The organism is Mycobacterium sp. SMC-13 (genome assembly GCF_045311035.1).
Taxonomy (GTDB): Bacteria; Actinomycetota; Actinomycetes; order Mycobacteriales; family Mycobacteriaceae; genus Mycobacterium.
In genome coordinates, this window is record NZ_JBJIAI010000013.1 from 57,672 (window position 1) to 112,742 (window position 55,071).

The following is a 55,071-nucleotide window of genomic DNA, read 5'->3' on the forward strand; positions in this document are numbered from 1 at the left end:
CCCCAACCCGCTGCCGCACTCCTGGACGAACCGGCCCGTTGGGTCTGGTACCCGTGGCGACGGACCCTCGTCTCGATCCTGGGTCCGGCCGGCTTTAAGGCACTGCGCCTGGACCGCAACCGCAACAGCATCACCACGGGGGAGCAGACCCGACTGGCCGAACTCGCTGTCGGCGTCGCGGGACTCAGCGTCGGGCATGTCATCGCCCACACCCTGGCCACCCAAGGCTTGTGCGGGCGACTGCGTCTGGCCGACTTCGACCGCGTCGAGCTGTCGAATCTGAATCGGATACCGGCCACCGTGTTCGACCTCGGACTCAACAAGGCTGTCGCCACGGCGCGCCGCATCGCCGAACTCGACCCGTACCTGCCGGTCGAGGTATTTCATCAGGGCCTGACCACCGAGACCGTCGATGACTTCGTCGACGGGCTCAATGTCTTTGTCGAAGAATGCGATTCGCTCGACATCAAGGCCGTCGCGCGGGTGGCCGCCCGGCATCGACGCATCCCGGTGCTGATGGCCACCAGCGACCGCGGCATCATCGACGTCGAACGTTTCGACGACGAACCTGACCGCCCGATCCTCCATGGCCTGCTCGGCCCGCTCGACATCGGCCTGCTGCCCGGCATGAGCAGCAAGGAGAAGGTGGCACACATCCTGCGCCACCTCGAAGCCGAAAAGCTCTCACCGCGCACCGCGGCGTCGCTCATCGAACTCGACCGGACCTTGGCCACCTGGCCGCAGGTGGCCTCGGAGGTCATCATCGGGGCGTCTGCGATAGCCGAGGCGGTGCGGCGTATCGGACTTGGCGAGGAACTGCGCTCGGGGCGCGGCCGCATCGACATCGGGTCATCGCTGGACCAGCTCGCCGAGCCGTCGATGGGCGCGCCGCGGCCCACCACGCCCGCGCACGAGCCGCTCTCCGCCATCAGCCTCACCGGCCAGGTTGCGATCGCCGCGATGCGCGCGCCGTCGGGCGGCAATGTTCAGCCCTGGTTGATCGAGGCCGGCGAAGACGAGATCGCGATCTGCCTTGCCCCGCAATACAGCCCGACCATCGATGTCGGATTCCGGGGGAGCGCCGTCGCCGTCGGCGCCGCAGTGTTCAATGCTCGGGTTGCCGCCGCCCACCACGGCATCCTCGGCCCGGTCACCATCGACGAGCCGACCCACGGGTCGTGGTCACCGCTGCACGCGACACTCTGGTACGGCAAGGGCGGCAACCCGGACCTCGCCGACCTGTACGGCGCGGTGCTCGCGCGCGAAACCAACCGCGACAAAGGCACTCCCACGCCCCTGGCCGACGAGGTTGCCGGGGCATTGTCGGCTGCTGCCGAATGCGAAGGCGGGCGGCTGCGACTCATCACCGCGCCAGGCGAGATCGCCGCAGCGGCAGAGATTTTGGGCGCTTCCGACCGGATCAGGTTCCTGACCCCCCACCTGCATCAGGAGATGATCGCCGAGCTGCGCTGGCCCGGCGATCCCGATCCGGACGCCGGGATCGACGTGCACAGCCTCGGACTGGGCGATGGCGGGCTGGTCATGCTCGAGCTGCTGCGCCGGCCGGAAGTCATGGCGCAACTGGCCGACTGGAACGCCGGTGAAGCACTGGGTGACGACATGCGCGGCCGGGTGCACGCCAGTTCGGCTCTGGCGATCGTCACCGTCACCGGTGGTGCACTGCGCGACTATGCCGCGGGCGGCTCGGCCGCGGAGGCGGTGTGGGTGCATGCGCAGCAGCGCGGCCTGGCCGTACAGCCGATCTCGCCGGTCTGGCTGTTCGCCCACGATACGGCCGATCTCACCAAGCTTTCCGCTCGCTTCGCCGGCGAACTCGGGATTCTGCAACGCCAATTCGTCGACCTCGCCGGCATCGACGCGGACGAGAGGATCGCGCTGATCCTGCGACTCACCGTCGCGGCGCCGCCGGCGGTGACCAGCCGGCGCAGCGACGAGCGCGTCGTGCTGCGCGACTGACGGGGAGTTGGCAGCACACCCAACTACTCTTGGTCACCATGAGCGAAGTGATGGACTGGGACGCCGCATACCGCCACGAAATCTTCATGGGACCGCCGCCATGGAACATCGGCGCACCGCAGCCGGAAATCCTCGCTCTCATCGACGCCGGCAAAGTCACCGGACCCGTCCTCGACGCCGGGTGCGGCGTGGGCGATGTCGCGCTCGCCTTGGCGGAGCGGGGCTACGAGGTCACCGGCATCGACCTGTCGACGGTCGCGATCGAGCAGGCCGCTGCTGCGGCAGCCGACCGCGGCCTGACCACGGCCCGATTCCTGCAGGGCGATCTCCGCGATATCGGTGCCCTCGGCCTCACCCAGCAGTTCAACACCGTCATCGACTGCACCCTGTTCCACTCACTGCCCGTCGAAGCGCGCGACGACTACCTGCGGGGTATCCATGAGGCCGCCGCTGCTGGTGCAGCGCTGTACCTGCTGGTGTTCACCAAGGACGCGTTGCCTGCCGATTCGCCGTGCCCGATCCCGAACCAGGTGACCGAAGCCGAAGTCCGCGACGCCGTCGCGGCGCACTGGTCCGACGTGGCGACGCAGGCTTCGTTCGTGGCTGTCAAGCTTCCCGACATCCCGGGGTTGCCGCCCCACAACTTCCCGATCGACGACGCCGGCCGCGTGCACCTACCGGCATTGCTGCTGACCGCTCGGAAAGTCTGACCGGGCAATCACGGAGCCGGGGTGCGCAGCACCGGCGCCGCCAGGAGCTGCCCCATGGTGTCCGCGTCGACCGGACCGGACACCAGAAGCCCTTGCGCGCGGCGGTAACCCATGGCGATGAGTTTTTGGGCCGCGGACTCGGTCTCCAGCCCGTCGGCGGTCAGTTCGAGCCCGAACGCGTCGGCCAGGAGAGCGATCGACTGGACGAACAACGCGTTCTCGTCGTCATGATCGAGCGTCTGGACAAACCCGCGGCCGACCTTCAACGAATCGATGGGCAGCTCTTTCAAACTGGGCAGAAAGCTGTACCCGGTGCCGAAGTTGTCCAACGCCAGCTGAACCCCGATCTGCTTCAGTTCCAACAGGATTTGGCCGCACAGTTGAGCCTCGGTGACCAACAGGTCCTCGGGCAGCTCCAAACACAGCGAACCCGCTGGAACCTCGAACTGCGCGAGCGTCGCGGCGAGATGTTCGGTGAACCCGGCAGTCAGCACCTGGGCGGGTGACAGCTTCACCCGGAGCATCACATCCCGGGCCAAACCCTCAGCACGCCAACGCTGAAACTGCTCGCATGCCATCCGCAGCACCTCGCGCCCCACAGCACCGCCGAAATTGGTGGCCTCGGCCGTTGGCATGAACTCCTCACGCAGCAGTAGTCCGCGGGTCGGGTGATTCCATCGCACCACCGCTTCCATCGCCACGAGTTCTCCACTGCGCAAATCGACCTCAGGCTGGTAGTAGAGAAACAACGCGCCGTTGTCGATGCAGTCCTGCAGATGCACTTCGACGTCGGTCTGGAACGAGAACTGCGCCGCGAGCTCGTCGCTGAACGCGATCACGGTATTGCCACCCGCGGCCTTGGCGGCGGTCAACGCGTGCTCGGCATACCGGAGCAGGTCCGACACCGAATCGGTTCCTGGAATCCCCACGGCGACACCGATACTCACCCGGTGCCTGATGTACGACGAGCCCAGCATCAGTCGCGCGGCCAGCGTCTCGCGCAGCCGTTCGGCGTAGGCCTGGGCAGCGGCGAGTGATGTGGGTGCGTTGAGCACCGCGACGATCTCGTCCCCACCGAGGCGAGCCAAGAACGCCTCGCCGGCCGCGTATTCGCTCAACCGCTGGGTGAGCTCCACGAGAACCTGATCACCGGTCTCGTGGCCCAGCAGATCGTTGACGGCTTTGAGTTGGTCGGGGTCGATGTACAGCGCCGCGACAGGGGCAGGCTCACCCGATGCGAGTCGTTGATCGAGATGGTCGAGCAGGCTTCGGCGGTTGCGCAATCCGGTCAGGTCATCATGCTCGGCAAGGTGTTTGATCGATGCGAGTGTTTCCACCCGCACCTTGACGTGGGCGAACATCGTGGCGATGACCTTGAGCGCGGTGATCTCCTCGTCCAGCCATTGCCGGTCACCGTATTTGATGAAGCCCAGTGTGCCGGTTGTGGTGAAACCATCTGGTTCGGCCGTGTCGGTGACGTTCATCGGCACGGCAGCCATCGAGATGACCGGCACGGTGGTGCCTTCCTCGATGCGCTGCTGGAATTCGTCCGGCTCGGCCGCCGGCCGCAGGATCACCGGTTCTGCGACATGTTCGGCCATCGCGAAGACCGGATCGGCATCCTTGAAGTAGACGGTTCCGATCGGATCCGGGTCGGGGATGTAGGTCCTGATCGGCCATTGAGCGATCAGGATCGTCGCGCCGATGGTGTGATCGTTGTGCCGCAGAAACGCCACATCCAAACCGAAATGCGCTGCCACGTCGGTCAGTGCCTGCTCGCTGGCGGCCACGTAGTTGTCCGCGTCGACGGCCATCAGGGTGCGCGTCACCCTGTCGACAAGCTCGTTGAGGGCTCTCAGCACGTCATCACCGTAACTAACGAACCGGTAAAACGGGGTACAGGTCGCTCCGAGCCACCGCTGCAGGTCTTGGGCGCCGCTGAACCCGGCCTGGCTATGGTCCTGTTGTGGAGGGTCCCGGCCTGACCGCCCCGAGTCTGCGGGCGAGAGCGACGACGGGGCCCGGGCCGCGAGGCGGCGCGATCGCGTCGTTCGACCGGGCGATCTTGCCTCGGACTACGAGTTCCCCGACGACTGCGACGCCGCATACCTGCGCGAGCAAGAGTGAGACGAGTACCAGGACCTGAACCGCCGCCGCCTGTGCGGCCGAGCCGGTCGCCAGCAGCACCCCGACGAATGCGCCGGGAAGAGTGACGAGTCCGGCGGTGCGGGTTTGATCGAGGTTGGGCAGCAGAGCGTCCGACAGTGGTCGCTCGATGACCAACATCCGCGAGAAACGTTCTGACAGACCAAGGCCGAGAGCCGCTTCAACCTCGCCGGCGCGCTGCGTCAGCGCATCGAGTGCACGCCGCGCCGCCACCGCCGATGCGGTCATCGTTCCGCCCAGCACGATGCCGAACACGGGCACCACCGCGACACCGTTGAAGGGCACCACACCGCTGAGCGTCAGTAGCGGAATCACCATGACCATGCCGGCGGCGAGGGCGACGGTCAGCCACCAGGCCCCGCGTTGTGCCTGACTGCGGCGAGCCGCAGTGATCGAGGCGACGATGAACATCAGCAAGAGAACCACCAGCGACGACCACATCCGCTGCAATGCGACGGCGAGCACGGTCGATACCGCAGCCAGCTGGAATGCGGCACGCGCCGCGGCGCTCGGCGCCTCCCACACGGATCCGTTGAGCGCCAAGCGGTTCACCGCGGCCGCCGCGACGGCCATCACGACGCAAACGATGATGAGCATGGGTGTCAGCAGAGGTTCGGCGCCGCGCATGGTTCGAGTTTCCCCGGCGGCACATCCGGCCACCAGCCGCCTCAAAACAAAACCGCGACGCGTCTCTGTAGCCCGCGGGCCGCTACTCCTTGCTGAAGCAGGATCCCGGCGGTGAGGTGGTCATGGCGATAGCGGCCTGGTCCTCGTCAAGGGCATCGACCGGCAGCTTGTCCTGGCCATCGCGATTGCGGAGCCCGTCAAGGAAGATGGCCACATACCGTCGCCACAGCTCGGGGTCGACGTGGCCGGCGAATTCGCTGACCGTGCCTGCCAACAGGCCCAGGATCGGCATGTCACTGTCGGAGATGCCGGGTCTCAGGTGGCCGTCTTTTTGCGCCCGCTCAACAAGTTTCGCGATTTTCGGTACCAGGCGGGTGCGCGCCGCTTCCACCCCGTTGCCGCCACCGCCCTTGCCGTACAGGATCTCTCGCAGACCACGATCGGTGGCCGTCTGCTGGCACATCTGTTCCACGAACCAGGCGAATCCCGCCCAGGAGTCGTCGAATTCCAATGCCGTGTCGGCGACCGCGGCGATCTCGTCGATCGCGTCCTCGAAGATGGCCTCGAACAGCTCTTCCTTCGTGGGGAATCGGCGATACACCGTGCCGACGCCAATCCCGCCGTGGTGCGCCACCTCGTTGAGTGTGGCGCTGAGGCCTTGTGTCGCGAACAGGTCGCGGGCCGCGTCGATCACTCGCTGCCGGTTGCGCACGGCATCCTTGCGCAACGGTCGATCTGTGGTCGGGCGGGCCATCACCCCCGCAGTGTAATCCGGGACACCATTGCACTAAGTGGATTGACGCCATCCACTTACCGGAATAGTTTCATGCCGGACGCTGCGACCGGCTCACGATCGCGGTGATTCGCGATCGGGAGGGCGCGCTGCATGACACGACACCACCGGGCCGTACCTGCGTTGGCCGCCGCCGCTGTCGGAATCGTCGTGGCGGTGTCCGGTTCCGGACCTGCGCATGCCGATCCCGATACCGACTTCGCGAACCAGTTGCACACCTACGGCATCTACGGACCGAAGGACTACAACGCCTGGCTGGGGAAGATCGCGTGCCAGCGGCTGAGTAACAACGTCGACCACGACGCTTATCAGTCGGCCAAGTTCGTCGCCACCAACCTGTCGCGGCAGAACGCCACTCAACAGAACTGGCAATTCCTCAGTGCCGCAATAGATTTCTATTGCCCCGACAAGCGCTCGATACTGGAAGCCGCCGCGCAGCAGTCGCAAACCGGGGTCCGCGCATGACGCTTCGATCTCTCCGTATCGGATTGGCCGCCGTGGTGGTCGGCCTGGCGGCGACCGCGCTGCCCCTTGCCGCGCCGGCCGGTGCCGACGCGACCGACGACTATCCGATCCCGCGCCGCATCATCACCACCACCTGCGATGCCGAGCAGTACCTGCAGGCGGTGCGTGACACCAGCCCGGTGTACTACCAGCGCTACATGATCGACCGGAACAACCGCCCCGCCGATATCCAGCAGATGGCGCAGGACCGCATCCACTGGTTCTTCTCTCTGGACCCGGTCGGCCGCCGGCAGTACTCCGAGGACACCGCCACCAACGTCTACTACGAGCAGGTGGCCACCCACTGGGGCAACTGGGCCAAGATTTTCTTCAACAACAAGGGCGTGGTCGCCAAGGCGACCGACGTCTGCCTGGGCTATCCCGCCGGCAACATGCAGGTCTGGGACTTCGCCTCCAACAGCTGAGTGATTTAGGTCCGAATTTCGCTGCTGACCAAGGGTTTTTCAGCGGAAATCGCATTTGCCCGCGCAGGGCAGGAATGCGGCGGGCCCGCGCCAGGTTGTAACGAAGACGACATTTAAATGGATGGACTCTATCCACTTTTTCCGTTAGGTTACCTAGCTAGATGTCCGGGGGCGCATCAACGGCGGTGTGCCTGCCCATGCCCGACGACCGCGCGGTCGGCAACTTCTGGAGAAGGCAGCGATGACAAGAGTGTTTCGGCGGGCATGGCTACCGCTGCTGGTGATCGTCGCGGTCGCCGGCGGCGTGGTGATCGTGTCGAATGTGCGACAGGTGTTCGGGTCGAATCCCGTCGTGATCACCGAGAAGAGCTCGGACAACGCCGAGGACTTCAACCCCAAGTTCGTCAAGTACGAGATCTACGGCACGGGTAGCACGGCCACCATCAACTACATGGACCTCGAAGGCAAGCCGCAGCGCGCCGCGGGGGTGTCTTTGCCGTGGACGTTGACGCTGTCGACCACCTTGCCTTCTGTACAACCCAACATCCTGGCCCAGGGCGACGGCAACAGCATCAGCTGCCGGGTCAGTGTCGATGACGTGGTCAAAGAAGAGAGGACCGCCACCGGTATGAACGCCGAAACCTTCTGCTTTGTGAAGGCCGCATGAGCGCGCCGGCCGACGAGGCCCAGACCGACGCCATTCCGGTGGTGGAGAACAAGGGGCACAAGGGGATACCGCGGTTCATCCGCCGGTTCGCGGTGCTCATCATCCTGGCGTGGATCGGGGTCATCGCCGCGCTGAACACCGTCGTCCCGCAGCTCGAGGAAGTCGGCAAGCTGCGCGCGGTGTCCATGAGCCCGAATGACGCGCCCTCGATGATCGCCACCAAGAGTGTCGGCAAAGTGTTCGACGAGTACACCACCAGCAGTTCGGTGATGATCGTGCTCGAAGGCGATCGTCCGCTGGGGGCCGACGCGCACGCGTTCTACGACAAGATGGTCAGCGATCTGCGCGCCGACACCACCCACGTACAGCACGTCCAGGACTTCTGGGGCGACACGCTGACCGCCAAGGGCGCGCAGAGTCGCGACGGCAAAGCGGCCTACGTGCAGGTCTACATCGCCGGTGACCAGGGTGAGACGCTGGCCAACGAGTCGGTCGCCGCGGTGCGCCACATCGCCACCGAAAGCCCTGCTCCGCCAGGGGTGAAGGCCTACGTGACCGGTCCGGCGGCGACCAGCACCGATCAGAACGTCGTCGGTGACAAGAGCATGGAGCTGATCGAACTGGTGACCTTCGGCGTCATCGCGGTCATGCTGCTCTTGGTCTACCGATCCGTCATCGCGACCTTGCTCGTGCTGGTGATGGTGGTGCTCGAACTCTCCGGGGCGCGCGGTCTGGTGGCATTTCTGGGCTACCACAACGTTTTTGGGCTGACCACCTTCGCCACCAACCTGCTGGTGACGCTGGCGATCGCCGCCGCGACGGATTACGTCATCTTCCTGATCGGGCGTTATCAGGAAGCGCGACGTGTCGGCGAGGACCGAGAATCGGCCTACTACACCATGTTTCACGGCACCGCGCATGTGGTGCTGGCCTCGGGCCTGACCATTGCCGGCGCCACCTTGTGCCTGCACTTCACCCGGTTGCCGTACTTCCAGACCATGGGCTTCCCGCTGGCCATCGGCATGGTGATGGTGGTCGCGATGGCGCTGACCCTGGGGCCCGCGGTGATCTCGGTCGCAACCCGCTTCCGCCGGGTCCTCGAGCCCCGAAAGAACACGCGCACCGCCGGCTGGCACCGCGTCGGCACCGCGACGGTGCGCTGGCCCGGTGCCATCCTGGTCGGCGCCGTGGTGGCGGCGCTGGTGGGCCTGATCGCGCTGCCGGGCTATCACACCATCTACGACGACCGGATCTACCTGCCCAAGGACATCCCCGCCAACGTCGGCTATGACGCTGCGTTCCGGCACTTTTCGCAGGCCAAGATGAACCCGGATTTGATGATGGTCGAGTCCGATCACGATATGCGCAACCCGGCGGACTTCCTGGTAATCGACAAGATCGCCAAGGCGCTCAAGAACGTGCACGGAATTGCCCAGGTGCAGACCATCACCCGACCTGACGGTGACCCGATCAAGCACTCGACGATCCCGTACACGGTCGGACAGAGCGGCTCCACGCAGCTCATGAACAACGACTACATGCAGACCAACCTGGACAATCTGCTCTCGCAGGCCGACGATCTGCAGAACAGCATCGACGCCATGACCGAGATGATGAGCGTCCAGAAAGATCTGGCCGCGGTGTCGCAGCGCATGGCCGACAAGATGAAGACCACCTCGGATGACATGGGTGACACTCGAGATCACCTGTCCGACTTCGATGATTTCTTCCGGCCCATGCGCAACTACTTCTACTGGGAGCCGCACTGCTTCGACATCCCGGTGTGCTGGTCCATGCGGTCGGTCTTCGAGAGCATCGACGGCATCAGCCTGATGTCCGATGACTTCCAGGCCATCGTTCCCGACATGCAGCGCATGGCCGACCTCATGCCCAAGATGGTCGCGACGATGCCGAAGCAGATCGCGTCGATGAAGCACCAGAAGCAGGTGCTGCTGAACCAGTACCAGATGCAGAAGGCGCAGCAGGACCAGACCATCGCGATGCAGAAGACCGGCACCGCGATGAGCGAGGCGTTCGACGCGGCCAAGAACGACGATTCGTTCTACCTGCCGCCGGAAGCCTTCGAGACCGCGGATTTCCAGCGCGGCCTCAAGCTGTTCATGTCGCCGGACGGCCATGCGGTGCGGTTCACCATCATTCACCAGGGCAACCCGTTGACGCAGGAGGGCACCTCGCGCATCGAACCGCTCAAGGTCGCCGCGGCCGACGCGATCAAGGGCACGCCCCTCGAGGGCTCCTCGATCTACCTCGGCGGTAGCGCAGCCATGTACAACGACATGCAGATCGGTGCCGATTACGACCTGATGATCGTCGCGGCTGCGGCGCTGATCCTGATCTTCATCATCATGTTGGTCCTCACCCGTGCGGTCGTCGCATCGGCGGTGATCGTCGGCACCGTGGTACTCAGCCTGGCCTCGGCCTTCGGTCTGTCGGTACTGCTGTGGCAGCACATCGTGGGTATTCCGTTGCACTGGATGGTGTTGCCGATGTCGGTCATCGTGCTGCTGGCGGTGGGTGCCGACTACAACCTGCTGCTGGTCTCCCGGATCAAGGAAGAGATCCACGCCGGGCTGAACACCGGCATCATCCGCGCCATGGTGGGCACCGGTTCGGTGGTCACCTCGGCGGGCCTGGTGTTCGCCTTCACCATGATGTCCATGTCGGTCAGCAAGCTGATCATCATCGGCCAGGTCGGCACGACCATCGGTCTGGGTCTGCTGTTCGACACCCTCGTGGTGCGGTCACTGATGACGCCGTCGATCGCCAGCCTGCTCGGACGCTGGTTCTGGTGGCCGCAGCGCGTGCGTCAGCGCCCGATTCCGCAGCCGTGGCCGAAGCCGATCCCACGCGAATCCGACATGGCGTCCGTCTGATGCAGTTGATGAGTTCGGCTTCACGACAGTCGATTTCGCGGCGCCGACCGTCATGCGCGTGAGGTGGATCACCTGCGGTGGGTGGTTTGACCAATCCAGATCGGGTAGACAGTAAATGGGAGAACCGGGGCCAGTGTCTGTCCCGTTACGGGTTTCAGGTCGAGTTGGGGCGGTCTAGATGAACCGAAATAATCGATGGGTTACTGCCTGTGCGGCAGTCGTCTTGTCAAGCGCGGGCGTTGCCGCAGGCGTCGCCGGGTCCGGCAGTGCCGCTGCGGAGGCGTGCCCGGACGTACAGGTGGTATTCGCACGAGGCACCTTCGAGCCCGCCGGTGTGGGTGGTGTCGGGCAGGCGTTCGTGGATGCGCTCCGCGCCCGGACGCCGGGGAAGTCGGTGGACGTCTACGCCGTCAATTACCCTGCGTCCCTTGATTTCGCGACCGCCGCCGACGGCGTGATCGACGCGAAGAACAAGGTCATGGCGACCGCGAGCGCCTGCCCGAACACCAAGGTCGTGCTCGGTGGCTACTCGCAGGGCGCGGCCGTCGCGGCGTACATCACCGAGGACAGCGTGCCGCAGGGCTTCACGTTGCCGCCCGGACTGAGCGGGCCGATGCCGGCTTCGGTGGCCGATCGCGTGGCCGGGGTGGTCCTATTCGGAAAGCCGTCCAGCGGCTTCCTGCAGATGATCTACACCGGCGCGCCGCCGATCACCGTCGGTCCGCGCTACGTCGGCAAGACCGATGACATCTGCATCCCGGAGGATCCGGTGTGCTCGCCGACCGGCGGCGACCAGGGTGCCCACGGCGCGTACCAGGCGCGGGGGCTCACCGACAGCGCCGCGGACTACGTGGCGAGCCGGGTCGGGGGCACGGCCAAGCCGGTGCAACCGACCGCTCAGGCTGCCGGGGTCAACTAGTCAACCGGCGTAATCGCGGTACTACCAAGGCGATTCGCGGGCCGGCAGCCAACGCGTAAGACGTGCGTCGACGCCGATCATCCGGGTTGGCGTAGGACGCGCTGATCGGGGGTACTCCCGAGGGTATGACGGCACACCCAGCAGTCTTGTTCGACGTCGACGGCACGTTGGTGGATACGAACTATCTGCACGTACATGCGTGGCTGCGCGCATTCGCGGACGAAGACCTGTTGGTGCAGGCATGGCGCGTGCACCGGTGCATCGGAATGGATGGGACGTCGCTGATCCACGACTTGTGTCCCGATGTGTCCGATGAAACCGAGGAACGACTCAAGAAGCTGCACAGCCGCTACTACCGCGAGTCCGCGGGACTGATGCGGCCGTTGCCGGGCGCACGCGAGCTCTTGCACGGAGTCGCTGATCGGGGTCTGCAGGTCGTCCTGGCCACGTCGGCGCCCGAGGACGAGCTGGAGCTGACGCGCGGGGTCCTCGACTGTGACGACGTGGTCTCGGCGGTCACCATGTCCGGCGACGTGGATACGGCCAAGCCTGAGCCCGACATCATCGAGGTGGCACTCGACAAGGCCGGCGTCGGTCCGGCGCAGGCGGTGTTTGTGGGGGACGCGGTCTGGGACGCGCAGGCATGTGCGCGGGCGGGGGTCACGTCGATCGGTCTCCTGACCGGTGGAGTGGGCGGCGATGAATTACGTGCCGCCGGAATGGCTGAGGTCTTCGATGGCCCCGGCGCGCTGCTGGCCCATCTGCGTGAGAGCGCCATCGGAGCCTTGCTCGGCTGAGCGACGTCGCGGCGAGACACGCCTGCAGTCAGGATTATTCGGGCGGTTCGATCGGAGGTCGCCACCCTGTCGGCACCCCGATCTTCTCCGTGTTGTGCGGGCCGCCGATGTAAGCGACGAGATTTTTCGGCTCGTAGTAGTGCGGCTTCACTTCATGAAGTTCGAGCGCGGTCGAGGCGATGGCTTCGCGGTCCCAGTCAGTCGCGCCGATCGGACGAATGTAGGGCGGGATGAGCCGATAGAACAAGGTGCGTGAGTTCTGCGGAAGTTGCAGTGGGTCCGGATGCACCGAGGTGCGGTCGGCCCTGGTCGCAGTCGGATTCGGTGGTGGGGCGTACGCGCACTCCCGATACTCGAAGGCGCCGGGCTCGAAGTGCAGGCCGTACTCCTGTGCACGCCCCACCATCCACGGCAGGGTGATGTCGCTGAGACCGGGCGGATCGTAGCCGCCACCGATGTCGCAGTGCACACCGGCGAACCACACCTGCTCGACGCGCTGGGTCTCGGGTGCGTCCGATGCCTGCTCCCAGACCGCGGGCCGGAAAGGCCCTCGCTTCTCGTCGATCGCCAGCGCCTGAAACGCACCGTGGACCTTGGTGCTCAGCGCCGTGTCGTGAAACTGGAAGCGCCGGTTGAAGAAGTTGACCAGGCGCAGCCCGTTCAGCGGGATGCCGAGCGCGCCGACGGTGTCCCAGACGCCGATGAAGTGGATGTCCGGGTCGTGCGAGTACGAGCTGCGGAACAGGGTCGCCTCGATGCTCCGGGGGTGGCTCGTGCTGCTGCGCCCGCGATAGAAGCTGTACGCCTCGCCGATCTTGTCGGCGTACTCGCGACGCAGGATTCCGCAATTGCGGACAAACCCGGCGGTGCTGCGGGCGGTGAAGGCGCCTCGGCTGAAGCCGAAAAAGAACAGTTCGTCGCCGGGGTCGTAGTTTTCGACCAGGAAACGGTACGTGTCGCGGACATCGCGGGCCAGCCCGAGGCCGAAGGCACCTCCGCGGATTCGTTCGTACCGGCTGGTCCCAACGCCGCGGTGGTAGAACATGCGCTGCTCGCGGTCCTTCAGGTCGCGAGGTGCAATCGCCAATGCGAGTTTGGTGACGTTGGTCGGGCTGGGCGTCCCACGGGTGTGTTGGTCGGGGGTGTTCCAGGTGCCATCGCAGCACACCACCAGTCGTTTGGACATCCGTCGCTCCTTCCTCGGAGATCAGGCTCAGGTCCAGAGATTGACGAAAAGAATGCTCATCGATATCGGTGCGTCGCGGGTGCCTCCCGCTCTTTCTCGCAAAAACGATAGCCTTTTGGAGTGCCGATTCTGGTCGATCGCACAAAACAGTCCCTGTTCGTGCACAAGCGCATCAAATCCTGCCGGTCGATACTGCGGCAGGCACACAACAGCAATCTCAATTATTGCTTCACCAACAATTTTCACACCATTTTCAGCGGGGTTCCGGCGCAAGCCACGAATTTGATCTTGAATCGGGCGGGCGACACGGACGGGTCATCCGATAGTTTCGTGAACTGCGTGTTAGGGGCCGGTTTCCGGAATCGGTCGATGTCTGGTGAAAAGTCGTAGTCGATCGCCGGCACCGCTCGCGATTGTCCGCATTATTGCGAAACGACGCCCTGGTAGGCAAACGCTGCATTACCTCGGCCACGTCAAATTTCTGAAGTGAATCCGCCACGATCGATGTCATTCACCAATGGCCGTCGCCACTGGTATCTGGCTTTCGGTGCATCGTCGCGACAACCTTCGAACCGGCGCCCGCCGGCGTTGCCAGCCGCTACCCGGATTTCGCCGTGAGTGTGCCGGCGGCAACGGCGGCGGCATTGATTCGGGTCAGTACTTCGTGCAGGCGTTCCAGCTCGTCGAGGCCGACGCCCAGTTGTTCGACCACCGCCGGCGGAATCTTCAGCGCGCGGCGACGTAGCGCGACGCCTTTCGGTGTCAGCGTGATGTTGGTGGTGCGCTCGTCGGCCGCGCTGCGGATGCGGCGGATGAGCTCGAGCGTCTCGAGACGTTTGAGCATCGGGGACACGGTGGCCGAATCCATCTGCAACAGTGCGGCGATCTGTTTGACGGTCAACGGTTCCTGCTTGGCTTTCGCGTTGTCCCACAACGCCAGTAGCACCAGGTATTGCGGATGCGTCAGCCCGAGCGGTTCGAGCAGTGGCCGGTAGATCGCGAGGACCGCACGGTTGGTGATGGCCAGCGCGAAGCAGACCTGCCGTTCGAGGGCCAGCGGGTCGACGTCTTCCGAGACAGCGGACATGTTGCCCAGCTTATTACCAATTAGGGCCCTAACAGTTTGTGTCGTCGTGCCCGGCACGGGGTTCTCGGTGGCGCGTGATCCGGCCGGCCCGATGTCTCTCGCCGCCGGCGTACGTGAGTTGTTTCACCCCTGTGGAATAGCAAGCTAAATGATAGTGTCCTAACTATTAGGGTACGAAGAGCATGGTGCTCGTCGACCTCATCAGGCAAAGGAGTCGTCATGGTCGCCGACAGTCCGACGTTCTGGCAGCGCATCACCTACGCCTACGGGCGGCGCTTACCGGACCACCTGCGGGAATGGGTTCGGCAGGACCTGACCGACGACGGCGCCGTCCGCCGGCACATGATCCGGTACGCCATCCCGCCGATCTTCGTGCTGGCGCCGTTGTGGCTGCTGCCGGCATCGGTGTACGTGCACTCCGAAATGACGCTGCCGATCTACTTCTGGGCCCTCGTGATGGCGTTCGTGCTCAACAAGGTGTGGCGTCGCTACCGTCTGACTCAGCACGGCCTCGACCCGAACCTGATCGACGAAGTCCTGCGGCAGAAGCAGTCGCAGATGCACGACCGCTACGTCGAGCGTTTCGGTCCGCGACCGGAATCCGCCAAATGGCAGGCGAACAGCCGACCGTTCTGACGGGCGGACCGGCGGCCGTCGTCATCCAAGGAGGGATTCGCTTGCTTCCCGGGCACGCTGCGCTGCCTCGGTATCGCCGGTGATGGCGGCGGTCACGATCGCGCCTTCGGCCAACAGGCACAAGGGTTCCGGCGGTGCCCCGGTGACGGCGGCGACCCAGCCCGCAATCTGCTCGTGGAATGCCTGCTTGTGGGCGCGTACTTCGGCCAGGACTGCCGGCGAGGTGGCGCCGAGCTCGCCGTAGGCGTTGATCCAGGCGCAGCCCCGGAAGCCCGGCTCGGCGAACCATTGCCCCAGCCAGTCGAAGACGGCCAGAACTCGCTCTCGCGGGTCTGCGCGCTGTTCCACGTAGTCGGTGAGGCGGCCGCGCCAGCGGTGGTCGCGGCGTCGCAACACGGCGACGATGAGTTCTTCCTTGGTTGCGAAGAGCCCGTAGATGCGCTTCAGCGCGATCCCCGCCGCCTCTCGGATGTCGTCCATGCCGACGGCTTGGATGCCGCGCTCGTAGAAGAGGGTCTCCGCGGCGTCCAGCAGCGCCTCGCGGTCGCGGGACTTCTGTTCGTCGCTGATCGGCGCGGGCATCCGAATTTCCTCCTTGACGTTGAGAACGCTCGTTCCCTACGCTAGTCGAATCGCGTAGAGAACGCACGTTCTCAATGAGAGAAAAGAGCGAGTCATGTCCGAACAACGTCCGCCCGTCCCGCCGTTCACGAAAGAGACCGCACTCCAGAAGGTGCAGGCCGCCGAGGACGCCTGGAACACGCGCGACCCGCAGCGTGTCGCCCTGGCGTACACGCCCGACTCGGTCTGGCGGAACCGGGACACGTTCGTCACCGGTCGCGAAGAGATCGTGCCGTTCCTGACCGCCAAGTGGCAGCGCGAGCACGACTACGCCCTGCGCAAGACGCTGTGGGCGTTCTCCGAGAACCGCATCGCCGTCAAGTTTCAGTACGAGTGGCACGATGCCGCGGGCCAGTGGTGGCGCAGCTACGGCAATGAGCTCTGGCAGTTCGACGCGGACGGCTTGATGGAACGCCGCGAGGCGAGCATCAACGACGTGCGAATCAACGAGGGGGATCGGCGCATCTTCGGCCCGCGTCCGGAGCGTGACCGCGGCGTCGAGATTCCGCTTCAGTAGGTGCCGGGCCAGCGCCGTCCGCCGGCTCACCGCACGCCGAGGCAAGAGAAACGCCCCATGCCAGCACCTGGGCCACATTGGCCGGCAGGGCGGGCAGGTGAACCTGCCCGCCGCGGGAACTCACGCGAATCCCCGTGAGTATTGAGGCGGGTGCGGCAGCGTCACCCCGAGGTGTTGCGCGGCGTCGCGGACCCAGTTGGGATTGCGCAGCAGGGCACGGGCGACGAAGACGGCGTCTGCCTCGCCGCCGGAGGCGACCGCTTCGGCTTGCTCGGCTTCGGTGATCAGTCCGACCGTCGCAGTGGGGATATCCGCCTCGGCGCGAACCCTTTTCGCGAAGGGCACCTGATAACCGGGGGCCACCGGGATGCGGGCATCGGGAATCGCGCCGCCGCTGGATACGTCGACGAGGTCGACCCCGGCCTTCTTCAAACCGACGGCGAGGGCGACGGTGTCCGCGACGGTCCAGCCCGGTCGCGGGTCGTCGGTGTCCCCGGCAAGCCAGTCGGTGGCGGAAACCCGGAAGAACAGGGGCAGATGCTGCGGCCACGCGGCGCGAACCGCTTCGGCGACCTGCAGCGCGAATCGCATCCGGTTGTCGAGCGATCCGCCGTACGCATCGGTGCGTGTGTTGGACTGCGGGGACAGGAACTGGTGAATGAGATAGCCGTGGGCGCCATGGATTTCGAGGACCTGGAAGCCGGCTGCGGCGGCTCGCCGGGCGGAATCGGCGAAGCTCGCCACGATTCGCTCGATCTCGTCGACGTCCAGTACGGCGGGAACGGGACGATGTCCGAACGCAATGGCGCTCGGGCCCAGCGTCGTCCAGGATTCGGGAGTCCGGCTGGGGTCCGGCCAGGGCCGCCCGGTGGCTGCCTTGCGGCCGCCATGCACGATCTGGATGCCCGGCACCGAACCCTGCTCGGTGATGAAGTGCGTCAACCGCCGAAATGCCGGAATCTGGCGGTCATCCCACAATCCGAGGTCATAGACGCTGCTGCGGCCGACGGGGTCCACAGACGTCGCCTCGACCATCGCCAGGGCGACGCCACCGACCACTCGCGCACCGAAATGCTGTAAATGCCAGTCGGTCGGGGTGCCGGCTTCCGGTCCGTCGGCGACGCCGGAGAACTGCATCATCGGCGACATCCAGGCCCGGTGCGCGAAGGTGACACTTCGGAGGGTGAGCGGTGTAAAGAGTGTCGACATCAGTTCACTCCCAAGAAGTTTCGGGCCGCTCGGGTCAGCGCGTCCTCGTCGGGCCCGTACTTGACCGCGAACCGTACCGGGTCCGATTCGGCCATGTCGAAGGGATAGTCGCTGCCGCAGACCACCTTGTCCTTGCCGGCGATCTTGCCGAGCAGTTCGAGTTGCGGGGCGTCATGGGTGACGGTGTCGAAATACAGATCGGCGACGACGTCGGACGGCAATCGGCTGCCTGCGGCGCGGACATCGGCACGGGCCCGCCAGCCGTGGTCCCACCTGCCGAGCAGACCGGGTGCGCAGCCGCCGCCGTGCAGGAAGCAAATGCGTAACTCGGGCAGTTCGTCCTTCAGACCGCTCAGCACGAGATTCGCGACCGCAGTGGCGGTTTCGACGGGGTTGCCGATGAGGTTGGCCAGATAGTAGTCGCTCCACTCCGGCCGGCCGATCTGCATGGGATGCACCAGCACGGCGAGATCGAGACGAGCGGCCTCGGAAACGATGTGACGCAATGCGCCCCGATGCAGTGAGTCGCCGTCGACCACCGGCGGTATTGCGACGCCGACGATGCCTGCGGCGTCACGCAGCGCGGCCAACTGCGAGGTGATGTCTCCGGGTTCGCCCAGGGCGACGATGCCCAGCCCCAGGAGCCGTCCGTCGGATGTTCCGACGACATCGGCCAGCGCGGTGTTGAATGCGCCGGCGTACTCGGCGCCGGCCGCGGTGAGCGGAAAAGCGAACGGAGGCGCGGAAAGTACGCGTACCGCGACGCCGGCGCGGTCCATGTCGGCGGTGATCGCGGTCGCGTCGCTCATGGCATCGGTGGCGATCGACAGCGGGAGGTCACCGAGATGCAGCTGGCCGTCGCGGTCATTCATCGGGCCGTACGGGGCGCCGGGCGGCAGTGCGAACAGTGCACGGGGCAACCAATGGGCGTGAACGTCGATGACGCCGTCGGCGATGTGCGGTCTCATGGCGCGATCTCCAACGCGTCGTTGGCGCTGTCGAGATGCTCGACGGTGGTGAAAATCAGCTCGGTTTCGCCGATGTTCTCGATGTCGTGCAGCAGGAATTCGCCTGGCCCGAAATGAAAGTGGCGGGTCTCGCCGGCTTGATAGGAGACTTCGCGGACGGTGCCGTCATGGGTGTGCTGGCGGCTGCTGCCTGCGTTGATCGCCGTCCAGAAGTAGTCCAGCACATGCCGGTGGGCGTGCCAGCGCTCACCTGGCGCCAACCGGATCTCCCACACCCGGACCCGAGAGTCCTCGCTCAGCAAGCGGGATCCGACGTTTCCGTCGAAGGCGTGCTCGGCGAACTCGGTCTTGAGCCAGCCCGGCCAGCTCTCGAAGTCGGTGGCCACCAGCTCACCGGCGAGCGGTAGATCGGTCAGATAGTTGTTGTCGGTCATTTTCGAATTCCTTTCGTCGTGAAGAGCTTTAGCGTCCGGGGCCGTAGAGGCCGAATCGCAGGTCTGGGTCTCCAGGTGTCCAGCTGTTGCGGAACTGCGAGCGTTCGCCCATGTCCACCACGCGGCGCAGCAGGCTGTCGCTCAGCTGTAGCTGCGCCGGTTCCCATTTGGCCAGGGCTGCCACGATGTCTCCGGCCGAGGTGGACAGCGCCTCGGCCAGCGCCCAGGCGTCGGCGGCGGCCTTGGCGGTTCCGGCGGCCGCATGTGGCCGCGAGGCGCACGCGGCATCGCCGATCAACGCCGCCCGGCCGAGTGCCATCCGCGAGGACCGCACGTCCGACAGCACCTGCAGGTAGGGCTGCGGCGTCTTGACGACCACTTCGGCCACTGCGGGCGCGAGTTGCGCCGCTGCCGCCGTGCGCAGTTCGTCGACGAAGCGGTCCTGCACCTGGCCTGGGTGGACCGATACCGATCCGCTGAATCCTCTTTTGTCGATGAGCAATTCGCTGAGTTCTGGGCCCGCCGGCACATTGCGGTACCAGACGTAGTTCATCAACCGGTCGGCCTCGTCGAGGCTCTGTTCACCCGGAATCGGGTACATCGTGATGTGCGAATTCGGGATCACGGTGTAGGTGATGGCGTCGCCGAGTACCTCACGAGTGGAGGCTGTCAGCTCGGACAGGGGGACGGTTCCGCGCCAGCCCACGTAGCCGGAGTAGGTGAGTGCGGCACCGGGATCGAAATGCTCGCGAGCCGGTGAGGTGATGCCGTCGGCGAAGACGACGAGGTCGGCATTGGCAGTCTTGCCGCTGACGAACCGCACCGTGGCGGTGTGCTCGTCCTGACTGAAACCACAGGCGAATTCGCCGTAGTGGTAGTGCTCGGTACCGAAGTCGGCGAGCAGTGCCCGGTAAAAGGTGCCCCACGAGGTGTAGGTCCAGCGGGCGGGCTCCCGGTGCACGGTGGCGCCGTTGGGGTCGAGGTATTGCACGTAGGAGGTGGCGGTGTGCAGATCGGCCATGTGCTGCCGGCTGCGTTCGGTGAACCAGCGCACGGTGTCCGGCTGCAGGACGATGCCGCTGCCCCGCCCGTCGAGGGGAGTGGGGGTGCGTTCGAAGACGTCGACATGGAATCCCAAGTCGCGCAGCAACAGTGCGGTGGTGAGGCCACCGATGGATCCGCCGACGACGATCGCCGAAGCAGTGGAGTATTCGGTCATGATGCGCTCTTTTCGCTGAGCCGGGTGGTGTGGGTGGTGGGGTGGTCGACGGGCATGGGTTCCCCGCGGGTTTCGCGGGCGAAGGCCAGGCCGATGACGGCGATCAGGCCTACCGCCGACACCGAGGCGGTGGCGACGCCGAGGTTGCCGTCGAACCACGACGAGGCGATCACCCCGGCCGTGAGAGGCCCGAGCGCGGTGACGTAACGGCCGACGCTGTTGCACACGGCCAGCGCGGTGGCACGCACACTGGGCGGGAAGAGTTCCGGACCATAGATGAAGGTGCCCGACAGGGCGCCGAACAAGCCGAAGCCCAGCAGCGGCATCGCGATGAGCAGCTCGGTGTGACTGCGGTCGAACGGAAACGTCCACGCGATGGTGGCGGCCGAGACCGTGAAGCTGATCGCGAAGGCGTTCCGGCGTCCGATCGCGTCGGCGACGAAACCCCATGCGGCGTAGCCGATTATGCCGCCGGCGTTGAACAGCATCGCGGCCACCGCGACCCGGTGATCGGCCACGCCGGAAGGGAGGCCTTCGGCCTTGGTCGCCTGCCGGATGATCTGCGGGTACCACGTCGACACGCTCCAGAACGCGATCAGCGCTCCGGTGGCCAGTGCGGTGCAGACCAGCATGGGGTGCAGCAGTGGCGGGCTGAACAGGCGTCGCAGCACGAATCGATCGTGGACGTGATTGTGGCCCAGTGCTTTCCGCTCCCGACGTGCTTGCAAGTGGGCGCCGATCTCGGGTGGCTCGGGTACGTAGCGGCGGATGAACCACACCACCAGGGCCGGGATGCCGGCGAGCAGCATCATGGCGCGCCAGCCGTGGTCACCCAGCAGTGCATAGGCGGCGGCCGCCATGAAGAAGCCACCGGCGTATCCGGCCATCATCACGCCGCCGGCGCGGGCCCGGAATCGGTTGCGCCAGGTCTCGGCGATCAGAGCGGCACCCACCGGTGCCTCGACACCTGATCCGAGGCCTGCGATGAATCGCAGGACGCCCAGCTGCCACCACGTGTCGGCGAAGAAGGCGAGCGCGCTGAACGCCGCGTAGGTGAGGATGCCCGCCGACAACACCCGGGTACGGCCGAAATAGTCGGCGAGTATGCCGAAAAGTATTCCGCCGGTCGCCCATCCGATGAGGAAGAGCGCGACGGTCAGGCCGCCGTAGAACCCGATGGCCGCGGCATCGGTATCGATGCCGCTGTTCGGGAGCAGCTCGTTCATGGCGGGGCCGAGGACGAGGACATAGAGGCTACCGGCGAAGCCATCCAGGCCCCAGCCCAGCGTGGTGCCCGCCAGGACCAGCCATTGCGTTCGGGTGATGTCGTGATGCCAGCGTGCTGCGGACATGGGTGTGCCTTTCGGGCCGTCGGAAGTGGGTCAGTTGAGGCGGCGCTGGGGCTGCCCGCCGTACCAGTCGACGGGCTCGGCAGCGGTGCGCACCACGATCGTCTTGACCCAGGAGAAGTCGTCGAACGACTCTGTGCCGGCGTCTTTTCCGGAACCGGATTCCTTGATGCCGCCCCAGGGGAGGGACGGTTCCAGGCGGTGGTGGTCGTTGACCCAGACCATGCCCGCGTTGATGCGCGCCGCCACGCGGTGGGCGCGGCTCACATCGGTGGTCCACACTCCGGCACCGAGGCCGTACGGGTTGTCGTTGGCCATCTGCACGCCGTCGTGCTCGCCGTCGAACGGGATGACCACGGCGACCGGCCCGAAGATTTCTTCCCGGGCGACCGTCATGTCCATGGTGGCGTCGGACAACACGGTGGGTTCGAGGTAGAAGCCGCCGTCGAAAGGGCTTGGCAGGGAGGGTATTTGGCCACCGGCGGCGAGGGTCGCGCCCTGGTCGAGGCCGGTCCGGATCAGCGCCGTGACCTTGTCGCGCTGCCGGTCGCTGATGAGCGGTCCCATCTGGGTGTCCGGCAGGGCGGGGTCTCCGACGCGAATGGCCCGGGCGCGCGCAGTGAGGGCGGCGACGAACTCGTCGTAGATGCCCCGTTGCACCAGGAATCGCGACCCTGCGACACACGACTGGCCGGCCGCGACGAACGCGCTGAAGGCTGCACCCTCGGCGGCGATCTGCGGGTCGACGTCGTCGAACAGCAGCACCGGCGTCTTGCCGCCCAGCTCGGCGGTGATTCGCGCGAAGCGTGACGCCGTCGCGACGGCTGCTGATCGCCCGGCCTCGGTGCCGCCGGTGAGAGTGATCTTGGCGATGTCGGGATGGCCGGTGAGACGCTCGCCCGCCTCGCGCGCGCCCGTGATCACATTGAGCACGCCGTCGGGTAGCCCGGCGTCGGTGACGATCTCGGCGAGGGCCAGCGTCGTCAGCGGTGTCAGCTCAGATGGCTTGACCACCACGGTGTTTCCATTGGCGAGGGCGGCCGACAGGCTCCGCGCCAGAATGAGCATCGGATGGTTGAACGGCGTGATGATGCCGCACACGCCGAGCGGTAGCCGCTGCTGATAGGTGAGGTAGGGCCCGTCGCCCGGCAGCACGGCTTGGCGTTGCGCGGCCAGCAGCCCGGCGTTGTACCGGAACCATTCCGGCACGCGAGACAGCTGGGCCCGGGTTTCGGTGATCGGCCGCCCGTTGTTCTGGGCCTCGAGGGTGTAGAGCTTCTCGGCGGCGGATTCGATGACGTCGGCGATGCGCAGCAGCAGCTTGGCGCGCTCGCTCCGGACCATGGTCGGCCACGGCCCGTCCTCGAATGCCGCGCGGGCCTTGGCCACCGCGGCATCGACCTCACGCGCCCCCTGCTCCGGGACGGTGGCGATCACTGCGCCGGTGGCGGGGCTGAGGATGTGGCGGACAGGGGTGAGGGGCGCATCCGTGACCACGGTGGGGGCCGGTGAGACTTGGGTCATGCCAATGAGTCTCATCACAACGCCAACTGCGTTCAATGTCGTGCAAGACATATTATTCGGCTGAATATGTGTGTGGCTACATCTCCTCGTGATGCACACTGATCGGATGACGACGTCGACGGGCCGCGAACGGCCGGGGGCGGAACTGGTCACGTGGCTGGCAGCGTTGCGCACCCTCAGTGCCCTTGCCGGTGCTGAGACCGATCTGGCCGAGGTGCTCTGCCTGGTCGCCGATACCGCGCGGACGCTGCTGGGCTTCGACTTCTGCGGCGTGCTCATCCCCGACGACGCCGGCGAGCAACTGCTCGTGCGGGGCTGGAGCGGATTGTCGGATGAGTACGTCGGACGGGTGAACTCCGACCGCCCCATCCGGCTGGACAGCACCTCGCCGTCGAGTCGCGCTTTTCACAGTGGAGAACCGGTGGCTATCCGCGACGTGCGGATTGAACCCCGATTCGCCCTCTGGGCCGGTGTGGCACAAGAGCAGGGCTATCGGGCGATCGTCGCCGTACCGCTCATTGCCGGCACCGAGGTGCTGGGAACACTCAACGGCTACTACGCCTCGGTGCACACCTTCACCCGCTACGAGATCGAGCGGCTGACCTTGCTCGCCAACCATGCCGCCATCGCGGTGACTTCGGCGCGCCGGCTCGATGAATTGCGCACTCTGACCAAATCGCTACGGGAGCAACGCGATGCGCTCGCGCGTTCGGAACAGATCCACGAACGGTTGCTCGCAGTGACCTTGCGGTCGGGAGGCGTCAGCGGGATTGCCGCGGCGTTGAGCGACCTGATCGGCCGGCCCGTGCTCATCGACGACGCCCGCCAGACCGAGCTCGCGCGCTCAGCCGACGGCATCGATTACCCGGCCGTCGCAGTCCGGACCGCGACGACGGATGCCGAGTCCGCAGCAGACTCGTCGACGGTCGGCGAGGCCGTCGACGATCAGGGTGCTTCGACTGGCTGGCTCGTCGCACGGGTGCGTCTGGGCAGCGAGGTCGCAGCCCGCATCTGGTTCCCCGGAGTCCCGGATTCACTTGACCCCCTACAAATTCGGGCGGTAGAGCACGCCTCCATCGTCATCTCGGTGGAGTTGCTGCGGATGCAGACCGCCGCCGAGGTCGAACGACGGGTGCGTGGCGAACTGCTGACCGATGTGCTGACCGGCAGCGGTCAGCCGTCGGACCAGATTCGGGAACGTGCGCGACGCTTGGGCCACGATCTGTCCGTCGCCCACGTCGCCGTCGTCGCCACCCTCGCCGGCCCCAGCGAGTCGGCCACCCGCCGGGCGTGGCAACGTGCGCTCTCCGCTGTCACCGAGCTGGCATCGGGGCGTCAGCCGCGCCCGCTGGTCGCGATGCATGGCGGAACGCTGGTCGCTCTCTGGCCACGTGAGGGCGACGAGTCCCCGGGTGCCATCATTCAGCGGGAGTTGTCCAGGATCGCGCCGAACATTTCCGCGACAGTCGCGGTGTCGCCCGTTTACGGATCCGATTACGGCGACGCCTACCGGGTCGCCAGGAGTGCGCTCGAGATCTCCGTGCGTTCGGGTCGCACCGGTTCCGTTGTGAGCCTTGACGATCTCGGCATCGTCGGATTGCTCCTGCAGCTCGACGACCCGGCCAAGCTGACAGCTTTCGCCAACCGGACGCTGGCGCCGATCGTCGACTACGACGCCAAACACCGCACCGACCTCGTTGCCACGCTGCGAACCCACTTCGCCTGCAAACTGGACCGCACCGCGACCGCAGAAAAACTGTTGATTCATCCCAATACGGTTGCCCAGCGCCTACGGCGCATCGAGTCGCTGTGTGCAGTGGACCTGGCCGATCCAACCGTCAGCGTGCAGTTCTCATCCGCGCTCATCGTGTATGACATTGCGGAACAAGGCCTCGGCAGATAGATCGTGACTGCGCAGGCGGGTGCGGGGACGCCCCTCAGAAGATCGGTCCCGTGAACCGGTCTGGGGCGATTAGGCTGAGTCGTGTTGAGGTCCCGCGACCCCGCGGGTCCAGACACTTTGGGGGAGAGATGTCGATGAAGATCCGTCTGACTGCCGGCGTGGTTGCCGCAGTCTCCGCGTTGTCCGTCGCCGCCGCTGGACCTGCGTCGGCGTGGCCGCTGCCGTTCACGCCGGAACAGCAGCGGTTCATCAACCAGGCCCGCAACGCGGGCTTCCCGGGCGATGACGACGCGATCATGCAGGCCGGGCTGCAGGCGTGTCAGATGGCGTTCAGTGGCCAGTCGCGGCCCGACGTCGTCGGCGCGCTGGCCGGGCAGTACGGCGCCGATGCGGGTCCCACCGGCGCGCTGGCGAAAGCTGCGCACGGCATCTTGTGCACGTCTGCCCCGAACTGACCAGCCCATGACGCAACCGCCACCGCAGCAAGGCCCATGGGACCCGACGCCGCACGGACCGCCGGGAAACCCACCGGGCCAACCGATCCCGCCCGCGCCGGGGCAGCAGGCGTGGCAACCCCAGCCGGGTTGGCCGGCGCCGAATCCGCAACCCTGGGCCGGCCAGCCGCAGGCCAACTACGGTGCCCCGAACCCGTTCCCTGGATATGCGCCGCCGCCGCGCAAGTCAGGCATCAAGCCGTGGATGTGGATCGTGGGCGCGGTGGTGGTGCTGGTCGTACTCGGCGGCATCGGCAACATGGCCCGCAAGGGACTACAGACCACGACGGTCTTCGGTTCCCACCTCAAATCGGGGCAGTGCGTCACGACCTCGGACTACGAGAAGTTCAATTTCACCTCGACCAGCTGCGAATCCTCCGACGCCGTCTACGAATTGGCGGGCGAGACCTCGAAGGGACTGTGCCCGGACGGCAAGGCGCCGTCGGAGGGCCCGTACTTCTACGCCACCAGCAATCAGGACGATCCCAAGGCTGCGAGCCTGTGCTTCGCCCTGAACCTGCATGAGGGTGACTGCTACGCGCTGGATCTCACCGGCAAGAGCGTCAGGAACATCGAATGCGCACAGGCTCCGGCGATCGCCAACTCGCACACGGGGGTGTTCAAGGTGGCCCAGCGCGTCGATGACAGCACCGATGAATCGGCCTGCGCCACTGCGGCGAAGGCGATGGTCTTCACGTCCCCGAAGCGGGTGTACTGCTTGAGCAAGCTTGTCGAGTGACGTCGGACGGCGTCACCGCGTACTGGCCTTGTGCAGTGCCCGCAGGACGCTGTGCTTCCCGAGGTCGATCTTGAACTGGTTCTGGCCCAGCGCAGCAGCGTCGCGCAGCGCGATCTCTGCGGCATCTCGAAAAGCCTTGTCGTCGGGGGCATTACCGATCAACGCGGATTCGGCTGCGGGTACGCGCCACGGTTTGGCGGCGACGCCGCCGAGTGAGATGGCCGCTGAAGTGACGATACCGTCGTCGAGTGTCAGTCCAACTGCAACGGACACCAGGGCGAAGGCGTAGCTGTGCCGGTCACGGACCTTGAGATACCAACTGCGACGGGCGTATTCCGACGGCGGCAGGTGGATACCGACGATCAGTTCGCCGGGTAGCAGGGTGTTGTCGCGGTCGGGTTCGTCCCCGGGAAGCCGGAAGAAATCGGACAGCGAGATGCTGCGCGAACCGGTGGTCGCCCGGACGTGCACCACGGCATCGAGCATCGACAGCGCCACCGCCATGTCGGACGGGTGCACCGCAACGCAGGACTGACTGGTCCCGAACAGTGCGTGCTCACGGTTGAAACCCTGCAGCGCACCGCAGCCGGAACCGGGACGGCGTTTGTTGCACGCCGGGAACTCGGCGTCCATGAAGTACGGACAACGAGTCCGTTGCAGCAGGTTGCCGCCGGCGGTGGCCATGTTCCGGAGCTGGGTTGTCGCTCCGGACAAGATCGCCTGCGACAGCACGGGATACTGTGTCCGGACCAGATCGTGGTTGGCGATCGCGCTGTTGGTGACGCCGGACCCGATCATGATGCCGCCGTCATCGGTTGCAGTGATCTGATCCAGGCCGAGCCGGCTGACGTCGACCACAGCCGTCGGCGCCGCGACGCCGAGCTTCATCAGGTCGAGCAGGTTTGTGCCGCCCGCGTAGTAGGTGGCACCGGTGCGGGACGCAAGATCGAGGGCGTCATCGACATCGCGCGCGCGGTGGAAGTCGAAGGTCTTCATGGGCGGTGCTCGGGCAGACAGGACGCGATCGCGTCGACGATGTTCGGGTAGGCGCCGCAACGGCAGATGTTGCCTGCCATGCGCTCGCGGATTTCACTGGTGGACAAGGTCTCCGGTCCATTCGCGACGTCGGTGAACGGACCGTCGAAAGTTGCGGCAGACAGATCCCCGCGCGCGTGTTCTGCGAGCATCGCTCGTGCCGAACAGATCTGGCCGGGCGTGCAGTAACCGCATTGGAATCCGTCGTGTTCGATGAACGCTTCTTGCAACGGGTGCAGCCGGCCGTCTTGGGCGATGCCTTCGATGGTCACGACGGTGGCGCCCTCGATCGTCACGGCCAGGGTGAGGCAGCTCAGGACGCGCGCACCATCGACCGAAACCGTGCAGGCGCCGCACAGTCCGTGGTCGCAGCCTTTCTTCGTACCGGTGAGTTGCAGGCGTTCACGCAGCAGGTCCAGCAGCGTGGTGCGGACGTCGGCCACCACCGTGACGGCGGTGCCGTTGATGATCAGCTCGATGGTGTGGTCACTCATATGGATTGCCTCTGGGACGCTGCGCCGAACGCGGGCAACAGATTCTCGATGGTGATCGGCAGGTCGCGTACCCGGCGACCGGTGGCGTGGAAGACGGCATTGGCGATCGCCGCGGCCACGCCGCACACTCCGATTTCGCCGATGCCGCGGGCGCCGAATGCGTTCAGGTGGTCGTCGGCGCTGTCGATGAAGGCGATGTCGAACCTCGGGATGTCGGCGTGAGTGGGCACGTAGTACTCGCCGAGGGCGTGGCCAGTACCGGGGTCGTAGGGCACCTGCTCCAGTAGCGCCATGCCGAGACCGAAGGTGATGCCGCCGATGATCTGGCTGCGCGCCAGCTTCGGGTTGATGACGCGTCCGCAGTCCATGACCGCGACCCACCGGGTGACGGTGGCTCGCCCGATGCTCTCATCTACTTCCACCTCGCAGAAGTGGGCGCCGAACGATTGCGACACGGGGCCGCCTTCCGGCGCCCCGTCGCTGGTGCTGGTGAAGGTGAGTCGCTCGTGAAATGCATTGTCGGATGCCGCAAGCAGTGGGATGACCGCGGTGACCGGGAGCTCCGGATCGGTGCTGATGACCTCGCCGTCGCGGATATCCAGCGTGTGCGGGTCGCATCCGGCGTATGGCGCATGCTCGTCGGCGACGAGAAGTTCGAGCAGCCGGCGTTTCCATTCCCGACCGGCCTCGTAGACCGCCGAGCCGACGGCCGCGGTGGTTTGTGATGCTCCGCTGTACGGGGCGCTCGGGAAGGCGGAATCACCCGAGAAGAAGGCCACCTGCGGCAGTAGCAATCCCGCGGAATCCGCGGCGATCTGCGTCATGACGGTCCGCACGCCGGTCCCGACTTCGTGTGTGGCTGAGGAGAATTCGACAATTCCGTCGCGCGTGGTCCGCACCCGACAGCCGGCGGGCATGCGACGCCCCGGATAAGTCGCGGTCGCCATGCCCCAGCCGACGAGCACATCGTCGCGGCGCTGCGACCGGGGTTCGGACGGCCGGTGCGACCAACCGAAACGATCGGCTCCCTCCCGGTAACACCGCAGCAGATTCTCGTCGGACCACGGGCGTCCGGTGGCTTGATCGTCCCCGGCATAGTTGGTGATGCGCAGCTGCAGCGGGTTGACGTCGAGCTCGTGGGCCAGCTCGTCCATGGCGACCTCCAGAGCGAACAGTCCAGGTGCTTCGCCAGGTCCGCGCATGAAACATGGAGTGGGGGAATGTACCCGAGCGACCGTGTGCGAGACGACCATTCGGGGTGATCGGTAGAGGAACCGTGTGCTGATGCCGGCCGGTTCGCAGAAGTGCGCGATTGTCGACGTCTCGGTGAGCGTGTGGTGCTCGATGCTGGTCAGTCGGGTGTGAGCATCGCCGACCAGCCGCACCTGCTGCTCGGTTGGCGGACGGTGTCCGGTCGAGGTGAACATCTGGGCGCGGCTGAGGACCATCTTGACCGGTTGTCCGGTCACTCGCGCAGCCAACGCGCACAGCACGACATGCATCCACAAGAAACTCTTGGAACCGAACGCTCCACCGACCAGCGGGGCGATGATCCGCACGTTGTCGACCGGGATGCCCAAATATGCTGCGAGAGCGAGCCGTTCACCGGCGATCCACCGCGTCGTGTCGTGCACGGTCAGCAGATCACCGTCCCAGCTCGCGATCGTGGCGGCCAGCTCGATGGCGTAGTGGGCATTCTCGGGCGTCGTGTAGCGCGAAGCGATCTTGATGCCGTCGGCCGGCTCATCGGCCGGGCCACGGTGGTCCTGGAGCTTCTCGTCCTCGAGTTTGACGAAATGATCGGGTCGGTAGGTGCCGCTGCGCACGACCCCGTCATCGCTGGTCGGCAAGTCCCGTGCCGCGAGCACATCGCGCGCCGTCAGGAGCGCGGGCTGTTCCTCGTAGCTCACGTCTATCAACGCCGCGGCGAACTGCGCGTTCTCCAGGGTATCGGCGACCACCAGAGCCACGTGCTGGCCTCTGTGTTGGACCGTCAGATCCGACAGCGGTGGCCGTCGCTCCAGCGGCAGATCCCACGTCAGGTCGACTGGAAGATGCTGCAGAGTAGGGCAATTCAAGGGCGTGAGGACGCAGGTCACTCCCGGGGCGGATTGGGCGCGCGTCGCGGCGGCCGCCAAAGAGTCGGCGATGATGCGACCGTGCGACACGGTGGACTGCACCAGCACCGCGTACTGCACGCCGGGCACTGCGGTATCGGCCGTGTAGCGCGCGCCGCCGGTCACCTTGTCGCGTCCCTCGACCCGGCTCACCGGCCGGCCGATTGCTCCATCGCCTGTCACTCTCACCCTGCCTTTGCGCGTCGTCGCGCGCTCGCTGTCACTTGAGGCGGTAAGAGCATCGCACCGTCCGCCTCCTGTGTCATCAGATGGCCGGCACCTGAGGCTCGACCTACGCGTCGACCTGGCGATGAGGCCGGAGGCCGGGCGCGTTGCGACATCGTCTGAGTAACATGCCTCACCGAGTACCACCATGAGCACCACGACCCTTGGCATAGTCCTGGCGGCAGGCAGCGGGCAGCGCTACGGAAAGCCGAAAGTGACCGCTGCCGATGGTCATTGGCTCGATGACCTGTTGCAGAACCTCTCTGGTGACACCGGCGCCGGCCCATTCCTGACGGCACATCCCGATCTGCTCCGGGTCGAATGCCCCGATCTGGCGAGCGGGGAGGACATCGATGAAGAATAAAGCTGTGCTGCAATGGATTGCGCGGCGATACCAGCACGGTGAGCCGGTTCTCGCGGTCACGGTCCTCGACACCTACGACCGATCTCCGTACCCACTCGGGTCGATGATGGCCTTCGACCGGAACGCGGCGATGGCCGGCAGCGTGTCATCGGGCTGCGTCGAGGCGGACCTGTTCGAGCGGGCCCAGCGAATCTTCGCAGAACCTGCCGGTTTTGTGGAGGGAATCGGTTGCCGGACCGTCGAATACGAAGCAGACCGGCTGAGCGGTGACCCGTTTGCGCCGCGCGGGCCCTGCGGTGGCACGGTGCGGGTGGCCATGCATCCGGTGACACCGCGGCACTTTCCGGAACTGCCGGCCCTGCTCTCGGCACTGGAAGCCGGTCAGCCGGCAGCCACGTTCTTGAACTTGCAAACCGGGCACATTTCGTTGGCCCAGGCCGGTGATGCGCCCGAGTTCTGCACGCGTTACGAAGCACCGCCCCGCATGGTGATTTTCGGCACCAGCGAGATCGCCGTCGAGCTCGCGGCGCTGGGCGCCCGTATGGGATTCGCGGTGGTGGTTTGTGATCCACGGTCGGCATTCCTGCGTCCCGACCGGTTCTCGGGCCCGCTGGAACTCGTCATTGATCGGCCCGATCGCTATCTGCGGCGCGAACGGGAAGCGGGGCGCATCGCCGCGAAGACGGCAATCGTCGATCTGACCCATGATGATCGCTTCACCGTGCCGCTGCTACTCGAGGCCCTTGATTCGCGGCGATGGACCGGCGGTCTGCAGCCGTCGTTCGTCGGCGCTCTCGGCTCGAGCGCTCGCTCGGCGAACACTCGACGTGAGCTGTCGGCGCGGGGACTTCTCGCCCATGACCTACACCGTCTGCAGGCGCCGATCGGGCTGGATCTCGGCGGTCGCGCCGGGCCCCACATCGCGTTGTCGATCCTGGCCCAAGTGGTCGCTGGTGCCGAAGGTGGCAGCGGGCTACCGAAGTCCGAACGCGCATTCCATTCGGTGTGATGCCGGGGCCGGCGACGGGCTGCGCACAGCAATCGGCCCAGCCGGAGGCAAACCCCGGCTGGGCCGATCTGTGAGTCAGCGGCGCTGCTCAGCTTCCTGTCGCTGCTCCGCGCTCTTGGCGCCCGCCCGCGCGGCGTCCGCCTCGGCTTCCTTCTTCGCGGCGTCGCGCTGCGCGTCGGCCTTGTCCTGCTGGGCCTGGCCCTCACGCACGACGTCGTCGCGGCCCGTCACGGTGCCGATGACTTCCTTGGCCTTACCCTTCACACCTTCCACGACGCCACGCACGGCTTCTTCGGGTCCGGTGTTCTGCTTCTCGCTCATGTCTGCCCTTCCGGTAGTCATGGATGGATTCCTCAGGAGCGGTATCGCTGTGCCGCGCCCTGGTTGCAGGATTTCCGATCTGCCTCGACTCGAAACACCGTGGTGTTGTGACCTGCCGGACATTGGCTGTTCGGTGTGAGGGGCGCTGGTGCTCAGGTGCCATCAAGCCGCGGGAACAGCACCTCGCGGGTGATCAGCTGCACGGCAGCTGCGACCGGAATGGCCACCAATGCCCCGACGATGCCGAGCAGAGCGCCGCCGATGAGAACCGCCACGACGGTGACCAACGCGGGCACCTTGACCGCGTGTCCGATGATGCGGGGGACAAGCAGATAGTCCTCGAGAGCTCTGAATACGATGAAAAAGACTGCGGTGGAAACACATACGGGTAGCGAGACCGTCAGGGCCACCGCCGCCACCACGACTCCGGCGATGGTGGAGCCGACGACCGGCACCAGATCGAACAGTCCGACGAAGATGCCGAGCAGTAGCGGATAGGGCACGTCGAACGCGCTCAGCCACACCGCGGTGGCGACTGCGGCGATCGCCGATATCGCCACGTTGCCCAGGACGTAGGCGCCGACCTTGGCGAAGACATCGTCGCCGATGAGAATCGCGCGCGGCCGACGGGTCTGGGGGACAAGGCGATACAGGGTGGCGCGGATGCGCGGGAAGTCGATCAGGAAGTACACGGTGAGCACGATGACGATGAGCACATCGGCCAGTGCGGCGAACACCGCCGAACTGGCAGTGACGATCTCGTTGAGTATCGACCCGCCCGAACCATTCATCGTGTCGGTGATCCGCTGCTGAATATGGAAGCGGTCGTTGAGTTTTCCGATCGTGGACGAGTGGCTCTGCGCTTGCTGAATGTAGTGCGGCGCCTGATGGATAAGCTGGGTGGCTTGCTGCGACAGCGGCGGAATCGCCGCTGCCACGAAGGCGGCCATCAGCGCGAGAAAGATGATGAAAACGGCTGTGGTGGCGAGCCAACGCGGCAGATGGTGGTTGACGAACCACGAGACGGCGGGTTCCAACCCCAGCGCCAGGAAGAACGCCACTCCGATCAGCACCAGCACCGACTGCGCGGCGACCAGCATGTGCACGGCGCCGTACGTCACGGCAACGCCTGCGGCCGCCGTCATCCCGACGAAGAAGGGTGAGTGCCGATCGAACCGCCGCCCCAATTCGCCATGGGGACGCGCATCGGTTTTCATCTCCGCGGCGACAGCTTCCGCCGCGGCGATCGGTTCCTCATCTGTGCCGTGCGGCTGCGCCACCATGTCGTGGTGCGCCGGCTGACCGGCCTCACCCGTCTTCTCTACCTGGTTCGCCTCGTCGGGTGGTTCGCGGTCACCGCACGGCCGGGCGCTCGTCACCACAGGGCCCGCGGTGCGCAGGAACGGTTACCGCGCCGGCTAGAACCACACCTTGCGTCCTGCGACCGGCCGCCCGACGGCGCCCAGGATCCACAGGACCGCACCGATCACGACCAGGATTGCACCGATGGTCTCCAGAATCGGTACTGCCAGGGCGTAGCCCAGGATTAGCAAGATAATGCCCAAGATGATCATGTGCTGCGCTCCTCGCTCGGGGTGTTGACGTCTTCGTCAACACCGGCGGCTTTCAGGTACCCACGCCGACACCCGGCCAAACCAACCGTGCATTCCGACCGTCGCGATGATTGGATGGCGCTGATGCGGGCTATTCCTCCCACCCCAGTACTGGCGCTCGAGGAGAGCACATGACAACGTCCGCCGACTCGGAGGACAACCGCCGCACCGAGGTATGGCCGGGCAAGGCGTACCCGCTCGGAGCGACGTATGACGGTGTCGGAACGAACTTCGCCGTCTTCAGTGAGGCCGCAGAGCGGGTCGAGCTCTGCCTGTTCGCCGACGACGGCACCGAAACGCGGGTGGTGCTGCCGGAAGTCGACGGCTTCATCTGGCATGGATTCCTCCCTGATGTCGTGCCCGGACAGCACTACGGCTATCGCGTCCACGGGCCGTACGATCCTGCGACGGGGCAGCGCTGCAACCCGAACAAGCTGTTGATCGATCCCTACGCCAAGGCGATCGACGGCGAATTCCGTTGGGACCAAAGTCTCTTCGGGTACAACTTCGGTGACGAAGACAGCCGCAATGACGATGATTCGGCCGCCCGCATGCCCAAGTCGGTGGTGATCAACCCGTACTTCGACTGGGGCAACGACCGGCCGCCGCAGCGCGCGTACGCCGATTCGGTGATCTACGAAACCCACGTGAAGGGGCTGACGCAGCTTCACCCCGACGTTCCCGAGCGTGATCGCGGCACCTACGCGGGCGTCGCGCATCCGGCGATCATCGACCATCTGAAGAGCTTCGGTGTCACGGCCGTCGAGTTGATGCCGGTGCACCACTTCGCCAACGACTCCGTGCTGATCGACAAAGGGCTGTCGAATTACTGGGGGTACAACACCATCGGGTTCTTCGCGCCGGACCCCAAATACACGTCAGGGGTGACGCCCGGGGGCCAGGTTCAAGAGTTCAAGGCCATGGTGCGCGACCTCCACCAGGCCGACATCGAGGTGATCCTCGATGTGGTCTACAACCACACCGCGGAAGGCAACCATCTGGGCCCGACGCTGTCCTTCCGGGGCATCGACAACGCCGCCTACTACCGGCTGGTCGATGGGGACCAGAAGTTCTACATGGACTACACCGGCACGGGCAACAGTCTCAATGCCGGTCACCCGCATGCGCTGCAGCTCATCATGGATTCTTTGCGGTACTGGGTGACCGAGATGCATGTCGACGGTTTCCGTTTCGATCTGGCGTCGACGCTGGCACGCGAGTTCTACGACGTGGACCGGCTCTCGACGTTCTTCGAGATGGTCCAGCAGGATCCGGTCATCAGCCAGGTCAAGCTGATCGCCGAGCCGTGGGATGTCGGGCCCGGCGGTTACCAGGTCGGGAACTTCCCTCCGCAGTGGACGGAATGGAACGGAAAGTACCGCGATGCCGTGCGTGACTTCTGGCGTGGTGAGGAATCCACGCTCGGAGAGTTCGCGTCACGGCTCACCGGATCGGCGGACCTCTACGAGCACACCTCGCGCCGGCCGGTCGCCTCGATCAATTTCGTGACCGCCCATGACGGATTCACGCTGCGGGACCTGGTGTCCTACAACGAGAAACACAACGAGGCCAACGGTGACAACAACTCCGACGGCGAATCGAACAACCGGTCCTGGAACTGCGGTGTGGAAGGTCCGACCGACGATCCCGACATCGAGGCGCTGCGTCGACGCCAGCAGCGCAATTTTCTGGCCACCACCTTGCTGAGCCAGGGCGTGCCCATGATTTCGCACGGCGACGAACTGGGGCGCACACAAGGGGGAAACAACAACGGCTACTGCCAGGACAACGAAATCACCTGGATCGATTGGGAATCCGCCGATACCGAGTTGACCGCGTTCCTCGGCGGCATCGCCGCAATCCGCACCGCGCACCCGGTTTTTCGGCGCCGACGCTTCTTCAACGGCCGGCCGGTGCGCGCCCGGGGCGCGCAGGACGTTCCGGACGTTGCCTTCTTCACGCCGAGCGGTTCGGAGATGACCGATGATGATTGGAACGCCGCCTTCGGCAAGTCCGTCGCGGTCTACCTCAACGGACACGGCATACCGGACCTGGATGAGCGCGGGCAGCGGGTCGTCGACGACTCGTTTGTGCTGTGCTTCAACGCTCACCACGACGCCATCGAATTCGCGCTGCCGCCAGCGCAATTCGGTTCGAGGTGGCAACTGATACTCGACACCGCCAGTGGTCTGGCCACCGTCGACGCCGAGACTGCGCCGCTGGAGGCGGAAGCCACCGTGACGGTGGAAAGCCGTGCCCTGACGGTGTTCCGTACTGTTGCCTGAAACAAGCACGCTGCCCGCGGTGACGCTCCACCATTTCGTCGCCCACTGCGGCTAGCGTTGGTCCCGGAATCAGCGAGTACTGGGAGGTCGGCGCTTTGTCGGGAGCCAATGACTCCGGAATCCCCGCAACTGCGGCGGGAGGCTCCGATGCCGTGCCCGGTGACGGTGTGCGCGATGGCCACCCGGCGCTGTCTCGAGAGTTCATCCTGGACACCGCGATCGAGTTCATCGACCAGCATGGGCTGGACAAGCTGACCATGCGCCGGTTGGGCGCGGCATGTGGTGTGGAGGCGATGGCCCTGTACCGGTATGTCCACGGCAGGGGAGACCTGCTGACCGGGGTGGTCGACCATGTCGTCGACCGCCTGTACGCCGAGCAGCTGGCGGCCCGCCGGCAGGAAGACGGCTGGCAGGACTATCTGATCCGCCTTGCTCACGGAGTGCGTCAGATCGCGCTGCAGCATCCCGAACTCTTTCCGCTGGTGGCGACACAGGCGCCGGAGGCGCCGTGGGTGCGCCCGCCGCTGCGCAGCATGCGCTGGATGGAAAGCTTCCTCGATACGTTGCTTTCCTATGGGTTCGATGACGTCGCGGCAGTGGCGGCATACCGGGCGTACACCACGTTCCTGGTGGGTCAGCTGCTGCTGGAGGTGTCCGCTCGCGGCGCCCAATTGAGCCCCGCCGAGGCGATCCTCGAAGAAGCCGACCGGCCGAGGGCCAAGCTGTCGGATTACCCGCAGCTGCAGCGGCTGCAACCCCTGCTGTCGGAAGACTATGGCGAAACGGAGTTCGAAGAAGCGCTCGAAGCGCTGTTGGACCGGCTCGAATCGAACTTGCCGCGGCGCTGAGCGGGCGTCTGACGGTGCCCGCTGCCGACACGGCTGTTTACAATGTAAACTGATCGTGGTTGGGGATGTGTGTCACGGCAGGAGACTGCCGGCGCCGCTGATGGAGCGCCGAACCCGCCGTGTACTCGCATTCCCGGCGCGGCCGGACGATGGATCGAACGTCATCTACGTATAGGTGGGGAAGGTGTGCACGTGACCGTGCCGCGCGACAGCAGGGCGATCGACATTCTGTTGATCGAGGACGATCCCGGTGACCAGTTGATCACCCGGGAAGCCTTCGCCGACAACAAGATCAAGAACGTTCTGCACATCGCCCACGACGGTGAGGAGGGCCTGGACTTCCTTTACCGGCGCGGTGCCTATGCCGATGCGCCGCGACCGGACCTGATCCTGCTCGATTTGAACCTGCCCAAATACGACGGCCGGCAGTTGCTCGAGAAGGTCAAGTCGGACGTCGAACTGTGCGACATCCCCATCGTCGTGCTCACCACATCGTCAGCGCAGGAAGACATCCTGCGCAGCTACAAACTGCATGCCAACGCGTATGTGACCAAACCGGTCGATCTCGAGCAGTTTCTGAGCGCGGTACGCCAGATCGACGAGTTCTTTGTCCAGGTGGTCCGGTTGCCGCGGGGCTGACAGCAGCCGGGTCTTCGGCTCGGGCAGACCGGCTACGTCTGCACGGCCAGGCACAGATCGCCGCCGGCGAACTCGGCGGTCGTCCGGAAGCTGAAACGGTCCATCCAATGCACGCCGGCGGCATCGTCGAGCAATGGCTTGCTGTCCTGCTCAGCGGCGCTCGCGGCCAGCTGCCGCTGCAGCTCCGTCGCGCTCACAGGGCTGACGTCATCGCCGTGGTGCGCCGGTCCGAACGGTGAGGCGGTGGAGTCGGCCCGGTGCTGGGCGCGGTACCGGACGACCGCGCTACGCAGCGTCGGATGCGCGGGTCGCGCCAGAGTCAGCACGTAATACGCGCCTGCCGCGACGGAATTGATGGCCAGTACCTCTTCGCCCATGCCCTCGAGCAGATCGATGAAGTCGGCCGCCTCGTGACCGCCGATCACGTCGCCGGCAATGCCGGTGGTCACCGCGATGCCCACGGCCGCCCGGCCGTCGCGGTCGGCGGGAATGAAGCGGAACGCTCGTCCGCCCACCGACGGCAGGCTGTCGCCCGCGGGGCACTGGACCGCGCGGGCCGGCTGCTCGGTGTCGAACAACCAGCGCAGGCCCACCAGCAACACCGGCAGGTGCACAGTCACGCCGGATGCGGCGGCTTCGTCGGACAACGGCTGGACAATGCCGGCCGCCTCGTCCGCACTTCGTGGCGCCGCCATCAGTTCGAGTGTCATCCCTGAATCCTTCGAGTCGGGCAACGCGCGAGTGCGTCAGCTGACTTCACAGTTACCCCCTGCATTCGAATGGCAAACACTCAGCGGACGCGGCGCGGGTGTACGCGTGTCCCTGACCTCGAGCTGACGAAAGGTCTTTCAATGCAAGGGCTTTCCGGGCGAATTCCGCGCACACCAGAGCGGCCCAGTCCAGCATGTCGCTGGACTGGGCCGCTGACTGTGCTGCGGTCTCAGGCGCTCCTAGTTCTGCTGCTCGGCTTTCTCGCGCGCCTCAGCGGCTTTGGCGCCCGCGCGTGCGGCGTCCGCCTCGGCTTCCTTCTTCGCGGCGTCGCGCTGCGCATCGGCCTTGTCCTGCTGGGCCTGACCTTCACGGACCAGGTCGTCACGTCCGGCGACGGTGCCGATGACTTCCTTGGCCTTGCCCTTGACGCCTTCCACGACGCCCCGGATGGCTTCCTCGGGACCGGTGTTCTTGTCCTCGCTCATGGCTACCCTTCCGCTCACGGATCGGATGATCGCACGGAGAACCGTTCCCCACGCCTGCCGAGAATTCCCGGCTCCGGTGCACGTCAAACGGCGAGAATTGCGATCTGCACCACACGGATGTGGGTGCCCCACAGGGCATTCCGTGGAGGAATTCCGAAATGTTTGGGCAGCCGACGCCCGTGGGTACGGAAGGACTGCCGCTGACCGGCAAGGTCAGACCGGGCGGGCGTCACGACGACGTGCGTGCGCTGCCCACAACGGAAAGAGGCACCATGATTTTGGTCGGAGCTGTACTGCTTGCTCTCGGGCTGATCTTCAACATCTACCCCCTGTGGGTGGCCGGCGTGGTCGTGCTGGTGGTGGGCGCGGTTTTTTGGCTGCTGGGGGCGACCGGACGTCCGATCGCCGGCCGCCGCTACTGGTACTAGCCGGCCGTGCGTCGACGCGGTCGTCTTCGCGACGAAGTACGGCAGCTGATCGAAAAAGCCTGCGGCACAGGATGAATCGGACGGCTGCACAGACGGCGAAGCGTGCTGACACCGTAGCCCGCCTTCGGGTACTGCCGCCGCCGACAGCGGGCGGCGGCGGGCGATGCATGTTTGTTTGAGCAGCCATGGACAATGGGTACACAGAGTGCGACGTGGAGTGGCCTGCACAGGGACGCTGGAGGAAATAGGTGGTTGAGGCAGTGGGGCAGGGCACCAGTGACCGGTCTGTTGAGTTGATCGTTGCGGCATCGCCGGAGAGCCTGGCCGTCCTGCGGACGCTCGTGGCAGCGGTCGCCGCCTTCGAGGATTTCGATCTGGACGCCATCGCCGATATCCGGCTGGCGGTCGACGAGGCCTGTACCGGACTCATCCGGGCCGCGGTGCCCGGGTCGAGCCTGCGGGTGGTCGTCGACCCGGCGAATGATGCTGTGGTGATTCGCGCTTCGGCGACGTGTGTGGCCGACGACAGCCGCGGCAGCGCCGTGGTGAAGCCGGACAGTTTCAGCTGGCACGTGCTCAGCTCGCTGGCCGATGACGTGTCGACCTTCGCCGACGAGCCGGCGACCGACGGCACCCAGGTGCTGGGTGTTTCGTTGACCTCGAGACGAGTGAGTCTGCAGCGGTGACGGCGGAGTATGCGGACGTTCTCGAGATGTTCCGTCAGCTCCAGGGGACGACCGAGGACTCAGCTGACTACATCGAGCAGCGGGACGCGATCATCGAGCGGTGTCTGCCGTTGGCCGACCACATCGCGCGGCGCTTCGAGGGCAAGGGCGAAGCACGCGATGATCTGCTGCAGGTTGCGCGCATCGGCCTGATCAACGCGGTGAAGCGTTTTGACGTCGAGATGGGTTCGGACTTCGCCTCATTCGCGGTCCCGACGATCATGGGAGAGCTGCGTCGCCACTTCCGCGACAACAGCTGGTCGGTGAAGGTCCCGCGCCGCATGAAAGAGCTGCATCTGCAGATCGGCACGGCCAGCGCCGAGATGTCGCAACGCCTCGGGCGCGCGCCCACGGCTTCTGAGCTGGCCGCCGAGCTCGGCATCGATCGCGACGAGGTCCTCGATGGCCTGATGGCGGGCAGTTCGTACAAGACAACCTCGATCGACGGGGCCGCGGGGAGCGAGGAGCGCCCGTCCCTGGCGGAGACGCTGGGCGACGTCGATCCCGGTTTGGAAAAGGTCGAGTACCGCGAGGCGCTCCGGCCGCTGCTGGCCGAACTGCCGGAACGCGAGCGGACGGTGCTGGTGCTGCGATTCTTCGAATCGATGACGCAGTCTCAGATCGCCGCCAAGGTGGGCATCTCGCAGATGCACGTCTCGCGGTTGCTGGCGAAAACCCTGGCGCAGCTTCGGGAGAAGTTGGAGTAGGGCTGCGCCCCGGTGCCCGGCGACTGCGGTGCGCGTCAATGGCGGGAGCGGTGTGGGGCCAACTGGTAACGTCCGCGACGGTAAGCACAGCGCAACACGATGGTCAGCACGACGTAGGTGGCCGCTTGGTGAAGGATGTGACCACTTGTCCATGCCGGCAGAGCCGCGGATGAACCGTTCCGATTCCGCCAAGGCGGAGCCCCCGGGGGACCGGCCGCTGTCGCTGCTGCTGGTGGAAGACGACCGCGGTGACGCACTCCTGGTCGAGGAGCTCATCGCCGACGCCGCGATCGACATCGACTTCCACTGGTCGTCCACATTGACCCAGGCCGCGGCCGCGCTGGAAACGATCCGTCCGGACTGTGTGCTGCTGGACCTGCACCTGCCCGACGCCGGCGGCGTCGACGCACTCGACCGTTTGAGCGCCCTGGCACCGGGATTGCCGATCGTCGTTCTCACCGGTCTGAACGACGAGCATTTCGGCGTTTCTGCCATGGCGTCGGGTGCGCAGGACTACCTGGTGAAGGGCCGCGTCGAGCCGGAGACCCTGCGCCGGGCGGTCCTGTATGCGATCGAACGCAAGCGTGCCGAGTTCACCGCGGTCGACCTGCAAGCCAGTCGACTGCGCGCTCAGGAGAATGCCCGACTCGAGCGGGGCCTGCTGCCGTCGCCACTGCTCGCTGACGATCCCGGCGTCGAGATCGTCACCCAGTCGCTGCCGAGCCGGCGTGACGCGCTGATCGGCGGTGACTTCTACGACGTCGTGCAGACCCCTGACCGCACGGTGCACGTCATGATCGGTGACGTGGCCGGCCACGGACCCGACGAGGCCGCGTTGGGCGTGGCACTGCGAATCGGTTGGCGCGCACTGACTTTCGCCGGCCTGCGCGGTAATGAGCGGATGCGGCAGCTCGACCGCATCCTGACCACCGAGCGGCCCAGCCGCGGCACCTTCGCAACCCTGCTGAGTGTGGCCCTGACACCCGATACGGGGCAGTTCGACGTGGTGCGGGCTGGTCATCCGGGCTTGCTCATGCACGGGACGGGTACCGTCGACTGGCTCGAACCGACCGCCGGCCCGGCACTCGGCCTCGGCGCCAGGGAATGGCCGGTCAACCGGTTGCAGTTGCGGCCGGGCGACGGCTTGATGCTGTTGACGGACGGGCTGTTCGAGGGGCCCGCGGGCGACGGCGGTGAACGCCTCGGCGAGGAGGGGCTGCTGGCGGCGGCCCGGTCACTGGCGCGCCTGCCCGGCACCGAGTTCGTCAAGGCGCTGATCAGCGAGGTGGAAACCTGGGCCGAGCCCTACGGTGGCCTCACCGACGACATCGCCGTCATTCGAGTGGAGCGCTCGGTTCGATGAAGTTGACGGTGCAGGGCTGGCAGAACCTGGTTCTTTCCGCGATGGGTGTGGTGGTGCTCTCGGGTGCCGTCGGTGGTGCGCTCCTGATGAACCAGACCGACACGGTGTCGAGCGAGCTGATCGAGCACCTGCAACCGGCGCGCGTGGCCGCCTACCGATTGCAGGCCGGACTGCGTGATCAGGAGACCGCGGTGCGCGGTTATGCGAGCGCCGCCGACAGCCAGTTCCTGGCGCCGTATGAGGACGGACAACGCGCTGAAACCGCTGCGGCACAGAAAATCAGGACATTGCTGGAGGGTCGTGACGACCTCATCGCCGACCTCGATGCCATCGAACGCGCCGCCGGTACCTGGCGCAGCACCTACGCCCAGCCGTTGATCGCGAGCGTCGTCGTGGGACACCCGGCCGTCGTCGACAGCCGCACCAACGAGGACGGCAAGAAAGAGTTCGACAACCTCCGCACGCTCTTCGATACCCAGAACCGGCACCTGGAACAGGCGCGCGACGCTGACACCGCTCGGTTGGCATCGATACGCCAATGGCGCGACCGGGTGCTGGCCACGATGGTCGGCGCCTTCGTCGTCACGGCGGTGGTGCTGGCGATGCTGGTGCGCAGCTCGGTCACTCGCCCGCTGGGCGCACTCGCCGCAGCATGCCGCCGGATCACGCAGGGAAACTTCGATGAGCGCATAGTTCCCCAGGGGCCCACTGACATTCGCGCGATCGCCGTCGATGTCGAGGAGATGCGGCAGCGCATCGTCGAGGAGCTCGAGGCATCTCAGTTCGCCCGCGTGGCGCTCGACGAGCAAGCCGAGGAATTGCGCCGATCCAACGCCGAACTCGAACAGTTCGCCTACGTCGCGTCGCACGATCTGCAGGAGCCGCTGCGCAAGGTGGCGTCGTTCTGCCAGCTGCTGGAGAAGCGGTACGGCGATCAGCTCGACGAGCGCGGCGTCGAGTACATCAACTTCGCGGTCGACGGCGCCAAGCGCATGCAGGTGCTGATCAACGACCTGCTCACCTTCTCCCGTGTCGGCCGGCTGAACGCCAGGAACACCGAGGTCGATCTGGGCGAGGCTGTCGCGTCGGCCATGCAGAACCTCGCGACCTCGATCGCCGAGTCGGAGGCCGAGGTGGTGCTGCCGCCCGCCGGCCTGCCGCGCGTCGACGGCGACCCCACCTTGTTCACGATGCTGTGGCAGAACCTGATCGGTAACGCGGTGAAGTTCCGGCGCGAGGGCCAAACGCCGCGGATCGTGATCGACTGCACAATGGGAACGGGTGAGAACGCCGACAACTGGGTATTCACGGTGACGGACAACGGTATCGGGATCGCCGAGGAGTTCGTGGACAAGGTGTTCGTCATATTTCAGCGCTTGCACGGGCGCGACGCCTACAGCGGCACCGGCATCGGCTTGGCACTGTGCAAGAAGATCGTCGAACATCACGGCGGCACCATCGGGATCGACACGTCGTACACCGATGGCACGCGGTTCGTGTTCACCTTGCCGGCCACCCCGATCACCGAACCGAACGTCATCGCGTCAGAGCAGCCGGAAGGAAGTCACCCATGAATGCGTCGTCAGCCGGCCGAGTCGTCGACATCCTGTTGGTCGAGGACGATCCGGGGGACGAACTGATCACCCGTGAAGCGTTCGCGGACAACAAGATCAAGAACACTCTGCATGTCGCTCGCGATGGTCAAGAAGGTCTGGATTTCCTCTACCGCCGCGGTGTCCATGCCGACGCCCCGACCCCGGACCTCATCCTGCTCGACTTGAATCTGCCGAAGTACGACGGCCGGGAGTTGCTGGAGGCGATCAAGTCCGACGCCGATCTGTGTCACATCCCGGTCGTCGTCCTGACCACGTCCTCGGCAGAGGAGGACATCCTGCGCAGCTACAAACTGCACGCGAACGCCTACGTGACCAAGCCGGTCGACCTCGATCAGTTCATGAAGGCGGTGCGGGAGATCGACGAGTTCTTCGTGCAGGTGGTGCGGCTGCCGCAGTAGGTGCGGGTCACCCGCCGCCGGCGGGCACGGCGTCGATGACGTCCCATTGCAGGCGCACCTCCGTACCGGCATCGGTCGGTTCGATCGACGCATGATCCGTCAGCGCCTGCATCAACGGAATTCCGCGTCCGCGGGCAGAGTTCGCGAGCTGTGCGGGGGCGGGGCGCCACGTGCCCTCGTCGGTCACGGTCACGGTCAGCCGCCCTGACACGCGGTCGAAGTCGGCACGAACATGCATGACGCCGGGAGCGGGGGCATCGGCATACGCGGCCTCGACGGCGTTGGCCAATGCCTCGTTGACGGCGAGCACGATGTCGCTGGCTTTGACGCGGTCCACTGCGATGTGGCCCGTCAACCAGGTCGAGAACTCCTGACGGACGGATGCGGCATGTTCGGGGATGGCTACCACGTCCGTCTTACTGAAACGTGCCCCGCTGCTCGACTGGTCCGGCTCCGTCATAGCGACCTGCTCGACCTACCTTCCGATTGACAACGACCGCACTAGGCGGTGACAGCCGCGAGGGCCTCGTCTCGCGTGGCGAACAGCTCGATCAGGTCGGCGATGCCGACCAGCTTGAGCGGGCGGCTGGTGGTGGGGCTGTCGGCGACGATGACGAGCCTGACCGCCGGCGCCAGGTCGGCGTGCGCCGCCACGAGCACGCCCATCCCGGCCGAGGCCAGGAAGTCGACGGCGCTCAAGTCGACGACGACCGCCTGGGCTGTGCCGACAGCCGCCGGGCTCAGTGCGGATTCGAGCTGCGGAGCGGTGAGCATGTCCACCGTTCCGGATACCGCGACCACGCTGACCGCGCCGATCTGGCTCTGTTCGACCGCGCAGCTCGCCGCGGCAGGGTTGCCGCTTCCCTGGACTGGCTGGCCTGTCATTGTCACCTCCGAGGGGCTCACACGCGTGAGCCGACAGTCCAAATACTATCGGCGCTTCTGCTGCCCGCTGCACCAAACCTAGTAGGACACAGCCTGTTCGTCGGTGTGGCAAATAACATGTTTCGTCCGGCTCACCGGCGGGTATCAGTAAAGGCCTATTTTGTCGGCCGGTGCGGATCCGGAACCGACGCGACCGTGGGGCCGATGGTCAATCCGATTGTGCCGCATGCGGATTGATTATAAGGGTGGTAAAGCGCGTTCGGTTCGACCCGCCGGGTCGGCGTCCCGGTCTTCGGCGCTGATTGTTTCGCCAGGCGCGTACGCGCCAACCGCCGGAAATCCCTTGCCATCAATCTATAACGGTGTTATGAATTGTCATAACACCGTTATGGCGAATGGAGTTGCACCATGCACCACCATGAAGACCTCCCGTTTCCCGAGCCGACGCGAAACAGCGCCGGTGGCGCCGCGACCGAGACGGTCGGCAGTCACATCCGGATCGGCGATGCCGAGCGCGAAGTCATGTCTCGCCGGCTCATCCGTGCCGTCGCTGACGGCAGGCTGACCCTCACGGAGTACGACACCCGCCTGCAATGGCTCTACCGGGCCGAAACCCGCGGCGAGCTCGCCGACATCGTCTCGGACCTACCGCCATCCGACGAGCGGGGTAAGCCCAAACGGCAACGGAAGCAGTCGATTCCGGCCTGGGTCGTGATCATGTGGATGCCGTGGGCCGCAGTGAACCTGTTGTGCCTCGCGATCTGGCTCGCCACCGGCGCCGGCTACTTCTGGCCGTTCTGGGTGGCGGTCCCCTGGGGCTGCGCGTTGTTGGTGCCCAGCGCAATCGGCGTGTTCACCAGTGGCGGGGCCCACGGGGGAGAGGATTCGAAGGCCGTTGGTTCCGTCACCCCCAGGCGATCCTGCGACGCCGCGTCCCGATCCGGCCGCGAAGCGCAACGGTGGTCTCCAGCGGCCATCTGATGGGTCATGCTTGACCGGCGTCTGGGCGGGTATACGGCGTTGGTGAACGACCCGCCACCACTTGCGGACACGACGATTCCGGACCAGCACACCGTCGTGACCGGCACCGAGACCGAGACATACCGGTCATTGCTGCGCACGCCGGCCACGCGGGACGAGCGGTACGCATTGGGTAAGGCCCTGCGCAAGAAGGTGCCCCGGCGGGCATTGGCCACGTGGTCGGATCGTGCGGGGCGGCCGGACCCGGTCGACCTGATCCAGGCCAGCCATGAGGGGCGGATCGAGCGACTCATCCCGATCAGGGTCGGGCGGATGGCTGCATCGCCCTATGGCTTCCTGCGTGGTGCCGCGGTCGTGATGGCGCGTGACGTCTCGCACCTGCCGACGACCGGAATCATGCCGGTGGTCTGTGGCGACGCGCACCTGGGCAACTTCGGGTTCTACGCATCGCCCGAGCGGGAACTGGTCATCGACCTCAATGACTTCGACGAAGCGCACCCCGGCGGCTGGGAATGGGACCTGCGCAGGCTGGTGGCGAGTATCTGGGTGGCCGGGCGGGAGAACGACGCGTCGGAAAGCGCTTGCGGTGACGCCGTGCAAGCGTGTGTCGCGTCGTATCAGAAGGAGATCCGGCGGCTCGCCGATCTGCCGCTGTTCGTCAGGGCCTTCAACCGACTCAGCGTCGACCGCGTCGCCACCGAGGCCGACGGACCACTGGAGCGGCTGGTCACCCGCTCGGCGAAGCGGGCACGTCGCCGTACCGGTGATCGCGCGTTGCCACGCTTCACGCACGAGGTCGACGGGGTGCGGAAGATCGTCGATGAACCGCCATTGATCACGCGGCTACCGGCGCGGGAAGAAGCGCAGCTCACCAAGGCGATGGACGACTATCTGGAGACCCTGCCGCTGTACTGGCGCCGACTGGTCGGTGGCTACACCCTGCTGGACGTGGCACAGAAGGTCGTCGGGGTCGGCAGTGTCGGGCTGCGGGCGTACGTGGCGCTGCTGGCGGGCTCGTCGTCCAAGGACGTCATCTTCCTGCAGCTCAAGCAGGCCCGACGATCCGTACTGGCGCGCTACGTCCACGGTGATTCGCCGCTTCACGCCCACCAGGGGCAACGTGTCGTCGAATACCAGCAGTGTCTGCAGACGGTCAGCGACCCGCTGCTGGGCTGGACGACTGTGGACGGCCGCCAGTTCTACGTCCGGCAGCTGCGAAACATGAAGGGCCGCATACCTCTCGACGAACTGGATGCCAAGATGCTGACGGGCTACGCCAGCGTGGTCGGTCAGCTACTGGCGAAGGGACACGCCAGGACCAGCGGAGCCTCGATGATCGCCGGTTATCTCGGCCATTCCGACCGCGTGAGCGAGGCGCTGTCCGGCTTCGCCCGGCGCTACGCCGACCAGACCGAGGCGGACCACGCCGTACTGCTCAGCGCCGTCGACCGTGGGGCATTGCCTGGGGACTACGAGTGAGCCGTCGGGCCACAGCCAGATCACCTGGGGCGCAAGGGCACTGCGCCGGCCGCAGCTGCCTCGGCGTTTGTGACCCATCACAATCGCTTGGTCTGATACTTCGGCGCTCGGTGTAGAGACGGCGGCCACCCGGACACCGATACTGATTCGGACAACGAGGCAGCATCGGCGCTGCCGCAGCCACCGAACGGGGCTCGTTGAAACAGGAGGGCTACACCGTGGTTGCCGCACCCGAGAATCTGTTCCCGCTTGACCGGAGTAACGCCCGTCGCGTCGAGTTCGAAGGCGGCAGCATCCAGTCGCGCCTTGTCGCGTTGGCGTTGAAGGTCACGGTCAAACCGGCATTGACGGTCTGGGCGATGGCTCCCGGCCTGCCCTGGCCATATCGGGCGGTCGATCATGTCGGGCGCGTGCTGTGGTCGGTTGCGGGCACCACCCGCCAGCCTGTCCACCTGGCGTGCTGTCCGGCCGAGACGACCCGCCCGGCGGCCGTGCGCGGGGATCGCTACGTCGTGTACATGCACGGCGGTGCCTTTCTCGTCGGGGGCCGTCACCTGCACCGTCAAATGATCTCGCGGATTGCCGCGGCGCTGCAGAGCGAAGTTGTCGCAGTGGATTACCGCAAGCTGCCCGAGCACACCATCGCCGACGGTATCGAAGACTGCATCGACGCATATCGGTTCGCGCTCGGCCGAGGTGTCGCGCCGGAGAACATCGCATTCATCGGAGACTCGGCCGGCGCTTACCTGGTCTTCATCACGGCGCTGTTCGCGGCCAGGCGCGGGTTGCCGATGCCCGGCGCGATCGTCTCGATGGCGCCACTGACCGACTTCGACGTGCAGGCCAAGATCGATGCCCCCTCCGGATCAACCGATGTGCTGTTCTCGAAGGCCTTTGCCCGCGCGTTCCATCGATTCGTCATGCGGCACAGTCCGCCGGAAGCTGAGCACCGACTGCTCGATGCGGATCTGGGTGGGCTGCCGCCATCTTTGATCCAGGTGAGCTCGACCGAACTGCTCACCCCCGACGCCGAGGAGCTCGCCGTCGAACTGACGAAGGCCGGTGTGCCGCACCAATTGCAGGTGTGGCGGGACCAGGTCCACGTCTTTCAGGCCGCGGCCTCGATCGTTCCCGAAGCGGCGCGTGCACTTCGCGAGGTCACGCAGTTCATCGAGTCGGCATTCGCCCGAAACGGGGCGCAGGAGCAGTCCGCTTAGTTGCTCATGGCGCGGCGAACCCGAGGGCGTTCGCAACCGCGGTTCGTGTCGCCTCCTTGAGGTACTCCGGCGAGGCGTGCCTGCCAAGGGCCGCCTGCGTGACGATCATGCCCGTGACCAGATGAAAGATCGACTGTGCATCGTCATCAGGGCACTGTGACGACATCTCCCCGCTCCTGCATCCGACGCGGATGGCCTCACGCAATGGCTCGATCAATTCGTCCACGAGCGCATCGTTCTGGTCGGCATGGCGTCCGGAACGCTCGAGCCAGGCGGTTGCCAGCACCGAGGCTCGTCCGCACCGCTCTACCGGGTAGACGTAGTCGATCATCGTCGCGGTGTACGACAGGATGCGCTCGATCGGGCAAGTGCTCTGCGTGGCCGCGTGCCGCAACTGCCTTGCGGCGCTGCGAAGTTCGTCGGACAGCAACTCTTGGTAGTTCACCACTGGATTCACATCTCGTGCCGTAGGGATACGAAGAACTCGCGTTCGATGACCGAGGTCTGCTCAGCTAGCCGGGATTGCCCGGGCCTGTGTCGGCGACCGGTGTACCTGCATGGTCGATGGTGTACACGGTCATGGCCGACGCCAGCAATCGGGACTGGTGGGGGTCGGTGGGGTCATAGCCGGTGATCTCCTGAATACGCCGTAGGCGGTAGGTCAGGGTGTTCGGATGAATGAAAAGCTCTGCCGCGGCGGCCTTCCGGTCGGCGCCGTGCCGCAGATGCGATTGGAGCGCTTGCAGTAACCCCGGGTGGTCGCGCAGCGGCGCGATGTGGCGCGCCAGCAGGTCCCGGGCGGGCCCGGGGCGCGTCGACTGGTACTCGAAAAGGACATCAGCCAGTTGGTAGATACCGGGCTCTCTGTTCAGTTGCCTTGCCAGGCAGGTGATTTCGGTGGCTTCCGCGGCCGCCGCGGGAATGGCCGCCAGCGTCGCGCCGGGATGGTACGCGGCGTAGATCGCGACCTCGAGTCGTTCACCGAGCGCGTCGATCAGTGCACACAGGTGTGCGGCCATGGCGGAGTCGTCCCGCTGTTCCACGACCTGTGCGGGCAGCAAGATCACGCCCGTGTGTCCGTCGAACGTGTTGAGGATTTCGCCGGCGCCGCGCCCGTAGAACACTTGGTTGGCGAGCCGTAACCGCCGGCGCGCCGCCAACGTCTCATGCGTGGTCCGCGGTTCGTCGCCGTCCACCCGGATCGCCAATACGTCATAGCGGTCGCTGAGCTTGACACCGATTTGTTTGGCGATCATGTCGCTGCCGGGCTCGCCGTCGATGAGGTGGGCGCACAGGGCACTCATCTGCTGGCGCGTGGTGGCCCGGAGGACGAAATCGGAGTCCTGGTAGACCTCAGTCATCAGCACGCTGATGGTCCCGGTGAGGTCGGCGAGGTACATGCCCAGCGCAGCGATCGTTTCCGCGTCGCCCTCGGAGGCCGATTCGAGCACGATCTCCCACAGTTTTCGGATACCGGCATGGAGCGCGGTGAACAGGAACGGCAACGGGATCCCGTCCTCGGCATGCCGCTCCGCGACCGGCAGGACGAAGGTCGCCGCCTCGGCACGGGTCACCCTGCGTCCTTCGGTGATCAGGTCGAGCCCGTACAGAAATCCGCCGATGATGTACGGGGTCACCTCACCGTCGAAATGTTCGATCGGCATGGGTGTGGGCCAGTCGATGGATTCGACGGCCTCATGGAGAAGCGTCGTGGCGATCTCGTCGATCCGGTCCTCGATCACCTTTCGCAACGGTGCGTCCGCCGGGATCGGCGGCAGCTCGGACGGGGACGGCACGTGCCGATTGTGATCTATCACAACGCGGTGGCGGAAGATGGCGGGACAAATCGGCCGAAGGTTTGTTTCCGGCACCAAAAGCGTGGCCCATTCTTCTCACGCCCGCGCGGCGTGTTGGGCGTCAGATCACGTACGGCGCGATGAGCATGGTGGCGCCCAGTACCGCGACGCCGATCAGGAATGCGACGACCGTAAAGCCCATCACCTGACGGACATTCAGCTTCGCGATCGCCAGCAGGGGCAGCAGCCAGAACGGCTGGATCATGTTCGCGACGCCTTCGCCGACAGCGACCGCCATGGAGATCAGCCCCAGGTACTCCGGTGAACGCTGGCCGATGGCCAGTGCCGAGTCGACCGCGATGGGGCCCTGCACGGCCCAGTGGCCGCCGCCCGACGGGACGAACAGGCTGATGATCAACGACCCGACGAAGGTCAGGAACGGCAGTGTGTGCTCCGTCGCGCCGTTGACCACGGCCTCGGCCAGGAGCGTCTGCAGCGGCTTGTCGGCCTTGGTCGCCTGATAACCGAGCAGGCCGACCAGACCGCCGTACAGCGGGTACTGCAGGAGCAGCGGGCCGGACACCTTGGCGGCGCCGGTGAACGCTCTGATGAAGCGGATCGGCGTGCGGTGCAGCAGCGCACTGGTGATCGTGAACAGCATGATCATCGACGAGATGTTCAGGGCGAATCCACTGAGCACGAAATAGGCCATGCCGGCGGCGAATACGAGGACGTTGAGGATCCAGAGGTTCTCGAGCCACTCGGCGAAGGTCTTCTTGCCGGGCACCGGCGGAGCCGGCACCTCGTCTTCGAACACCGCGGGGTCCGGTGCCAGACTCTGCGCCGGGGCCATCCGCCAGACCGCGAGTGCGAGCAGCGCCAGCACCGCGATCGCCGACAGCCAGCTGTAGGGCTGGAAGATGGTCTGGCTCAACGGAACAGTGCTGCCGGTGAGCTTGTGGATCACGTTGATCGGGCTGCTGCTGTCGGTGTTGGCCAGCGCGATCGATGACGAGAGTCCCTGTGTCCAGACGATGAAGCCCATGAACGCGGCCGCGATCAGGTAGCCGAAATGTGCGTCGGTGAAGCGCTTTGCGACCTGCCGGGCGACCAGCGCGCCGGCGACGAGTCCCAGTCCCCAGTTCAACAGCGACAGCACGGCGCTGACGCCGAAACACAGTAGGGCTCCCTGCACCTGGTTGTTCGGCTTGCCCGCGATGTGGACGATGGCCCGCTTCAGGACGGGCGCCTCGGCGAGCGTGTAACCCGTTACGAGGATCAGCACCATCTGGAACGCGAACGTGAAGATGTTCTGCGAACCCCACACGCCGCCGTACCAGGCCTTGAGCATGCCGCTGGGGGTGGCGCCGTGCACCATAAGTGCCACCATCGCGGCGACCAGGACGGTCAGGATGACGGCGAACAGGTACGGGTCGGGCATCAGGCGTTCGACGTAGCGGACGCACAGTGCCGTCAGGGATTGCATGACGCCGCGGCATTCGGGCTGGGTGCCTGCGCTCGTGCCCTTCGGATGTTCGCTCGTTGCCACGTGATCCACCTTCGCCGTGTCTGGTTACGGCACCCATCATGGCGGGTGCGGGGCGTCCGGGTGGCGCCTTTGCCGAACGGCTTCGCCGGTCCGGGAGCGTCCGGCCGGCGCCCGACGGCCCTGCCCGATTGGGTAGTACGCGGCCCGCCCGGGCAGGTCCGGTACTCGGCCCGATCGGGGCATGTGGCGGCACGTCGCTGTCAATAGCGTTGTGTGCTATCAGCTTTGCGCCAATCAGAACCTCAACACCTTCCCCGCAACAATTCTCACGAATGGAGTGAATCGATGACACAGACACTGGCCACTGAAACTGTGGCGGGACACGCCGACACCATGCGGGCCGCGGTCGTCACCGACTTCGGCATGCCGTTGCAGGTGCACGATCTGCAACTGCCGACGCCAGGCTATGGCGAAGCCCTGGTCAAGCTCGAGACATCCGGTGTCTGCCACACGGATTTACATGCCGCACATGGTGATTGGCCGGTGAAGCCGCAGCCGCCGTTTGTGCCGGGGCATGAAGGCTACGGCACGGTCGTGGCACTCGGTGAGGGCGTGGTCGACCTGGCGGTCGGCGACAAGGTCGGCAACGCCTGGCTGTGGTCGGCGTGCGGCCGCTGCGAATACTGCCGGACGGGCTGGGAGACCTTGTGCGAAAGTCAGCGCAACGGCGGCTATTCCGTCAACGGAAGCTTCGGCACCTACATGCTCGTCAACGCGGACTATGCGGCGCGGATCCCCGACGGCGCCGACCCACTGGAGATCGCGCCGATCCTGTGCGCCGGCGTCACCGTCTACAAGGGACTCAAGGTCACCGACACCCGGCCCGGCCAGTGGGTGGCGATCTCCGGCATCGGCGGGCTGGGACACATCGCCGTTCAGTACGCCCGCGCGATGGGGCTTCGCGTGGTGGCGATCGATGTCGACGACGCCAAGCTCGCACTCGCCACCCGGCTCGGCGCCGAGGTCGCCATCAATGCCCGTACCAGCGACGTGGTCGAGTCGGTGCAGCAGGCCACCGGCGGTGTCCATGGTGTCCTGGTCACCGCGGTGCACCCGCAGGCGTTCGGTCAGGCGATCGCACTGGCCCGTCGCGGTGGCACCATCGTGTTCAACGGCCTGCCGCCGGGCGACTTCCCGGCCCCGATCTTCGACATCGTCCTCAAGGGCCTCACCATCCGCGGGTCGATCGTCGGAACGCGGCAAGACATGGCCGAGGCACTGGACTTCTACGCACGCGGCCTGATCAAGCCGACCGTCACCAGCGCGCGCCTCGACGAGATCAATGACGTGTTCGCGCGGATGGAACAGGGACAGATCGACGGCCGCATCGTCATCGACTACCGAAATGCGTAGCGGCACATAGGGTCGAACCGCAACCCACAACAGCTGATCTAGGCCGACGAAGATCGTCGGCCTAGATCAGCCCGCGTTTACTGGCCGCGTACACGGCCTCGGCGCGCCGGCTGACGTCGAGCTTGCGCATGATGTTGCTGACGTGGAACTTGGCGGTCGTCGCCGAGATGTACAGCTGCTCACCGATTTTGTGGTTCGACAGCCCCGCCGCGAGCAGCCGCAACACTTCGATCTCCCGGTCGGTCAGCTTCTCGCGCTGATCGCCGCGTCCGCTGAGCGAGCGGACCACAGCCGCGGCGCTGCGCGAGTCGAACGCGCTCTGCCCGGCGGAGATGGCACGGATCGCCCGCACCAGTTCGGTGGTGTCGACGTCCTTGACCACGTAGCCACGCGCTCCGGCGTGCACCGCACGTACCACCAGATCCTCATCGAGGAACGTGGTCAGCACGAGCAGGCCGAGGTCGGGATGGGCGCCGGAAAGCCTGGTGCACAAGGACAATCCCTCGAAGTCCGATCCTGCCGAGAGTTTCAGATCGACCAGCACCACATCGGGTTGCGTCGCCGCGACCATGGCCACGGCTTCCGGTTCGCTGGAGGCCTCGCCGACCACCACGAGGTCGTCCTCGCGCTCCAGTAATGACCGCAGCCCCTGGCGAAGGATGGCGTGGTCGTCCACCAGTGCAAGGCGGATGGTCTCGGTGCTGGTGTCAACGGTCATGGCACGACTCCTTCGGCCGGAGCTTCTTCTAGGTCCCGCGGAATGGTGGCCACGACCCGCACGCCACCGATACGCGAGCGGCCGACGGTGAAGGTGCCACCGTATTCGCGGCACCGTGCCAGCATGTTGGCCAGCCCGCGATGATGCCCGTCGAGGTCCGCGACGTCCGCCAGTCGGAGCCGAAGCCGGAGTTTGTCCGGGTCACCGATGCCGTCGTCGGACACCGACAGGGTGACCCCGGCGGGGCGGTAGCTCAATCGCACGATGGCCCGGGAGGCGCGGCCGTGCATCGCGGTGTTGAACAATGCCTCACCGGCGATCCGAAGCAGGCTCCGTTCGACAGCGCTGGGCAGTTCGGCGACATCTCCGTCGACCCGCAGCGTCACCCGCAGGTCTTTCGGCATATGCACGGTGGCGAGCTGTTCGAGCAGCTCGGGGAGGCTGGACCGGTCGGCGTCGGAAGAATGGTTGAGCGCATAGATGGCCGACCGTAGCTGGTCGATCGCCGATCGGGTCAGCGCTTTGGCCGTGTCCAGCCGTTCGGCCAGGCCCGTTGGACCGGAACGTGATTCGACCTCGCTTCGGCACACCTCGATCTGCATGCCCGCCGACAGGACGGTTTGTGTGACGCTGTCGTGCAGCTCCCGTGCGATGCGGTGTCGCTCGGAGTCCAGCACCTGATGACGTTGTGCCGCACCGAGTTCGCGTTGCGTCGCCAGCAGCTGCGCATTGCGCGCCTCGGATTGCGCCAGCAGGGTTTGCGAGCGCTGGAACAGTTCACAGTTCTGTAGCGCGACCGCCGTCTGACTGGCCAGGATTCGCATCACCGCTTCGTCGATGCCGTCGAGCAGCCGGTGCGGTGGTGTCCAGGCCGCGAACGCGCCGACGACGCCGCCGTCGAGCTCGATCGGGACGTGTGAATGGTGACTTTCGATGACGGGTACCCGGAACTGAGCAAGCTGACCGCGAAGGACATCGTTGAGCCGGTTCAGGACCGCATCCGGAAGGTGCGGTACCGGATGTTTGGTGCCCGACAGGCCTTCGAAGGAGTATGCGTGCCCCTCGGCGTCGAGGATGAGGTGACGGGGCCGTGCCTCGGGCAGGGCACCGTCGGCAAGCGCCAACAGCACCCATTCGGCACCGAGATGGGTACGGGCTGCCTCGGCGACGGCCCGCACCAGGTTCTCGGGGCCGTTGACGGTCTGCACCAGAGCGCGGGAGATGGCATCGAGCGCTGCGACCACCCGTTCGGTGCGTTGCGCGGCCACCCGGAACTCGGGATAGAACGTGCCCTTGCCGGATCGGACGCCCGTGAGTTGGTCCAGATCCGGGACTGTCGCGCGGC

At 65.8% G+C, this 55,071-nt stretch carries 56 protein-coding genes (2 of these 56 running past the window's edge); 29 read left to right on the forward strand and 27 right to left on the reverse strand.

Going from position 1 to position 55,071, the window contains the following annotated elements; translation table 11 throughout:
• Nucleotides 1-1,977 carry the 3' portion of an Rv1355c family protein gene (locus tag ACJH6I_RS19420; RefSeq protein ID WP_406784410.1) on the forward strand. 153 nt of this gene lie to the left of the window's left edge, so the window shows 1,977 of its 2,130 coding nt (coding positions 154-2,130); the start codon falls outside the window, past its left edge; it ends in the stop codon at nt 1,975-1,977.
• Between the two features lie 38 nt (nt 1,978-2,015).
• Nucleotides 2,016-2,687 (forward strand): class I SAM-dependent methyltransferase, encoded by a 672-nt coding sequence (locus ACJH6I_RS19425; RefSeq protein ID WP_318987292.1) that lies wholly within the window; start codon nt 2,016-2,018, stop codon nt 2,685-2,687.
• 8 nt (nt 2,688-2,695) lie between these two features.
• On the opposite strand, the gene ACJH6I_RS19430 is transcribed toward ACJH6I_RS19425, so the two are convergent.
• The 3 genes from ACJH6I_RS19430 to ACJH6I_RS19440 form a co-directional block, all read right to left on the reverse strand.
• Nucleotides 2,696-4,549 (reverse strand): bifunctional diguanylate cyclase/phosphodiesterase, encoded by a 1,854-nt coding sequence (locus ACJH6I_RS19430; protein WP_318987293.1) that lies wholly within the window; start codon nt 4,547-4,549, stop codon nt 2,696-2,698.
• Nucleotides 4,550-4,640: 91 nt separating this feature from the next.
• Complete coding sequence (locus ACJH6I_RS19435) at nt 4,641-5,480, reverse strand: ABC transporter permease (protein WP_318987294.1); 840 nt, start codon at nt 5,478-5,480, stop codon at nt 4,641-4,643.
• A gap of 82 nt (nt 5,481-5,562) precedes the next feature.
• The gene (locus ACJH6I_RS19440) at nt 5,563-6,234 is read right to left on the reverse strand and encodes a TetR/AcrR family transcriptional regulator (RefSeq protein ID WP_406784414.1); all 672 of its coding nucleotides are present in this window, start codon (nt 6,232-6,234) and stop codon (nt 5,563-5,565) included.
• Between the two features lie 132 nt (nt 6,235-6,366).
• Between ACJH6I_RS19440 and ACJH6I_RS19445 the strand changes: the two genes are divergently transcribed.
• The 6 genes from ACJH6I_RS19445 to ACJH6I_RS19470 all read left to right on the forward strand — a co-directional run bounded on the left by ACJH6I_RS19445 (nt 6,367) and on the right by ACJH6I_RS19470 (nt 12,479).
• Entirely contained in the window at nt 6,367-6,738 is a 372-nt protein-coding gene (locus ACJH6I_RS19445) for a DUF732 domain-containing protein (protein ID WP_212806776.1), read from the forward strand.
• Nucleotides 6,735-7,202 carry a DUF5078 domain-containing protein gene (locus ACJH6I_RS19450; protein ID WP_212806775.1) on the forward strand — a complete coding sequence of 156 codons (468 nt, stop codon included), beginning with the start codon at nt 6,735-6,737 and terminating at the stop codon, nt 7,200-7,202. Before ACJH6I_RS19445 ends, ACJH6I_RS19450 begins: the two co-directional genes overlap by 4 nt.
• A gap of 241 nt (nt 7,203-7,443) precedes the next feature.
• The gene (locus ACJH6I_RS19455) at nt 7,444-7,869 is read left to right on the forward strand and encodes an MmpS family transport accessory protein (RefSeq protein WP_029105884.1); all 426 of its coding nucleotides are present in this window, start codon (nt 7,444-7,446) and stop codon (nt 7,867-7,869) included.
• Nucleotides 7,866-10,763 carry an MMPL family transporter gene (locus ACJH6I_RS19460; protein WP_346414522.1) on the forward strand — a complete coding sequence of 966 codons (2,898 nt, stop codon included), beginning with the start codon at nt 7,866-7,868 and terminating at the stop codon, nt 10,761-10,763. Before ACJH6I_RS19455 ends, ACJH6I_RS19460 begins: the two co-directional genes overlap by 4 nt.
• A gap of 178 nt (nt 10,764-10,941) precedes the next feature.
• The gene (locus ACJH6I_RS19465) at nt 10,942-11,682 is read left to right on the forward strand and encodes a cutinase family protein (protein ID WP_318987296.1); all 741 of its coding nucleotides are present in this window, start codon (nt 10,942-10,944) and stop codon (nt 11,680-11,682) included.
• A gap of 125 nt (nt 11,683-11,807) precedes the next feature.
• The gene (locus tag ACJH6I_RS19470; protein ID WP_318987297.1) at nt 11,808-12,479 is read left to right on the forward strand and encodes an HAD family hydrolase; all 672 of its coding nucleotides are present in this window, start codon (nt 11,808-11,810) and stop codon (nt 12,477-12,479) included.
• A 34-nt stretch (nt 12,480-12,513) separates the two neighbouring features.
• Here the strand turns inward: ACJH6I_RS19470 and ACJH6I_RS19475 are convergent, their stop codons facing one another.
• Nucleotides 12,514-13,665, reverse strand: coding sequence for a DUF2235 domain-containing protein (locus tag ACJH6I_RS19475; RefSeq protein ID WP_212806772.1), 1,152 nt, complete (start codon nt 13,663-13,665; stop codon nt 12,514-12,516).
• A gap of 120 nt (nt 13,666-13,785) precedes the next feature.
• On the opposite strand from ACJH6I_RS19475, the gene ACJH6I_RS19480 reads away from it, so the two are divergent.
• Nucleotides 13,786-14,055, forward strand: coding sequence for a hypothetical protein (locus ACJH6I_RS19480; RefSeq protein ID WP_318987298.1), 270 nt, complete (start codon nt 13,786-13,788; stop codon nt 14,053-14,055).
• 208 nt (nt 14,056-14,263) lie between these two features.
• Here the strand turns inward: ACJH6I_RS19480 and ACJH6I_RS19485 are convergent, their stop codons facing one another.
• The gene (locus tag ACJH6I_RS19485; RefSeq protein WP_318986799.1) at nt 14,264-14,752 is read right to left on the reverse strand and encodes a MarR family transcriptional regulator; all 489 of its coding nucleotides are present in this window, start codon (nt 14,750-14,752) and stop codon (nt 14,264-14,266) included.
• Nucleotides 14,753-14,971: 219 nt separating this feature from the next.
• Between ACJH6I_RS19485 and ACJH6I_RS19490 the strand changes: the two genes are divergently transcribed.
• Nucleotides 14,972-15,388 (forward strand): DUF5313 domain-containing protein, encoded by a 417-nt coding sequence (locus tag ACJH6I_RS19490; RefSeq protein ID WP_212806769.1) that lies wholly within the window; start codon nt 14,972-14,974, stop codon nt 15,386-15,388.
• 21 nt (nt 15,389-15,409) lie between these two features.
• On the opposite strand, the gene ACJH6I_RS19495 is transcribed toward ACJH6I_RS19490, so the two are convergent.
• Nucleotides 15,410-15,970, reverse strand: a complete 561-nt coding sequence (locus ACJH6I_RS19495) for a TetR/AcrR family transcriptional regulator (RefSeq protein WP_318986800.1) — start codon at nt 15,968-15,970, stop codon at nt 15,410-15,412.
• Between the two features lie 94 nt (nt 15,971-16,064).
• On the opposite strand from ACJH6I_RS19495, the gene ACJH6I_RS19500 reads away from it, so the two are divergent.
• Nucleotides 16,065-16,526 carry a nuclear transport factor 2 family protein gene (locus ACJH6I_RS19500; protein WP_212806767.1) on the forward strand — a complete coding sequence of 154 codons (462 nt, stop codon included), beginning with the start codon at nt 16,065-16,067 and terminating at the stop codon, nt 16,524-16,526.
• Between the two features lie 120 nt (nt 16,527-16,646).
• On the opposite strand, the gene ACJH6I_RS19505 is transcribed toward ACJH6I_RS19500, so the two are convergent.
• From ACJH6I_RS19505 to ACJH6I_RS19530, 6 genes are read right to left on the reverse strand one after another with little or no spacing between them, the layout of a single operon-like run.
• Nucleotides 16,647-17,735: an NADH:flavin oxidoreductase/NADH oxidase gene (locus ACJH6I_RS19505; protein ID WP_318986801.1), complete on the reverse strand. Its 1,089-nt coding sequence runs from the start codon at nt 17,733-17,735 to the stop codon at nt 16,647-16,649.
• Nucleotides 17,735-18,703, reverse strand: a complete 969-nt coding sequence (locus ACJH6I_RS19510; RefSeq protein WP_318986802.1) for an amidohydrolase family protein — start codon at nt 18,701-18,703, stop codon at nt 17,735-17,737. The genes ACJH6I_RS19505 and ACJH6I_RS19510 overlap by 1 nt, the downstream gene beginning before the upstream one ends.
• Nucleotides 18,700-19,137 carry a hypothetical protein gene (locus ACJH6I_RS19515; RefSeq protein ID WP_318986803.1) on the reverse strand — a complete coding sequence of 146 codons (438 nt, stop codon included), beginning with the start codon at nt 19,135-19,137 and terminating at the stop codon, nt 18,700-18,702. The genes ACJH6I_RS19510 and ACJH6I_RS19515 overlap by 4 nt, the downstream gene beginning before the upstream one ends.
• A gap of 28 nt (nt 19,138-19,165) precedes the next feature.
• Nucleotides 19,166-20,356, reverse strand: coding sequence for an FAD binding domain-containing protein (locus ACJH6I_RS19520; RefSeq protein WP_318986804.1), 1,191 nt, complete (start codon nt 20,354-20,356; stop codon nt 19,166-19,168).
• Nucleotides 20,353-21,708, reverse strand: a complete 1,356-nt coding sequence (locus ACJH6I_RS19525; protein WP_212806762.1) for an MFS transporter — start codon at nt 21,706-21,708, stop codon at nt 20,353-20,355. Before ACJH6I_RS19525 ends, ACJH6I_RS19520 begins: the two co-directional genes overlap by 4 nt.
• A gap of 30 nt (nt 21,709-21,738) precedes the next feature.
• Nucleotides 21,739-23,229 (reverse strand): aldehyde dehydrogenase, encoded by a 1,491-nt coding sequence (locus ACJH6I_RS19530; protein WP_212806761.1) that lies wholly within the window; start codon nt 23,227-23,229, stop codon nt 21,739-21,741.
• A 106-nt stretch (nt 23,230-23,335) separates the two neighbouring features.
• Between ACJH6I_RS19530 and ACJH6I_RS19535 the strand changes: the two genes are divergently transcribed.
• The 3 genes from ACJH6I_RS19535 to ACJH6I_RS19545 all read left to right on the forward strand — a co-directional run bounded on the left by ACJH6I_RS19535 (nt 23,336) and on the right by ACJH6I_RS19545 (nt 26,365).
• Nucleotides 23,336-25,132: a GAF domain-containing protein gene (locus ACJH6I_RS19535; RefSeq protein ID WP_318986805.1), complete on the forward strand. Its 1,797-nt coding sequence runs from the start codon at nt 23,336-23,338 to the stop codon at nt 25,130-25,132.
• Nucleotides 25,133-25,266: 134 nt separating this feature from the next.
• Nucleotides 25,267-25,587: a DUF732 domain-containing protein gene (locus tag ACJH6I_RS19540; protein WP_244872791.1), complete on the forward strand. Its 321-nt coding sequence runs from the start codon at nt 25,267-25,269 to the stop codon at nt 25,585-25,587.
• A 7-nt stretch (nt 25,588-25,594) separates the two neighbouring features.
• Nucleotides 25,595-26,365 carry a hypothetical protein gene (locus ACJH6I_RS19545; protein WP_318986806.1) on the forward strand — a complete coding sequence of 257 codons (771 nt, stop codon included), beginning with the start codon at nt 25,595-25,597 and terminating at the stop codon, nt 26,363-26,365.
• 12 nt (nt 26,366-26,377) lie between these two features.
• On the opposite strand, the gene ACJH6I_RS19550 is transcribed toward ACJH6I_RS19545, so the two are convergent.
• Genes ACJH6I_RS19550 through ACJH6I_RS19560 form a run of 3 tightly spaced genes read right to left on the reverse strand, consistent with a single transcriptional unit; the run spans nt 26,378 to nt 30,194 of the window.
• Nucleotides 26,378-27,361, reverse strand: a complete 984-nt coding sequence (locus tag ACJH6I_RS19550; RefSeq protein ID WP_212806757.1) for a xanthine dehydrogenase family protein subunit M — start codon at nt 27,359-27,361, stop codon at nt 26,378-26,380.
• The gene (locus ACJH6I_RS19555) at nt 27,358-27,894 is read right to left on the reverse strand and encodes a (2Fe-2S)-binding protein (RefSeq protein ID WP_244872792.1); all 537 of its coding nucleotides are present in this window, start codon (nt 27,892-27,894) and stop codon (nt 27,358-27,360) included. The genes ACJH6I_RS19550 and ACJH6I_RS19555 overlap by 4 nt, the downstream gene beginning before the upstream one ends.
• A complete protein-coding gene (locus ACJH6I_RS19560; RefSeq protein ID WP_318986807.1) occupies nt 27,891-30,194 on the reverse strand; it encodes a xanthine dehydrogenase family protein molybdopterin-binding subunit in 2,304 nt (767 codons plus the stop codon). The genes ACJH6I_RS19555 and ACJH6I_RS19560 overlap by 4 nt, the downstream gene beginning before the upstream one ends.
• A 190-nt stretch (nt 30,195-30,384) precedes the next feature.
• On the opposite strand from ACJH6I_RS19560, the gene ACJH6I_RS19565 reads away from it, so the two are divergent.
• Nucleotides 30,385-30,600 (forward strand): hypothetical protein, encoded by a 216-nt coding sequence (locus tag ACJH6I_RS19565; protein ID WP_212806756.1) that lies wholly within the window; start codon nt 30,385-30,387, stop codon nt 30,598-30,600.
• Nucleotides 30,590-31,609 carry an XdhC family protein gene (locus ACJH6I_RS19570; RefSeq protein ID WP_318986808.1) on the forward strand — a complete coding sequence of 340 codons (1,020 nt, stop codon included), beginning with the start codon at nt 30,590-30,592 and terminating at the stop codon, nt 31,607-31,609. Before ACJH6I_RS19565 ends, ACJH6I_RS19570 begins: the two co-directional genes overlap by 11 nt.
• A gap of 75 nt (nt 31,610-31,684) precedes the next feature.
• Here ACJH6I_RS19570 and ACJH6I_RS19575 read toward each other — a convergent pair whose 3' ends face one another.
• The 3 genes from ACJH6I_RS19575 to ACJH6I_RS19585 all read right to left on the reverse strand — a co-directional run bounded on the left by ACJH6I_RS19575 (nt 31,685) and on the right by ACJH6I_RS19585 (nt 33,504).
• Nucleotides 31,685-31,930, reverse strand: coding sequence for a CsbD family protein (locus ACJH6I_RS19575; protein WP_212814670.1), 246 nt, complete (start codon nt 31,928-31,930; stop codon nt 31,685-31,687).
• Between the two features lie 152 nt (nt 31,931-32,082).
• Nucleotides 32,083-33,309 (reverse strand): AI-2E family transporter, encoded by a 1,227-nt coding sequence (locus ACJH6I_RS19580; protein ID WP_318986809.1) that lies wholly within the window; start codon nt 33,307-33,309, stop codon nt 32,083-32,085.
• A gap of 39 nt (nt 33,310-33,348) precedes the next feature.
• Nucleotides 33,349-33,504 (reverse strand): hypothetical protein, encoded by a 156-nt coding sequence (locus ACJH6I_RS19585; RefSeq protein WP_212806754.1) that lies wholly within the window; start codon nt 33,502-33,504, stop codon nt 33,349-33,351.
• 170 nt (nt 33,505-33,674) lie between these two features.
• Between ACJH6I_RS19585 and glgX the strand changes: the two genes are divergently transcribed.
• From glgX to ACJH6I_RS19600, 3 genes are all read left to right on the forward strand, one after another.
• Nucleotides 33,675-35,828, forward strand: coding sequence for a glycogen debranching protein GlgX (gene glgX / locus ACJH6I_RS19590; protein ID WP_318986810.1), 2,154 nt, complete (start codon nt 33,675-33,677; stop codon nt 35,826-35,828).
• A gap of 152 nt (nt 35,829-35,980) precedes the next feature.
• Nucleotides 35,981-36,676, forward strand: coding sequence for a TetR/AcrR family transcriptional regulator C-terminal domain-containing protein (locus ACJH6I_RS19595; protein WP_318986811.1), 696 nt, complete (start codon nt 35,981-35,983; stop codon nt 36,674-36,676).
• Nucleotides 36,677-36,868: 192 nt separating this feature from the next.
• Complete coding sequence (locus ACJH6I_RS19600; RefSeq protein ID WP_318986812.1) at nt 36,869-37,315, forward strand: response regulator; 447 nt, start codon at nt 36,869-36,871, stop codon at nt 37,313-37,315.
• A gap of 32 nt (nt 37,316-37,347) precedes the next feature.
• Here the strand turns inward: ACJH6I_RS19600 and ACJH6I_RS19605 are convergent, their stop codons facing one another.
• Together ACJH6I_RS19605 and ACJH6I_RS19610 are read right to left on the reverse strand one after the other, a co-directional pair.
• Nucleotides 37,348-38,025, reverse strand: a complete 678-nt coding sequence (locus ACJH6I_RS19605; protein ID WP_318986813.1) for a hypothetical protein — start codon at nt 38,023-38,025, stop codon at nt 37,348-37,350.
• A gap of 240 nt (nt 38,026-38,265) precedes the next feature.
• The gene (locus tag ACJH6I_RS19610; protein ID WP_318986855.1) at nt 38,266-38,511 is read right to left on the reverse strand and encodes a CsbD family protein; all 246 of its coding nucleotides are present in this window, start codon (nt 38,509-38,511) and stop codon (nt 38,266-38,268) included.
• A gap of 158 nt (nt 38,512-38,669) precedes the next feature.
• Between ACJH6I_RS19610 and ACJH6I_RS19615 the strand changes: the two genes are divergently transcribed.
• The 6 genes from ACJH6I_RS19615 (at nt 38,670) to ACJH6I_RS19640 (ending at nt 43,748) form a co-directional block, all read left to right on the forward strand.
• Nucleotides 38,670-38,939 (forward strand): hypothetical protein, encoded by a 270-nt coding sequence (locus tag ACJH6I_RS19615; protein ID WP_318986858.1) that lies wholly within the window; start codon nt 38,670-38,672, stop codon nt 38,937-38,939.
• 248 nt (nt 38,940-39,187) lie between these two features.
• The gene (locus ACJH6I_RS19620; RefSeq protein WP_318986814.1) at nt 39,188-39,625 is read left to right on the forward strand and encodes an ATP-binding protein; all 438 of its coding nucleotides are present in this window, start codon (nt 39,188-39,190) and stop codon (nt 39,623-39,625) included.
• Nucleotides 39,622-40,371 carry a SigB/SigF/SigG family RNA polymerase sigma factor gene (locus tag ACJH6I_RS19625; protein WP_020104284.1) on the forward strand — a complete coding sequence of 250 codons (750 nt, stop codon included), beginning with the start codon at nt 39,622-39,624 and terminating at the stop codon, nt 40,369-40,371. The genes ACJH6I_RS19620 and ACJH6I_RS19625 overlap by 4 nt, the downstream gene beginning before the upstream one ends.
• 169 nt (nt 40,372-40,540) lie before the next feature.
• Nucleotides 40,541-41,734, forward strand: a complete 1,194-nt coding sequence (locus ACJH6I_RS19630; protein ID WP_406784411.1) for a PP2C family protein-serine/threonine phosphatase — start codon at nt 40,541-40,543, stop codon at nt 41,732-41,734.
• Nucleotides 41,731-43,308 carry a CHASE3 domain-containing protein gene (locus tag ACJH6I_RS19635; protein WP_406784412.1) on the forward strand — a complete coding sequence of 526 codons (1,578 nt, stop codon included), beginning with the start codon at nt 41,731-41,733 and terminating at the stop codon, nt 43,306-43,308. Before ACJH6I_RS19630 ends, ACJH6I_RS19635 begins: the two co-directional genes overlap by 4 nt.
• On the forward strand, nt 43,305-43,748 hold the full coding sequence (locus ACJH6I_RS19640; RefSeq protein ID WP_061007043.1) for a response regulator: 444 nt from the start codon (nt 43,305-43,307) through the stop codon (nt 43,746-43,748). Before ACJH6I_RS19635 ends, ACJH6I_RS19640 begins: the two co-directional genes overlap by 4 nt.
• Nucleotides 43,749-43,755: 7 nt before the next feature.
• On the opposite strand, the gene ACJH6I_RS19645 is transcribed toward ACJH6I_RS19640, so the two are convergent.
• Both ACJH6I_RS19645 and ACJH6I_RS19650 read right to left on the reverse strand, forming a co-directional pair.
• Nucleotides 43,756-44,208 (reverse strand): ATP-binding protein, encoded by a 453-nt coding sequence (locus ACJH6I_RS19645; RefSeq protein ID WP_061007042.1) that lies wholly within the window; start codon nt 44,206-44,208, stop codon nt 43,756-43,758.
• 41 nt (nt 44,209-44,249) lie between these two features.
• Nucleotides 44,250-44,633, reverse strand: coding sequence for an STAS domain-containing protein (locus ACJH6I_RS19650; RefSeq protein ID WP_061007041.1), 384 nt, complete (start codon nt 44,631-44,633; stop codon nt 44,250-44,252).
• A 408-nt stretch (nt 44,634-45,041) separates the two neighbouring features.
• Between ACJH6I_RS19650 and ACJH6I_RS19655 the strand changes: the two genes are divergently transcribed.
• The 3 genes from ACJH6I_RS19655 (at nt 45,042) to ACJH6I_RS19665 (ending at nt 48,310) form a co-directional block, all read left to right on the forward strand.
• Nucleotides 45,042-45,614: a DUF1707 domain-containing protein gene (locus ACJH6I_RS19655; RefSeq protein WP_318986821.1), complete on the forward strand. Its 573-nt coding sequence runs from the start codon at nt 45,042-45,044 to the stop codon at nt 45,612-45,614.
• A gap of 6 nt (nt 45,615-45,620) precedes the next feature.
• On the forward strand, nt 45,621-47,093 hold the full coding sequence (locus ACJH6I_RS19660) for a DUF2252 domain-containing protein (protein ID WP_318986822.1): 1,473 nt from the start codon (nt 45,621-45,623) through the stop codon (nt 47,091-47,093).
• A 218-nt stretch (nt 47,094-47,311) separates the two neighbouring features.
• Nucleotides 47,312-48,310 carry an alpha/beta hydrolase gene (locus tag ACJH6I_RS19665; protein ID WP_244872796.1) on the forward strand — a complete coding sequence of 333 codons (999 nt, stop codon included), beginning with the start codon at nt 47,312-47,314 and terminating at the stop codon, nt 48,308-48,310.
• Between the two features lie 4 nt (nt 48,311-48,314).
• On the opposite strand, the gene ACJH6I_RS19670 is transcribed toward ACJH6I_RS19665, so the two are convergent.
• From ACJH6I_RS19670 to ACJH6I_RS19680, 3 genes are all read right to left on the reverse strand, one after another.
• On the reverse strand, nt 48,315-48,755 hold the full coding sequence (locus ACJH6I_RS19670; protein ID WP_212806744.1) for a hypothetical protein: 441 nt from the start codon (nt 48,753-48,755) through the stop codon (nt 48,315-48,317).
• Nucleotides 48,756-48,822: 67 nt separating this feature from the next.
• Nucleotides 48,823-50,106 (reverse strand): helix-turn-helix domain-containing protein, encoded by a 1,284-nt coding sequence (locus ACJH6I_RS19675; RefSeq protein ID WP_318986823.1) that lies wholly within the window; start codon nt 50,104-50,106, stop codon nt 48,823-48,825.
• 121 nt (nt 50,107-50,227) lie between these two features.
• Entirely contained in the window at nt 50,228-51,592 is a 1,365-nt protein-coding gene (locus tag ACJH6I_RS19680; RefSeq protein WP_318986856.1) for a TIGR00366 family protein, read from the reverse strand.
• Between the two features lie 348 nt (nt 51,593-51,940).
• Here ACJH6I_RS19680 and adhP point away from each other — a divergent pair, with 348 nt between their 5' ends.
• Nucleotides 51,941-53,008: an alcohol dehydrogenase AdhP gene (adhP, locus tag ACJH6I_RS19685; RefSeq protein ID WP_212806742.1), complete on the forward strand. Its 1,068-nt coding sequence runs from the start codon at nt 51,941-51,943 to the stop codon at nt 53,006-53,008.
• Nucleotides 53,009-53,069: 61 nt separating this feature from the next.
• On the opposite strand, the gene ACJH6I_RS19690 is transcribed toward adhP, so the two are convergent.
• Together ACJH6I_RS19690 and ACJH6I_RS19695 are read right to left on the reverse strand one after the other, a co-directional pair.
• Entirely contained in the window at nt 53,070-53,726 is a 657-nt protein-coding gene (locus tag ACJH6I_RS19690; protein WP_318986824.1) for a MadR family response regulator transcription factor, read from the reverse strand.
• Nucleotides 53,723-55,071, reverse strand: partial view of a MadS family sensor histidine kinase gene (locus tag ACJH6I_RS19695; RefSeq protein WP_318986825.1) — the 3' portion only. It continues 34 nt past the right edge of the window; 1,349 of the gene's 1,383 nt are visible here — the last part of the coding sequence; its start codon lies off the right edge, out of view; its stop codon occupies nt 53,723-53,725. The genes ACJH6I_RS19690 and ACJH6I_RS19695 overlap by 4 nt, the downstream gene beginning before the upstream one ends.

Coding starts and splice junctions, on each gene's coding strand:
- ACJH6I_RS19630 (WP_406784411.1), top strand. CDS start 40,541: ATGAACCGTTCCGATTCCGCCAAGGCGGAGCCCCCGGGGGACCGGCCG.
- ACJH6I_RS19475 (WP_212806772.1), bottom strand. CDS start 13,665: ATGTCCAAACGACTGGTGGTGTGCTGCGATGGCACCTGGAACACCCCC.
- ACJH6I_RS19425 (WP_318987292.1), top strand. CDS start 2,016: ATGAGCGAAGTGATGGACTGGGACGCCGCATACCGCCACGAAATCTTC.
- ACJH6I_RS19530 (WP_212806761.1), bottom strand. CDS start 23,229: ATGACCCAAGTCTCACCGGCCCCCACCGTGGTCACGGATGCGCCCCTC.
- ACJH6I_RS19505 (WP_318986801.1), bottom strand. CDS start 17,735: ATGTCGACACTCTTTACACCGCTCACCCTCCGAAGTGTCACCTTCGCG.
- ACJH6I_RS19525 (WP_212806762.1), bottom strand. CDS start 21,708: ATGTCCGCAGCACGCTGGCATCACGACATCACCCGAACGCAATGGCTG.
- ACJH6I_RS19535 (WP_318986805.1), top strand. CDS start 23,336: ATGACGACGTCGACGGGCCGCGAACGGCCGGGGGCGGAACTGGTCACG.
- ACJH6I_RS19655 (WP_318986821.1), top strand. CDS start 45,042: ATGCACCACCATGAAGACCTCCCGTTTCCCGAGCCGACGCGAAACAGC.
- ACJH6I_RS19605 (WP_318986813.1), bottom strand. CDS start 38,025: ATGACACTCGAACTGATGGCGGCGCCACGAAGTGCGGACGAGGCGGCC.
- ACJH6I_RS19470 (WP_318987297.1), top strand. CDS start 11,808: ATGACGGCACACCCAGCAGTCTTGTTCGACGTCGACGGCACGTTGGTG.
- ACJH6I_RS19640 (WP_061007043.1), top strand. CDS start 43,305: ATGAATGCGTCGTCAGCCGGCCGAGTCGTCGACATCCTGTTGGTCGAG.
- ACJH6I_RS19635 (WP_406784412.1), top strand. CDS start 41,731: ATGAAGTTGACGGTGCAGGGCTGGCAGAACCTGGTTCTTTCCGCGATG.
- ACJH6I_RS19450 (WP_212806775.1), top strand. CDS start 6,735: ATGACGCTTCGATCTCTCCGTATCGGATTGGCCGCCGTGGTGGTCGGC.
- ACJH6I_RS19440 (WP_406784414.1), bottom strand. CDS start 6,234: ATGGCCCGCCCGACCACAGATCGACCGTTGCGCAAGGATGCCGTGCGC.
- ACJH6I_RS19650 (WP_061007041.1), bottom strand. CDS start 44,633: ATGACAGGCCAGCCAGTCCAGGGAAGCGGCAACCCTGCCGCGGCGAGC.
- ACJH6I_RS19555 (WP_244872792.1), bottom strand. CDS start 27,894: ATGAGTGACCACACCATCGAGCTGATCATCAACGGCACCGCCGTCACG.
- ACJH6I_RS19545 (WP_318986806.1), top strand. CDS start 25,595: ATGACGCAACCGCCACCGCAGCAAGGCCCATGGGACCCGACGCCGCAC.
- ACJH6I_RS19510 (WP_318986802.1), bottom strand. CDS start 18,703: ATGAGACCGCACATCGCCGACGGCGTCATCGACGTTCACGCCCATTGG.
- ACJH6I_RS19575 (WP_212814670.1), bottom strand. CDS start 31,930: ATGAGCGAGAAGCAGAACACCGGACCCGAAGAAGCCGTGCGTGGCGTC.
- ACJH6I_RS19515 (WP_318986803.1), bottom strand. CDS start 19,137: ATGACCGACAACAACTATCTGACCGATCTACCGCTCGCCGGTGAGCTG.
- ACJH6I_RS19540 (WP_244872791.1), top strand. CDS start 25,267: ATGAAGATCCGTCTGACTGCCGGCGTGGTTGCCGCAGTCTCCGCGTTG.
- ACJH6I_RS19585 (WP_212806754.1), bottom strand. CDS start 33,504: ATGATCATCTTGGGCATTATCTTGCTAATCCTGGGCTACGCCCTGGCA.
- ACJH6I_RS19460 (WP_346414522.1), top strand. CDS start 7,866: ATGAGCGCGCCGGCCGACGAGGCCCAGACCGACGCCATTCCGGTGGTG.
- ACJH6I_RS19660 (WP_318986822.1), top strand. CDS start 45,621: ATGCTTGACCGGCGTCTGGGCGGGTATACGGCGTTGGTGAACGACCCG.
- ACJH6I_RS19445 (WP_212806776.1), top strand. CDS start 6,367: ATGACACGACACCACCGGGCCGTACCTGCGTTGGCCGCCGCCGCTGTC.
- ACJH6I_RS19455 (WP_029105884.1), top strand. CDS start 7,444: ATGACAAGAGTGTTTCGGCGGGCATGGCTACCGCTGCTGGTGATCGTC.
- ACJH6I_RS19610 (WP_318986855.1), bottom strand. CDS start 38,511: ATGAGCGAGGACAAGAACACCGGTCCCGAGGAAGCCATCCGGGGCGTC.
- ACJH6I_RS19550 (WP_212806757.1), bottom strand. CDS start 27,361: ATGAAGACCTTCGACTTCCACCGCGCGCGCGATGTCGATGACGCCCTC.
- ACJH6I_RS19490 (WP_212806769.1), top strand. CDS start 14,972: ATGGTCGCCGACAGTCCGACGTTCTGGCAGCGCATCACCTACGCCTAC.
- ACJH6I_RS19465 (WP_318987296.1), top strand. CDS start 10,942: ATGAACCGAAATAATCGATGGGTTACTGCCTGTGCGGCAGTCGTCTTG.
- ACJH6I_RS19565 (WP_212806756.1), top strand. CDS start 30,385: ATGAGCACCACGACCCTTGGCATAGTCCTGGCGGCAGGCAGCGGGCAG.
- ACJH6I_RS19680 (WP_318986856.1), bottom strand. CDS start 51,592: ATGCAATCCCTGACGGCACTGTGCGTCCGCTACGTCGAACGCCTGATG.
- ACJH6I_RS19690 (WP_318986824.1), bottom strand. CDS start 53,726: ATGACCGTTGACACCAGCACCGAGACCATCCGCCTTGCACTGGTGGAC.
- adhP (WP_212806742.1), top strand. CDS start 51,941: ATGACACAGACACTGGCCACTGAAACTGTGGCGGGACACGCCGACACC.
- ACJH6I_RS19500 (WP_212806767.1), top strand. CDS start 16,065: ATGTCCGAACAACGTCCGCCCGTCCCGCCGTTCACGAAAGAGACCGCA.
- ACJH6I_RS19615 (WP_318986858.1), top strand. CDS start 38,670: ATGTTTGGGCAGCCGACGCCCGTGGGTACGGAAGGACTGCCGCTGACC.
- glgX (WP_318986810.1), top strand. CDS start 33,675: ATGACAACGTCCGCCGACTCGGAGGACAACCGCCGCACCGAGGTATGG.
- ACJH6I_RS19520 (WP_318986804.1), bottom strand. CDS start 20,356: ATGACCGAATACTCCACTGCTTCGGCGATCGTCGTCGGCGGATCCATC.
- ACJH6I_RS19570 (WP_318986808.1), top strand. CDS start 30,590: ATGAAGAATAAAGCTGTGCTGCAATGGATTGCGCGGCGATACCAGCAC.
- ACJH6I_RS19645 (WP_061007042.1), bottom strand. CDS start 44,208: ATGACGGAGCCGGACCAGTCGAGCAGCGGGGCACGTTTCAGTAAGACG.
- ACJH6I_RS19485 (WP_318986799.1), bottom strand. CDS start 14,752: ATGTCCGCTGTCTCGGAAGACGTCGACCCGCTGGCCCTCGAACGGCAG.
- ACJH6I_RS19435 (WP_318987294.1), bottom strand. CDS start 5,480: ATGCGCGGCGCCGAACCTCTGCTGACACCCATGCTCATCATCGTTTGC.
- ACJH6I_RS19495 (WP_318986800.1), bottom strand. CDS start 15,970: ATGCCCGCGCCGATCAGCGACGAACAGAAGTCCCGCGACCGCGAGGCG.